This window comes from Solibacillus palustris, from assembly GCF_022549215.1.
GTDB lineage: Bacteria > Bacillota > Bacilli > Bacillales_A > Planococcaceae > Solibacillus > Solibacillus daqui.
Map to the genome: position 1 here is coordinate 230686 of NZ_JAKZFC010000001.1, position 57671 is coordinate 288356.

Genomic DNA, 57671 nt, shown 5'->3' on the forward strand with positions numbered 1-57671 from the left:
ACTTACAAGCGGTTATCAAAGGCATGTACGCCGACAATACCATTAAGCATATTGTTATCGATGAAATTCAGGATTATTCGTATTTACAGCTACTAGCCATTAAAGCGATGCATCCCAAAGCGCATTACACATTATTGGGCGACAAAAATCAGCTCGTGCACCCACAAATGAAGGATTCACTAGCAGAAACATTAGCCAAGCATTTTAAAGTAATCGAGCTCAACAAATCGTACCGTTCTACAAATGAAATTACCGATTTCATGAGTGCAATTTTAAATAATACAACAACGCTTTCGCTAGGAGTCTCAGGAGACAAGCCACAAATCATTCAAACAAATGATTTGCTAGGAAAAATAAAAGACTTAGCAGAAACGCAGTATGAAACGAACGACAGCTTTGTTATCTTGTGCAAAAATAAAGCCGCGTGTGAGCAGCTATACACAGATTTGAAGCCGTTCATTCCAGAGCTACAATTGATTACCGAAAAGCAAAAGGTCTATATGAAAGGACTGCTCATTATGCCCGGTTATATGGCGAAGGGCTTTGAGTTTACGACGGTTGTGTTAGCGGATGCAAATGCGCAAGCTTATGCTGAAGATATGGACGCGTATTTGCTGTACACAATTGCTTCTCGTGCGACACGTAAATTATTTTTACTAACGGAAGGAACATTACCAAAAGCGCTTGCACATATTGGTGAGCAGTATTTTCGTAAAGAAGTGAACATATTGGGGAATAAAGCGTCTAACAAAAGATAACTATTTTTTAGGAGATGCAGATGGAAAACTTCGATTTGATTTTAATGTTAAAGCATTTGATCATCGGCTTAGTGCAAGGTTTTACGGAGCCAATTCCAGTTTCATCAAGCGGCCATGTCATGATTGCCAGTGAGATTTTAGGAATGGGTGAGCAAGGCTTTACGTTCGCAATTTTAACAAACACCGCGTCACTAATTGCGATTATGTTTATTTACCGTGAAGATATTATACGATTAATGACAGGCTTTTTGTTATTTATTAAAACACGTAAAAAGCGCTATCGAGCAGATTTCAACTTCGCTTTATATATCATTATCGGCTCGATTCCAGCTGGTGTGTTAGGGATTTTGTTGAGCGATTATATTGCGGATAATGTGAGTATGACATTGATTGCGATGATGCTATTTGTGACCGGAATTGCCCTATGGTTAATTCGGAATATGCGCGGTACAAAACGCGATGGTGATTTAACGGCAAAAGATGCTTTTATCGTAGGTCTTGGGCAAGCGGTCGCTTTAACACCAGGGATTAGCCGTTCAGGTGCAACAATTATCTCGTCGATTGCAGTCGGCATGAAACAAGAAACCGCATTACGCTTTTCGTTTATGCTATACATCCCAGTAAGCTTAGGCGGAGTTGTACTAGGAATTAGCGATTTTATGGATGAGCCAAACAAAATGGACTTGGCTCTTCCGTATGCAGTCACATTCTTTGCGACATTATTCATGACCTACTTTGCCATGCGTTGGTTCATGGGCATTATGAAAAACGGAAAACTACATTATTTCACATACTACTGCTTCCTAGTAGGTATACTGCTATTGATTTTCTTCTAAACCAATTAAAGCATCATTTCTATTTAAGAAGGGAATGGTGCTTTTTTCTAATTCGAACAACCGCTGTTTCGCTTATTGTCTTTCATACAGTAGCCTATCCATTATTTCGAAAAGAAGGCATTATACAGTACACTTTATTCAAAAATTTTGTAATAGAAACAAAATTTCAATTTAGAGTAGAGTGCCGCGAAGTGAAGTAAGGCTCAAATGCCATATGATTTGAGCCTTACTTTGCGACGAAAGCGTAGCGACAGGAGCACATTTCTTGGGGGCGACTCCTAGAGGATCAAGCGTGCGCGTAAAATCAGGTTGCTCCTGCGATTACTCGTCGCAAAGCTTTGAAGCCACGCCCTCAGGAAAGCGTCCGGCGTAGCGTAGCAGAACGAATTTTATTAGATAAATGCACTTGATTCTAAATTTTGTATTGGAAAATACTTGTTATGAAGATTAAGTAAACATTTTCTCAAAAACCTCTGTAAACCCTAACGCATTCATGTCATAATTCTACTAACAGTCGGTAAGTATATGCTAAAAAGTGACATGCCTATTGTAACGCAAACTAAAAAGTGATAAAATTTTGAAAATTTAAAATAAAGGGAAGAGAACTCAACATGCAATATTCTGATAGTATTTTAAACACACCATCCTCATTCATCCGCAACATTTTAAAAGTAACGGATTCTGCGGATGTCATTTCATTTGCAGGGGGTTTACCGAATCCGATTTCATTTCCAATCGATGCGCTTAAAGCGTCAGTAAATCACGCAATTGATGAGAGTGGTGCAAAGCTGTTCCAATATTCAACGACACAAGGTTATTTACCGCTGCGTCAGTATATTGCAGAAAAATACAATAAAAAACAACCCGGCTTAAATTACACAGCCGATGATGTATTAATTACAACAGGTTCACAGCAAGCGTTAGAACTGATTTCAAAAGTACTTTTAAACAAGGGAGACGGCGTTGTTATTGAAGAGCCTGGCTATCTAGGGGCAATCCAGGCGTTCACATTACGCGAGCCACAATTTTATGGCGTGACGTTAGAAAACGAGGGCATTAATGTTGCCGAATTAAAGACCGCATTAAAACAGCCAAATGTAAAAATGGTGTATACGGTACCGAACTTCCAAAATCCAACGGGGCTAACGTATACGAAAGAGCGTCGTGAAGCGGTTTATGAAGCCATTAAGGATGAAGATGTTATTTTCATCGAGGACGATCCATACGGTGAATTACGTTTTACTGGAGAGCATTTACCGTACATCGCAGCAGGGAAAATGACAAATAGCGTCGTTCTCGGTTCGTTTTCAAAAACGGTAACACCAGGTATGCGTTTAGGTTATATTTTAACGAAAAATCATGAGCTACTAAATCATATCGAAACAGCCAAACAAGCGTCTGATTTGCATACGAACATTTTTGCACAATATATTTTACATGACTACTTAACAAACAATGCCTACGAAGAGCATGTCGAAAAAATTATCGCACTCTATAAAGAACAGGCAAATGCGATGTTAGCCGCAATGGAAAAATACTTCCCAGCACATGTCTCGTACACAAAACCAGAGGGCGGCATGTTCATCTGGGTAACGATGAACAACGGCGCCAACGCACTAGAAAAATTCCACGAGGCAATGGAACAAAAAGTAGCCTTTGTACCGGGGAATCCATTTTACACATCCAAGTCAGACGTCAACACAATGCGCCTGAATTATACAAACGCTACACCCGAAATGATAGAAGAGGGCATTAAGCGCTTAGGTCAAATTTTATAAAGCATGCATACGAAAAGCCATTGTCTTGAAATCAACAGGACAATGGCTTTAAATTTTGTACAAAATTTAAACATATGGAAATAAATAGTATACTAATAGTGACTGAATTTTCGAGATTTAAGGAGTGTATTGTTATGCAATTAAAAATTGACGAAGTAATCGAATTAGGAGAATCACTTTTACCTCCGTTTCTATTGGATTTTCAACAAGCTATCACGAACATTTACACGGATGTGACAAAGCTAAACTTATTAAAAGATCAATTACAAAAGAAGAGGGAAATTTATATCCACACGCAACAGCTAGGGCATTATGAAAAGCTAACCGTTGCGGAGACATTTCGCTTTTATAACGATTTATATAATGGGAAGCAGAACACGGATCAGTTAATTAAAGAATTTGGTTTTGAACAGCAGCGAAAAACACGCGTTAGTGAACTTTCAACGAATGAACGCCAAGTGTTAAGTTTTATCCAACCTTATTTAGAGGATAAAAAGCTCTTTGTATTCATTGAGCCATTTCAAAATTTACAATTAAATGAACGGAAGTTGCTTTTACATTTAATGATGCAGTTCAAGCGAGTACATAAAAATATTTTAATACTTTCGAATAACTTAGAGCATTTAATTATGGTAGGTGGCGAAATTTTTAGACTCGATACAGATGGATTACATACGTTAGATGTAAAAGATGAACAGACTGACTCAGCCCCAATCGAAACAACCAAATTAAAGATTGAAAAAATTCCTACGAAAACAAACGACAAGATTATTTTATTTAATCCCCCTGAGATTGATTACATAGAAAGTGTGGAAGGGGAAGTTTACATATATGTTGCTGGAGAAGGTTATTCATGTGCGTGGACGTTAAATGAATTAGAAAAACGACTCATGCATTTTGGCTTTTTTAGATGCCACCGTTCTTATATCGTCAATTTACAAAAGGTACGTGAAATCATTTCATGGACACGCAACAGTTATAGCTTGGTTTTACAAGGAACTTCTAAATCAGAAGTACCGCTATCTCGAAATAAACTATCAGAGCTAAAGGAGCTTGTCGGAATTTAACGTATTTCCTGGGAAATCTCCTGTACCATTCACCGTCAAATAACACTAAACAGCAACAAAAAGCTACAACTCACGTACAAAATAATGCATGAGCTGACAGAGTCCTTTAAATTGATGGTAACAACCGAATTAAAGGAGGCACTAATATGACAACGATTATTGATGTGCAAAACATGCGAATGAAATTTGGAAGCGAGGAAGCATTAAAGGATGTTTCATTTTCCATTAAAAAAGGAGAGATTTTTGGCTTCTTAGGTCCAAGCGGTTCAGGCAAGACAACAACCATTAAAATACTGACAGCGCAATTAACGCAGTCAAGTGGCCATGCTTTTGTTTTCGGGCAGCCTGCGAGTGACATGCATAAGCCACAGCAAAAAGCGAAAATAGGCTTACTTACGGATAATAGCGGACTTTATCAACGCTTAACGGTCGAAGAAAATTTATTATTATACAGTAATTTATACGGTATTTCGAATAACGCTGTTGAAGAAGCATTACAATTTGTTAATTTGCAAAATCAGCGTAAGAAAAAGGTCAGCCAGCTTTCAAAAGGGATGCTGCAGCGTGTCATTTTAGCGCGAACAATTATGCATAAACCGCAGCTATTGTTTTTAGATGAGCCGACATCCGCGCTAGATCCTGTGAATGCGCAACATATTTATAGAGGTTTACGAAAATTAAATGAATTAGGCACGACGATCTTTTTGACAACGCACAATATGGCAGAAGCAGAGCTACTTTGTGACCGCGTTGCCTTCTTACACAAAGGGGAAATTCGCGAATTGGATACACCCGCTGCCTTAAAGAAAAAGTACAGTGACCATTCATTTACGATTGAATTAGATACAGGGGAGCGACATGTTGTTGTGAATGGTGAGGAAGATGCCGTAAGCGTAATGAACTGGATGAAAAATGATCAAATCGCACGTATGCATTCAAATGAGCCATCATTAGGGGATATTTTCGTAAAATTAACAGGGAGTGATTTACTATGAACGTATCATTAAAACGTATTCAAGCTATTTTCATGAAGGATTATAAAGAATTTTCTCGAAATTACGCAATTTCAATGGTAATCTTTTTACCACTTATTTTAGCCCTTATGTACCGCCAAACAGGTGCAGAATCGATACAAAGTTACTTTTTACCACTCAATATGACATTTTCGATGGTAACAGCATATGTACAATCGTGTTTAATTGCGGAAGAAAAAGAACGCAATACATTACGTAGTCTCATGATGTCTCCTGCATCAATAGCGGATATTTTATTAGGAAAAAGCTTGCTTGTCTTTATCTTGACTGGGGTCATTTTAGCGGTAAGTGCGTATATTGTTGGGTACGCTCCGAGTCAAGTAGTCCCTATTGTTTTGGTTTTAGCGATTTCAACGGTATTTTATTTAGCTGTCGGAACAATTTGTGGCTTATTTACAAAGTCTGTAATGGAAGCATCATTAGCGGTTTTACCCATCATACTCGTGTTTTCGTTTGGTCCAATGGCCTTGAATTTAACTGAAACGAACGTTATGTATAAAATTGCACAATGGCTACCAAGTGCGCAGTTGGTAATTTTAGCAGAACATTCGCAGCAGGGCGCTTCAGTGGGGGAGATTGTCCAACCATTACTACTGATTACTATTTGGACAGTGGTCGCAATTGTCATAGCAGTTCTTTTATTTAAAAAACGAACAAAAGATGAATAGACTTAACTTGATTCAGCGGAAGCAAGTTAAAGCCTAGGCGGATGACACAGATTTTTGGATGCGTTATTAGAGCCGACTTGAAAAAAATCTGAATGCAGTTACGCCTCGGTGTAATTGTATGAACATGAGGTTGGGACAAAAGGTGAGATTTTAGCAGACCTGTTAAAATTTCGTTTTGTCCCAGCCTCTTTTTTTATGGGGGCTTGCTGTTTCATCTAGAAATGAAAATAGCTATTTTACATAATAAAAGAAGCACACTCACAAAGAGTGTGCTTCTTGCAACTAACTATATGAACTTAATTCGTTAAAATTAAAGTTTTGTAACGTTAGTAGCTTGTGGTCCGCGGTTACCTTCTTCAACTTCGAACTCAACTTTTTGACCTTCGTCTAAAGTTTTGAATCCTTCACCTTGGATAGCTGAGAAGTGTACGAATACGTCATTGCCGCCTTCAACTTCGATGAAACCGAAACCTTTTTCTGAGTTAAACCATTTTACTGTACCTTGTTGCATGAGAGAAAACCTCCAAAAAATAAATTGTTAAATTGCTAAATGTATAAAAAAAATTCACACATTAAAAAAGGGAGCGTAGACGTTCACTTTTTTAATATGTGAATTAATCGTTACCAGCTAAGCAATTTAATTATTCTTATTGTATAACAACTTTATCCAACTGTCTACAATATTTTAATGAATTAGCGAGAAAATTTTTGATTTTTCGTATAAATGAAGGAAGTAATTGAATTAAACGAGCAATTTGAATATTTTTGAACCATGTTCTTTTCTAAATAAAAGATTAAAAAATAATCAATAACTTATACACAGTTTAGCTAAGTAAGCTCAAAAAATACTGCTGAAGTTATTCATATACAATAAATATACTATATTTTGATTTTTAAGGTGTACTAAGAATTAAGAATAATTCAAAAAATCTGCTGACTTTTTACCTAAGACATGTATATAATTTTGCATAGACAGTAAAAATTCTGAAAAAAGGAGTGGTACGAGATGAAATATTCAATTTCAAAAAAATTATGGCTATCCTTTTCAATTTCAATTGTACTTATTCTTCTTGTTAACGGTATTGGATCAGTGGCATTAAGTACTGTAAATAGTAAGTATGAAGATATTTTAGACCGTGAAATGCAACGTATAATTTATGCAAAGGATATAGAAATTGCTCAAAAGGATTTATCAACAAAATTAACGGAATACGTTGTATTAAATAAAGCAACAGCAAAATCAAGTATTGCGAGTGAAATCGAAAAACAAGAGAAGGCTGTAGCAGGGTTGCTCGAATTAAATGATGACAAAGCTTCTGAACAATTGCTAAAGCAGCTACAAGAAAAACAAAGCTTGTTAGTTGAAGCCAATAATACATTGATGGAATTGAAAGAAAAAGGTCAAAGTATCTCTAAAGCGCAGCTTACTTCCATGAGTATTAATTCAGAGGTTTTGAATATTATTAGTGAACTTGTGGAAGTACAACAACAAAATATAGAAAATACGCGTGCAGAAATAGAGCGATTTCAGCGTATGGCCTTTATTACGATGCTGGCTTTAACGGTTGTTGCCACTGCACTTGCGTTAGCTGTTTCGACGTATATGAGCCGTCATATCTCAAAACCGGTAAACAAGGTTACTACGGCACTTGAGGAAATCGCACAAGGTAACTTAATGATTCAACCACTACATATTAAGAACAAAGATGAAATCGGATTAATGGGGAAGAGCTTTAACAAAATGCTAGAAGATTTGCGAAATATTGTGTCCAATGTAAGGGATTCTTCTAAGCAAGTGGCTTCGAATGCGGATGAGTTATCAGCGAGCTCGCAGGAAAGTTTAGCTTCCTCTCAAATGGTCGCAACTTCAGCGGAAAAACAATTAGCAACAAGTTCGGAGCAATCAAGCTATATGAATGCATCGATTGATTCGATGGAGGAACTACGTATAAGCGTTGACCAAATTTCAGGGGATAATGAACAAATGCTTCACGCAACGAATGAAGTGAAAACGTTAATCGACCGAGGTGCAACATCGATTCAAAATGTCGTCACGCAAATGGAAATCATCCATGAAACCTTTGCCAACACAACAACTATGATGCATGAAATGGAACAACACTCAACCAGCATTCAACAAATTACCGGGCTTATTACTGATATTGCAGATCAAACCAATCTTCTAGCATTAAATGCGGCAATTGAAGCGGCACGTGCAGGAGAACATGGTAAAGGCTTTGCAGTTGTAGCCGATGAAGTTCGAAAACTTGCAGAGCAATCGAAAAACTCTGCCACTGAAATCGAGCGCATGGTGCAGCAAATTCAGCAAACATCAAGTGAGGCAACGCGAACAATTGTTGCTGGTGGCACGAAGGTGGATGCAGGGATGGAAAAAACAACAGAATCGTTACAAGTGTTCCTAAAGATCGAAACAGGCATTGAAGATGTCGTGCACAGCGTCGAGTCTGTATCGACGGCAGTGGAAGCCATTCAAGCGATGACAGGAGCAGTCTCAGATAGTGCAATGCGTGTGCAACTACTTGCAACTCAAACGGCCAACACCGCAAGCGACACAAGCGCAGCAACTGAAGAACAGCTTGCATCAACCGAAGAAATTTCCGCAAATGCACAGGCATTATCGGAATTAGCCGAACAATTACAGCTCGAAGTAAATCATTTCAAACTATAATTAAAATGCGCCATTAGCAGTTTGTCCGCTAATGGCGCATTTTTTTAGCCCAGTGAACGGTACTTTATGAATGCGCTCAACAGTTCATTGGTCCCGAAGTAGGTGCTCGTTTAGTTTAGAAGTTCGGTTTTTTGACCATAAATGACTTATAGCTTTCAGTTTTATGGACATCGAAGTATACTCCACACATTGTGAAGCGGTGGTTTGGTTGGAGTTAGTATAATAGTAGTATGATTTTTTTAGTTAGAAAAAAATATGTGTTTTAAGACTTTTCAGTTGAAAGAAGTTTCCTCATGCTCAAGAAAATGAGAATCCATCTCTTTTCAACATTCTTAATAGAGAAGTTTAGGATAAACAAATATATTCCTTACTAGGAAAGTAATAAATAAAATTAAAAATAGTACGCAAAAAAATAAAAAGTAAATGCGAGGTAGTCTATGGGCTTTTTCAGAAAGAAAAGTAATTCAAAAATGGATTCCAATTCTATTTCAGCTAGTCAAATGATGGAGACAAGTTCAGCAAACGAATTAAAAACAAATCTTCAAGAAAATATACAAATAATAAAAGATTCACTTGGGAAAAGCTCGGATATTATCATTCGAGAAATTCGAATTGGAAAAGAAGAGGCTATTAAAGTCGGTATTATCTATACAGATGGATTAACCGATACAGCCTCATTACAGAATTTCATTTTAGAAACGCTTATGCTAGATATCAATGGGACCGAATTACAGAAAGAGCTATCTCCTGATCAAAATCTGATTGGTGTATTAAAAGATTCTGCCATGACAGTAGGAGAAATTAATGAACTGACTAATTTTGAAGTGCTTTTTACTGGACTTTTATCGGGGGATACGATTATTTTGATCGATGGATATGCCCAAGGTTTAATCATTTCCAATAGGCATTGGGTTGAGCGTGGAGTAACGGAAGCAACAGCCCAGGTGGTGGTAAGAGGACCCCGCGAAGGATTCTCCGAAAATTTACGTGTAAATACCGCCTTAGTTCGTAGAAGACTGAAAGATCCCAATCTCTGGATGGAATCAAAAGTTATTGGAAAACGCACGAAAACGAATGTCGCCATGATGTATATCAACGGAATTGCAAATGACAAAATAGTGAAAGAAGTTCGTTTACGTTTGGATAAAATAGATATTGATGGAATTCTTGAAAGTGGAAATATCGAAGAATTAATTCAGGATGCACCTTATTCACCTTTTCCAACTATATTCAATACGGAACGTCCGGATGCAGTAGCTGCAGCATTATTGGAAGGACGCATAGCCATTTTGGTTGATGGAACGCCATTTGTCCTAATTGTTCCAGCATTATTTATTCAATTTTTTCAATCTTCAGAGGATTACTATCAACGCGCGGATATTTCGAGTCTTATACGACTCCTTCGTTTTTTTTCGTTTGCGATTACAATACTTGCACCTGCATTATTTATTGCCATCACAACTTTTAATCATGCCATGCTACCCACTGGACTCCTTATAAGTCTGGCAGCCCAACGTGAAGGTGCCCCATTTCCGGCATTTGTTGAAGCAATCATAATGGAAGTCACCTTTGAAATCTTGCGTGAAGCAGGCTTAAGAATGCCACGAAGCATCGGTTCAGCCATTTCTGTTGTAGGGGCATTTGTAATTGGAACAGCAGCGGTTGAAGCAGGCATCATCTCTGCTGCGATGGTAATCGTGGTTTCAATAACCGCCATTTCTAGTTTCGTTTCGCCAACTTACAACATAGCTATCTCGGGAAGGATGCTACGTTTTGGGTTTATGGCAATAGCTGCTTCTTTTGGTTTATTAGGAATAACGATTGGTTTAATCGCCCTACTTCTGCATTTATGTAGTTTGCGTTCTTTTGGTGTGCCTTATATGTCTTCACTAGCTCCATTTAATCTTTCCGATCAAAAGGATACGTTTATTCGCCTTCCTATATGGAAAATGTTTACTAGACCTCGTCTAATCAATCAACAAAATATCGTTAGGCAACAAGAGTCAGCCTCTGCAAAACCAGCACCACCAAAAAACGAAGGGGGTTAAACGATGAAAAAGTGCATGTTAGTTCTCCTGATTCTTAGCCCCATTCTTATGGGGTGTTGGGACAAGAGGGAATTAAATGAACTTGGTATTACGTTGGCAATAGGAATAGATAAAGTAGAAGATGAATACCAAGTAACTGTTCAAGTGGTAGTACCTTCGGAAATAACCATGAAAACAGGTACTGGGCGTTCACCAGTCACCCTGTTTCAGGAGAACGGAAAAACGGTATATGAAGCCTTTCGAAAAATTACAAAGTCATCGCCACGAAAAATATATCCAGGACATCTTCGAATGCTTGTGCTAGGTGAGGATTTAGCTGAAGAAGGGATAGCGAAATCCTTAGATTTACTGTCAAGAGATCGGGAACTTCGATCTGATTTCTTTGTTGCAATTGCAAAGGATATGACCGCAGAGGAAGTACTGAATGTTAGTACACCGATTGAAAGTATACCCGCCAATAAAATGTTTAACACCCTTCAAACGTCAGAAGCTTCTTGGGCTGCAACAAACGGCATTAAGTTAGATGAGTTGATAGCCTCTATGACAAGTAGCGGAAGGGAAGCTGTATTGACAGGGATACTAGTAACAGGGGATCAAGAAAAGGGATCAAGCAAACAGAATGTGGAATCGATTACTCCTTCTGCACGAATTAAATATGATGAATTAGCGGTGTTTAAGAAAGATAAATTAGTGGGCTGGTTAACTGAACGAGAAGGCAGAGGCTATAATGACATCGTCAACGAAGTCCAAAGTTCTGTAACTACTATATCTTGTCCTGAAGAGGGGAAAGCCACTATAGAGATTATTCAAATGGATTCTAAAATGAAAGGAAAAATAAACAATGGTGAGCCCGAAGTAGATGTCAATATTAAAGTAAAAGGAAATGTTGGGGAAGTAGAGTGCCAAATTAATCTTAATGACCAAAAAACAATTGTTGAGCTAGAGAAGATTACTGAAAAAGAGATGGAAGAGATCATTAACCAGGCCATTGAAACGGTACAAAAACAATATAAGTCAGACATATTTGGATTTGGTGAAGCCATTCATCGATCTAATCCGAAAGAATGGAAAAAGATGAAAGAGCAGTGGAATGAGAAATTCCCTGAGCTGACAGCGAATGTTAAAGTAGACGTAGAACTTGTGCATACGGGTACAGTAGGTAATTCTTTCTTAGAAAAGATAGAGGTTAAATAATTATGATAAAAACTATAGGAATACTTCTATGTGCGGCAGTTATTCTGTGGATTGAAGTTCCGCCTCTGTTGGAAAAAAAATATAAAAAAGAGTTGCTTGTATTTTCAATTCTTCTTGCAATTGGGGTAGGACTAAGTATTACACTTTTTGGATTTGAAAGGCCTATTCCAAATCCATTTGATTTACTCACTTTTATTTTTAAACCGCTTAATGATTTTATTTCTCTTTTGTTGAAATAAAAGAATAGTGTAGAGGGGAAGGTATGATTTGAAATGATGCAAGACGTTAAAATAAATCCGTACCAATTTCTGGTTTTAGTTATTTTATTTACGATTGGTTCGAGCATCTTAACTGTACCATCAGCATTAGCAACCGACGCAAAGCAAGATGCCTGGATTGCAGCTATAATTGGTACGGGAATCGGCTTATTAGTCATCTGGCTATTCATCACTATAGCACTTTGGTTCCCTCACCTCACTTATGTCCAAATCATAGAAAAACTATTTGGAAGATGGATAGGTAAAGCCTTTGCTACTTTTTTTGTATTCATATCTCTTCTTTTTGCTTCAGAACTTTTGTATTATTTTGGGATATTTTTAAACATCCATATGATGCCAAATACGCCAATGATATTCCTTAATCTTCTTATGATAGGGATTGTGGTAATGGGAGTCCGTCTTGGATTGGAAACCTTCGCTCGTACTGCAGAAATATTAATTGTCGTGTTCTTCGTCTTTTTTTTCATTTTAGTGGTGTGTATTTCACCTGAAATGAAGTTTGAAAACATACAGCCTGTATATGAGATGGGGACAAAAAAGATCCTTCAATCATCCATTTTTTATGTCATAGTATCTTCAGTAGATGCCATTGTTCTCTTAATGATTTTCCCTTCTTTTGTTAATAAAATGAAACAAGGGAAAAAAATTTTTTTAATTGGAAACTTAATAGGCGGCATCGTCATCATCGTTATTACATTTTTATGTGTTACCGTATTAGGTTTTAATAAAACTGCAGAAGAGATTTATCCAAGCTATGAATTGACCAAAAAGATAAGTATCGGGAATTTTATACAGCGTATTGAGGGATTAATGGCATCACTTTGGGTGATCACTCTCTATTTTAAGACGACCCTTTATTTTTACGCTTCCGTTTTAGGGATGGCACAAATTCTGAATTTGAAAGATTACCGTCCTTTAACCTTACCGCTAGGCATGATTGCCGTTGTCCTTTCTCTCGTGATTTATCCTAATATCATCTACCAAAAACATTTTGACGATACAACGGGTAATTCTTTAACATTATCAATCGGACTTTTTTTACCTCTTTTGTTGGTAGTCGTATATGCAATACGAAAAAGAACAATAAAGAAAGAAGTAAAAATAAATGAATAGCTAGGTATTTAGAAAAAAAATATTTAGAAAGAATGGTTTCTAATATAGAGGATGCTAGGTGTTGATAAACGAGTATCAGATAAAGTTACTCCCAAAACCTTGTTAGATATAGCCAATTCTATTGATTATTGACTCAAATTGGAAGTTTTGTAATTCAACTAACAGGGGCGATTCTGTAACAAGGATCTGCTCCCTTTTTCATTAAAGGGCCATTTTACTGAACATCTTTCTTTTATGAATGGTTAACAAACGACGCTTTGGGTGTATTTTATGGTGCAATTTAAATAGCTAAGAAGGAGCATTAAACAAAAGTTTAATGCTCCTTTTTTTAATAGAAAAGTAAGTATTAGTTATAAAATATAAATATATATCGCACCTTTATAAAATATTTATTATAAATTGTATAATTAAACTTTACTTTTTTCTATTTATGTTTTATTATGTTAAATATAGGGAGGCGGTCTTGTGAAAGAGAGCTTTGGTGATTCAATCGTAAACAAGGTATATGAGTTTAGAGTGTTAAAGCGGATGTCTCAAAAGGATCTGGCAGATGCAGTTGGAGTCTCCAAACAAACTATTTTTGTTATGGAAAAGAATAATTACTCACCATCTTTAGTGTTAGCCTATAGAATTGCCAATTTTTTTGAAGTAGATATTAATGAAATATTTTCATATGTAGGAGAGGAAGATAACAATGATTGATGTTTTAGACAGATGGATGCTTGAAAGCGTAGTAAATTTTAATATTTTTGTAGGAATTATGACATTTATTTATATTGGTTCTTTGCTGGTTCTATTTTTTGTGGGAAAGAAGTTTGGTAAACCAGACGAAAGAACAAATTCCATATATTTGAAAATTATTTCTAGTATGTTTTCTACCCAATTGATTATGACTGGTATGTTTATTTCATTAGTTGACAATGATATCCAAAATTTCCGCCAGTTCTTATTATTATTCCAAGCGATTGTATTCCTTGTAGGTGCAATAAGTGCTTTCAGACTGTACAAAAAAGATTTCAATTAAAAATTCAGAAATTACAATGAGCTGCCTTTTTGGTAGCTTTTTTTATTAAACAAACGGGGTGCAATTCTGCAGCAAGAATTGTACCTTTTCTTCATGAAAAGGGCCAGATTGTTGAATAAATGAACAATCTTTCAAACTTGTAAGAAGGATTATAGTTAATCAATGGAACCACTACTTTACTTCTATTATTATGAAATTATAGATTAAATAGGGAGGGTTTATATTAGTAATGAAAGTAAAAAGAAAATTTAGAACTTGGATTATTGTAAGAAATATTTTATTAACAATAGTAGCGTTATTCCTTGTATGGATTGTTTTTCACCACGTCTTGAAGGTATATGAGCAAACACAATATCCACCAATTGGTCAAATAGTAGAAGTCGATAATCAAAATATGCACGTTTATACAAAAGGAGATGGGGTGAACACCATTGTTTTATTAAGCGGACTAGGTACAACCGCACCTGTATTGGATTTTGAACCCTTAATAAACGAAATGGCCAAAACCAATAAAGTTGTCGTGGTAGAAACTTTTGGTTATGGATGGAGTGATATAACGACAAAAGAACGAACTGTAGAAAACATCGTAGAAGAAATTAGAATGGCTCTAAAGAAAGCCAATATAGAAGGTCCATATATTTTAATGCCCCATTCCGTATCAGGAATTTATAGTTTGTATTATGCCAATAAGTATCCTGCTGAGATTGATGCAGTTATTGGGATTGATGCTCTTTTTCCACAAGCTATTGATTATTTTAATGAACCTGCCCCTACGCTACCTAAATTTTTAAGATACGTAGCACCAACAGGAATAGCAAGACTAGCGTTATTTATAAATCCTGAAGGCTTTTTACCTATTGCTGATGATGGTACATATTCTGAAGAAAACTTAAAAATGACCAAGGCTATCTCCGCTTGGAAGGGGGGGAATAAAAACGTTGTTAATGAAGCCAATGAAATTAAAAATAATATTAACAAAACAGTTGATATGACATTCCCTTCTAACATGCCAGTTTTATTATTCGCTACGAAAAAAGATAAGGTAACAGAGGATGGTAAAAACAATGTGACTTTTTATGAAACGCAATTAAGTAATTCTCCTTCAAGTAAAATTGAAACATTAGAAGGACATCATTATCTCCATTGGACTCGTTACAAAGAAATGAGCAAACAAGTTAATAAATTCATTGATTCATTAATAATAACAAAATAGTAATATTTTTTTCTTCATGAAAAGAGCAATGTTCATTATTATTATAGGCTTAATGTTTACCATTACTTTTATTTAAATTAAGTGATGTAAATGGACACGAAGAGTTTGCAACCGATATGGAGAAATTAAAGTATATAACTTTTGGAACTGGGGATCATTACTTTGAATATAACTACTGGAAAAAAACGAATGTAGATAATTAAAAACAACGCTTGATATACCGATTTAGTATATTAAGCGTTGTTTGAAACTTTATGTTAATCTTCTATTTTTAACCCTTTTAATAAATCCGCAAAAGCATTATTAATCGGCTCTGCCTCTTTTTCCTGCTGCTTCATATACTTCTGCACACTACGCTTATCGACTTTACCGCCGCCTTCTTTTTTACGACGCGCTTCAAACGCAGATAGTTTTTCACGGTGTCCGCATTTACATACGAAAATTTGACCGTCACCTTGTCCGTGTAATTCTAATTTCTTTTTACATTGAGGGCAGCGTGCATTCGTCACACGAGATACGTTTTTACGGTGACCACATTCACGATCTTGGCATACAAGCATTTTGCCTTTTTTGCCGTTTACCTCAAGCATTGGCTTCCCGCAATCAGGACAAGACTTCGTTGAAATATTGTCGTGCTTGAATTTTTTATCGCTATTTTTAATGTCTGCTACAATTTCCTTTGTATGTTGCTTCATTTCGTTGATAAATGTTTCTTTTTTCAATTTACCTTTAGCGATTAGCTCAAGCTTTTGCTCCCACTGTCCTGTTGTTTCAGGTGATTTTAATTCATTTGGTACTAAATCAAGTAATTGACGTCCTTTAGAAGTGATATGGATGTCCTTACCACGCTTTTCAATTAAGAATGAGTTAAATAGTTTATCAATGATATCAGCACGTGTTGCTACAGTACCTAATCCACCAGTCGTTTTTAGTGTGTCTGCAAGCTGCTTATTTTGCGTGTTCATGTACTTCGTAGGGTTTTCCATAGCCGAAAGCAATGTTGCCTCTGTGAAGCGTGCGGGTGGCTTTGTTTGGCCTGATGTTTGCGCAAGTAGTGTTACTTTCAATACTTGACCTTTTTCAAGACGTGGAAGTAGCTGCTCTTTCACATCATCTGTTGATTCTTCATCATCAAAGCCATTTGAGTAAACTTCCTTCCAACCAGCTGTAATCACTGTTTTCCCACGAGCGATGAATTTTTCAGAACCAATTTGAGTTTGTACGGTTAATTGCTCATATTCATGTGCTGGGAATAATACCGCTAAGAATCGTTTTACAACTAAGTCATAAATTTTGCGTTCTTTATCTGAAAACGCCGAGAAATTCACGTATTCCTCTGTTGGAATAATCGCATGGTGATCAGACACCTTAGAATCGTCAACAAACGCTTTAGATGTTTTAATAGGTTTCGCCAATACTTTGTTAGCAAGTGCTCGATATTCACCAACAGCGCATGCTTTTAAGCGCTCTGGAAGGGTGCTAACGATATCTGATGATAAATAACGAGAATCTGTACGAGGGTACGTTAATACTTTGTGTGATTCATACAGCTTTTGCATAATGTTTAACGTCTCTTTTGCGGAGTAGCCAAACATTTTATTCGCATCACGTTGTAATTCTGTTAGGTCATATAAACCTGGCGAGAATGTCTTTTTTGGTTTACGTTCAATCTCGATTACTTTCGCATCTTGCTTATCTAACTTGTTTACAATCGCATCAATTTTGTCTTTTGCGAAGCTGCGTGAATTGCCATTAGCATCTTGCCACGTTAATTTTAAATCCTTTGTTTGTGCTTCAATGCCGTAATATGTTTGCGCTTTGAAGTTTTTAATTTCGTCTTCACGTGCTGCAACCATTGCTACCACTGGCGTTTGAACTCGACCACAATTTAGCTGTGCATTATGTTTTGTCGTTAATGCTCTAGTCGCGTTTAGTCCGATGTACCAATCGGCCTCAGAGCGTGCTATAGCTGAAAAATAAAGGTTTTCGTAAGCTTTACCCGGTTTTAAATTTGCAAACCCTTCCTTAATAGCTTTATCTGTTACTGATGAAATCCATAAGCGCTTAATCGGCTTGTTTACCTTCGCGCGGTCAATAATCCAACGTGCAACAAGCTCACCTTCACGCCCAGCATCTGTAGCAATAATAATTTCGTTTACATCGTTACGTGTTAGCTGTGATTTTACCGCATTATATTGCTTACTTGTTTGTTTAATCGTTGTTAATTTTAGACGCTCTGGTAACATTGGTAAGTCTTCTAAGTTCCATTTTTTATATTTATCATCGTAACTTTCTGGATCGGCCAATGTTACTAAATGTCCTAATGCCCAAGTCACGATATATTTATCGCCCTCTAAAAATCCGTTCCCTTTTTTATGACACTTCAGCACATTCGCAATATCGCGTGCTACTGAAGGTTTTTCTGCTAATACTACACTTTTAGCCATGTATAACATCCTTTCGTATTTCCATGTGTTTAATATAGCATAGGAAAAAATTATATTCATTTTCAGTTATCTGATTGTGGTAAAATGTGTAAAAAGTGTTGTCTTGATAAGTGAATTTCAGATGAAGAATTTAATGTTAGAAGCATTAGCGACTGATGTAAGAAGAAGCTAGAGCTACACGGGCAAGGTGATGGCCAAATTTTCGTATGTAAATGCGGCTAGCGTGAAAAATTATCTGCCGTTGAAGCGCGTCGAAAAAAAGAGGGCAACGGAAAAGTGGATAAACGTAGCGTACAAAAATTTATGAAGCAACAGGAAATAGAAGCAGGGCCAATTAACAATGCATTTGAAGATTTGTTAAAAGGCTTTAAGGTCGATAAATAACAAAACGCGCCTGGAGGATGTGATTCCTTTAGGCGTTTTTTTAGTGAAAAGTAAAATTCAGTATATAACTATTTTTTACTTATAAAAAATAGTTATATTTCAGAGGATTTTTGAATAGTAAACAATATTACCAAGAATCTATTTTACAAATAAAAGGTAACAAATTGCGGGAAATTGTACTTCAAGTGTGTTAACTAGTAACATACCAATATTAGTCCAAAAGATTCAAAATATGTATAATTAGTGAATGTTTTATTTTACCATGCGATAATACCCTATATAAACTTTTTAAAAAGAGGTGAATAAAGATGAGAATTGCTAGTTTATTACATGGTTATAATTCTGATTTAGAGGAAAGAAAACGCTCAGTCCAGCGCAAAGAGGTTGGCGATGCTTATAAAAAGCATGCCAAATATGCAAATGCAAGCAAAAACCCAATGCTCCAAGCGCTTGAAAATTTACTTTCTGGTAAAACAGAGAAGGAATTACACGAGGCAGATGCAGCTGCCCGTAAAGATTCGCAGCAGATTTTAGTGGAGTCAAAGGACGAAGAGCTAGCGCGTCCAAAAGAAAAAGAGGAACTTTCACAGTTAAAGCAAACCGAGCAAGAAGTCATTGCGCATGAAGATGCTCACAAATCGGCAGGGGCAGGTGTGACGGGCGCAATTTCGTATACGCATACAACAGGACCAGACGATCAGCGCTATATTAATGGCGGCGAAGTAGCGATTCAAGTACCGGCAACTAATGGAGAGTCGGATGAAACCATTGCGCTACTTGAAAGGGTACGTCAAGCCGCATTGGCACCAGCAGAGCCGTCCTCGCAAGATTTACGTGTAGCGGCAAGTGCTTCAGCGCAAATTCAGCAAGTACGCGCCGATAAATACGGTGAAGTAATGGAAGAACAAGAAGAATCGGCACCATTTGCAGATGAAGACTTCACATTTGAAATGCCGGAAAAATTCCAAAAGGATTTTAACCGTAATCCCGAAGAACAAACGATTTTTGGAAAGGGTTTAGAAAAGCTGTTATTCCAACGTACATTTAACAACGCAGCACAAAAATATAGTTCCCATATTGCAATGGTGAAAAACGGCTACCGTTCTGTAACAGAACCGACCTTCTCACAAGTTGCATAAATGAAAACTCGCTTTAGCCAATTCGTGCTAGGGCGGGTTTTATTTTAGCCTCCACTTAAATGGAATGATTCCAATTTCAATCAAAGGTGCTATACTAATTTTTAACGAAAACACAGGAGTGATAGTTTTGGCGAAAAAACATGTGAAGACAAATGCGATTCGATTGATTGAACAGCGAAAAATTGTACATGAAATTTTTGAATATACGTCAGAAGATGGTCATGCGGTAGATGGTGTAACAGTCGCAGCAAAAATTGGTCAACCGGTTGAACATGTTTACAAAACTTTGATTGCCACTGCGGGAAAGGGGCATTATTTTGTGTTCGTTATTCCGGTTGAAGCCGAGCTCAATTTAAAGGCCGCAGCAAAAGTGGTTGGCGAGAAAAAGGTAGAATTGATTGCGGTAAAAGAGCTACTTGGTTTAACGGGCTATGTACGAGGTGGTTGTTCGCCAATTGGTATGAAAAAGCTGTTCCCAACGTATATCGAGCAAGCAGCCGAAACGCTTGATTACATAATTGTCAGCGCAGGAAAGATTGGCATGCAAATGAAACTCGCACCGACAGATTTGGCGAAAGCATCGAATGCGCAATTTGCCCAGCTTGTAACATAATAGAAAGAAGGATTTATATGTCGAAAAAATTTTGGTGGCAGTGGGGTAGCTTTTTTGTCGGACTGATGGTGATGGCACTCGGCATTACACTGACGATTAAAGGCAATGTCATTGGCACCAGTCCATGGGATGTATTCCATATCGGAATGTTTAACCAATTTGGTTTGACGATCGGCACGTGGTCGATTTTAACAGGATTATTCATTATTTGCGTAACGTCGATGTATCTTAAACGTGTTCCGAGATTAGCTACTTTTTTAAATATGCTATTAATCGGTTCATTTATTGATTTATTTAACTGGCTATTACCAGAGGCGTCTCTATTTGTTTTTGAAATTAGCTATTTTGTAGCAGGCTTTTTTGTCATGAGTATTGGCTGTGCACTTTATATTGCGGCAAGTCTTGGAGAGGGCCCACGGGATACGGTGATGATGATTATCGCGAGCAAGGGCTATTCGGTAAAAACAGGGCGTATGGTGATGGAAGTGATTGCGGCAAGCATTGGCTGGCTACTTGGTGGACCGGTTGGCCTTGGTACGATTATTTTAGCGCTTGGAACGGGCTATATTATTCAACCCGCGTTATTTTGCTTTAAAAACAAGCTTGAAAAAATTATTGGTGAGCCACTCACGTAAAATATTGGCAACTTATGCTACACTATAACTGATGTTGAAATTGAAAGGATGAACGAGCATGTCAAACGTATTAAATACCTTTTTAGATGAAAATTTACAAGACCTACGCACTCAAGGTTTATACAACGAAATTGATCCTGTTGAAGGTGCGAATGGCCCGATCATTCAAGTAGCAGGCAAACAATTAATTAATCTATCATCAAATAACTATTTAGGTTTAGCGACAAATGATGAATTAAAGAAAATAGCACAAAACACAATCGAAACATATGGTGTCGGTGCGGGTGCGGTTCGTACAATTAACGGTACATTAGATTTACATGTGAAATTAGAACAAACATTAGCAAAATTCAAAGGGACAGAAGCGGCGATTAGCTATCAATCTGGCTTCAACTGTAATATGGCAGCGATTTCTGCTGTTATGGATAAAAACGATGCCATCCTTTCAGATGCTTTGAACCATGCTTCCATTATCGACGGCTGCCGTTTATCCAAAGCGAAAATCATTCCATTTGCACACGCAGACATGGATGATTTACGTGCGAAAGCAAAACAAGCGACAGAATCAGGCCTTTACAATAAAGTCATGGTTATTACTGACGGCGTGTTCTCAATGGATGGCGACATCGCGAAGCTACCTGAAATCGTAGAAATCGCAAAAGAATTTGATTTGATTACGTATGTAGACGATGCACACGGTTCAGGTGTAACAGGTAAAGGTGCGGGTACAGTGAAGCACTTCGGGTTACAAAACGAAATCGATTTCCAAATCGGCACATTATCAAAAGCAATCGGTGTTGTCGGTGGCTATGTAGCAGGGAAGAAAAATTTAATCGATTGGTTAAAGGTTCGTTCTCGTCCGTTTTTATTCTCGACAGCATTACCACCAGGGGACGTTGCAGCCATTACACGCGCTGTGGAAATCATTATGGAATCAACAGAGCTGCATGACAAACTTTGGGACAACGGTGATTATTTAAAGAAAGGCTTAATCGAGCTTGGCTTTAATATCGGGGATTCAGAAACACCAATCACACCTTGTATTATTGGCGATGAAAAATTAACACAGCAATTCTCCAAACGATTAATTGAAGAAGGTGTGTACGCAAAGTCGATTGTATTCCCAACGGTACCAAAAGGAACAGGTCGCGTGCGTAATATGCCAACAGCAGCACATACAAAAGAAATGTTAGATGATGCATTAGCCATTTACGCAAAAGTTGGTCGTGAATTAGGTGTAATTCAATAAGAAAAGCGCATTCACACCGTCTAGACATATACAAAAAGGCTCCGTACTACAATTTTAGTAGCGCGGAGCCTGTTATTATTGTACTTTTACAGTAAATAGCTCTAATTTTGCGACACGTTTCATTGCTTCACGTAGACGATTTTCATCAACGAGCAACCCTACGCGGATATAGCCTTCCCCGTATTCACCGAAACCATTGCCAGCAGCGACTGCGATATCTGCCTTTTCAAGTAATAGGTCGGCAAATTGCTCGCTTGTGTAACCGTCAGCGACAGGCAACCACGCAAAAAACGAGCCCTTTGGAGCGGTAATAGTCCAGCCAATTTTCTGTGCTTCTTCTACAAGCGTATTGCGGCGACTTTCATAGAGTGCACGCAAATTTTCAACGCAAGTTTGTTCTTCGTTTAATGCTGTAGCAGCCGCATGCTGAATAGCTGGGAACTGACTGCAAAACAAATGGTCCTGAATGATGTTAATGGCTTCAATCATTTTAGCATTGCCAACCGCAAAGCCGATACGCCAACCCGCCATGTTGAAAGATTTGGACAGGGTATACAATTCAATACCGATATCCTTTGCGCCGGGTGCTTGTAAAAAGCTCGGTGGACGTTTGCCGTCAAAACCAATTGCTCCGTAGGCAAAGTCATGGGCAACGGCGATTTGGTTTTCTTTTGCGAACCGAACCGTTTCCTCAAAAAATTCAGCCGTTGCAACACCACCAGTTGGATTGTTTGGGTAGTTTAAGTACATTAATTTCGCGCGCTCTTTCACTTCGTCAGATAGGGAGTTATAATCCGGTAAAAAGTCGTTTTGTGCAGTCAATGGTAATGTATTAAACTTTACATCCGCAAGCGCAACGCCTGATAAATAATCAGGATAGCCTGGGTCAGGAAGCAACATGTAATCACCGGGATTTAAAACAGCAAGGGGCAGTTCAACTAGCCCAACTTTTGTACCACCAAGTATCGCAACTTCGGTGTTTGGGTCAATGTCGACATTGTATTCACGTTTATAAAAGTCCGCAGCTGCTTGACGTAGCTCAGCAATGCCACGAAACGGTGAATATTTATGAGTTTGTGAATTCATTGCCGCCACTTGTAAGGTTTCAATAATATGATCAGGTGTTGGCTGGTCAGGGTTGCCTTGCCCTAAATTAATCACATCACGCCCCTGTGCAAGTGCCTCGTTGACTTTTCCAACAAGCGCCGCAAAAAATTGCGGAGGTAGCTGTTGAAGTTTTTTCGAAAATTCCATGGTTTTGTTCATCCCTTTTTTAGTAGATTAGAGCGTATTGGCTTTTCAATGTATGGTATATAAGTAAATATATTAACTCGTACAATTTATGTTTTTCAAAGATTAAAAATAATCTTAGTACTTTTCTAGGTTTAAGTAAAGTGAAAATTATGATAATTTAAAGTGTAGTGAATTTTGTAGAGGACGGTGTTTACATATGAAAATCGGTTGTATTCAATTAAATGTAGGTTTTGGCAAAGTCGACGAAAACTACGAGCGTGCCGAAAAATTGATTCGAGAGGCAGCTGCAGGGGGCGCGGAAATCATTGTGTTACCCGAAATGTGGAACACAGGCTACGCACTTGAGAAATTAGATGAGCTAGCGGATGAAAACGGAGAGCGTTCGAAAGCGTTTTTAAGTACGCTTGCAAAAGATTTAGCAGTACATATTGTCGGTGGTTCAGTTGCGGTGAAGCGTGATGGCGAGTTTTATAATACGATGTACACGTATAATCGTGCCGGTGATTTAGTCGGCGAATATAGCAAAGTGCATTTATTCCGTTTAATGGATGAGCATTTGTATTTGCAATCAGGTGATACGATGAATCGTTTTGCACTCGATGGTTTAGAAGCAGGAGGCGCGATTTGCTATGACATTCGTTTCCCAGAATGGCTGCGTGCACATGCATTAGACGGCGCAAAGGTGTTATTCATTCCGGCACAATGGCCAACGCCACGTATTGACCATTGGAAAATTTTACTGCAAGCGCGTGCCATTGAAAATCAATGCTATGTCATTGCAGTCAATCGTATTGCACGTAAAGTCGAGAATTTCAACGGACAGTCGATGATTATCGGACCATGGGGTGAAGTACTATGGACTGGTGCGGAAGATGAGGAGCTAGCCATTGTTGATGTTGATTTTTCAACGGTAGACGAGGTGCGCGGACGTATTCCTGTTTACGATGATCGCCGCCCGAATCTTTATGAGAAGGTAGTTAAATAATAATTGTTGAAAGTGCGCCTATCTATATAAGGTGCACTTTTTTGTAATACGATTACATTTGTTTCAAACACCAAATGAATAGGTATGACGCTGGATTAAGGCTCCATCGCGCTTGTTAATGAGTGTGTCTCTGTCACCATACATTCGTTGTTATTTGAATTTTATGCACAAAGACTGGCAATACAATGCAGCGCTCTATAATAGTCGAAGGCAAAAATAAGGGTGTTGAATAAAATGAATGAAGACAGAGGACAGTTTATAGTTGGTTGTGAACACGCCAATTTTATGAATCCCATGCCACAATTTAAAAGATGCGCTTGCATGCATGAATGCTTTTGTCATTAGTCGTTAAATTGGGATATTTTGAGGGATTTTTGTCCCGCCGTAAGAAAGATAACACAATTCGAATATTTGAGACGGACAATTGTATTACTGAAAAAGAATTTTTATGAAATATTGTATTTTATAAAAGAACACCCTATAATAAATCCGAGAAAAAGCTTTTCAAATTAGGTTTTGTCTTTAATTGAATGTTTTTTTACAGAGGACATTTGTGTTATTAAATATTTTATTGGAATACTTTTTTCGAGGATAGGGAGGCATCAAGTGTGAAAAAAATTATGGTGACCGGTGCATTAGGTCAAATTGGTTCAGAATTAGTAGAGAAATTACGCCATACGTATGGCATTGACAATGTATTAGCAACAGATATTCGAAAAATTGATCAACATGAGGGACCGTTTGAAGTGTTGGACGTAACAGATGGGAAGCGCATGCATACACTCGCACATGACTTCGGTGCGGACACGATGATTCACATGGCTGCATTACTATCTGCAACAGCGGAAAAAAATCCGGTATTCGCATGGAATTTAAATATGGGCGGCTTAATGAATGCACTTGAAGTAGCACGTGAATTAGACATGCAATTTTTCACACCAAGTTCAATCGGCGCATTCGGTCCTTCAACACCAAAAGACAATACGCCACAAGATACACTGCAACGCCCAACAACAATGTATGGGGTAAATAAAGTTGCTGGTGAATTATTATGTGACTATTATTACACACGTTTCGGTTTAGATACGCGCGGTGTTCGTTTTCCAGGGTTAATTTCGTATGTGACGCCTCCTGGGGGTGGAACGACAGATTATGCGGTAGACATTTACTACAAAGCCATTGCAGAAGGTCGTTACACATCGTATATCGCAGAAGGTACTTACATGGATATGATGTATATGCCAGATGCGCTGCAGGCGATTGTTGATTTAATGGAGGCAGACCCAGCGAAACTCGTACATCGCAATGCCTTTAATATTTCAGCGATGAGCTTCGAGCCATCACAAATCGCAGCAGAAATTAAAAAGCATATTCCAACATTTACGATGGACTATGAGGTAGACACAGTGAGACAGGCAATTGCTGACAGCTGGCCAAACGCAATCGATTCATCAGCAGCGATGGAAGAGTGGGGCTTTAAAGCAAGCTATAACTTAGAAAAAATGACAATAGATATGTTAGAAAAGCTAAAAGTACGTTTAGATCAAAATATAATTTAATGATAAAGCAAGCATACGGGAGATAATCCTGTATGTGTAACGAATACAGAAAAACACTCTAAATGTTGTTATATCAATGTTTAGAGTGTTTTATTGTGCCTCCAACTTTCCTTTGGGAATGTTTTTAGATTTAGAAGTGTAAATTTAATACGGTAAATTTAGTTTGGTTGCTATTTATCATTTTACTTTACTTGTAACTTTAATTGATATGAGCGAATTAGATTTACTGCGCAGTTTACTAAAAATATTCCTAATACCCCACCAAGAATATTAAGTAACAAATAGATCATATCCACATTACCATAGCCTCTCGATGTTAAACCAGCCCATCCAAATAAAAGACGAGCAAAGTCGATTACTAAACAACTTAAAATAACAATAGCAATTGCTTTCTTGTTACTTTTTAAATTGAAAAGGAGTAATAAAGCAATCCCTAACGGTACAAATAAAATTACATTATAAAATATAGCAGAATAACTCCAAATGGAAATATTAAAGTGCATCGTATCAAATATTCCAAACCAATCATTTGTTGAAATAAACCTGCTACTAGTATCTGCAGGATTTTGAGGGAGCGTGAATCCACCAAATATAATTTGAATTAAGCTTATCAAGTAAAAGATAAAGCTATATAAAATAAATCGTTTCTTATTACTTTTTTCTACTTTTCTAAAGTAATCAAGAAATACATCAATAAAAATAGATACCAGCAAAATTAAGAACCCTAAGGGAACAATATTGTAAAGAACGTATGTTGAATCCACAATTAACATCTCCCATCGTTTATAAAATCTTAAAGATACCATAATTTTACTTATCTTCACGGTGTGAAGCAAATGTAACCTAAATCGCTTATTATGAACTAACATTATCGAGCAAAAAACTCTATATAACTATATTGTGGTATACGGTATGACCGAGACGACACCGATTGTTTCGCTGTCACGCGATTTGTCGGATATGGATGGCTGGACTTTAGATGGAAAAATTGAAACGCGCGCCATGCAGGGGTTAACGGTACCAGGTATTGAATCGAGCATTGTTAATGAGCACGGTGAAGTACCATGGGGCGGAGAAACGATGGGAGAGCTCCGCTTACGTGATCCTTGGATTGCAGCGGAATATTATAAAGATGAACGTACTGCTGAAGCGTTTAAGGACGGTTCGCTATACACAGGAGATATCGCGGTGCGTTCAAAAGAGGTCTTCTTTAAAATTACGGACCGCACGAAAGATCTCATTAAATCAGGTGGAGAGTGGATTTCATCAGTTGATTTAGAAAATGCCTTAATGTCACATGATGCCGTTTTCGAAGCAGCGGTAATCGCGATTCCGCACGCAAAATGGCAGGAGCGCCCACTTGCCTGTGTCGTATTAAAAGAGGATGCAGAAGTAACAAAAGAGGAACTAATGGACTTTTTAGCAAGGCAATTTGCGAAATGGTGGCTACCAGATGATATAGTCTTTTTAAAGGAAATCCCAAAAACATCTGTTGGTAATTTTTTAAAGGCCAAGCTACGTGAAAGCGTACATGAGATTTATCCGCAGTTGTCATTTTAAATAGCTCTGAACTAAAAAATAACACCTTCTTATTGTGTAATGCTTGATAGATATGTAAAAATGATGTCAAGTTGAACTCTAAAATAAGAAGGTGTTTTAATTTGCGCATTTTAGTTGCAGATGATGATAAAACGCTATGTGAAAACATCGCAAAAATATTAAATGTTGATTTCTTTAGAATATCAAAGAGACGAGATCATTGCAGCAGTTAAAAACCAAAAAGTAGCTAATACGGAATGGTCAACAATAGAAGCTAAGCTGTTAAAAGAAATGAACGTTAAAGTGAAAGACGAAGATTTAAAAGAAGCATTTAGTGAAAAATTAGGCACTAACGAAGAATAATAGAAAGAGGGTGTTACCGTGTAAAAACGTGTAACAACCCTCTTTTTGTGTGTTAGCTCTTTTGTTTTGTATTGCCAACAAAAAACTTTTTAATAAATGTTAATCCTAAATTGAACAGGAAAATAATGAGTGTGACGCGGAAGAACGCTACGCAATATTGCCAAATTGTTGTCGAGTCCGTAAATAACAATGACATATCCGTCACAAGCTCATACGTAAAATAACCTGCAACACCGATAAATAGTAAACCTGCGAAGAAATCTTTAATATTCATGTAGATGCCTCCATTCGATAATTTTACGATACCATATGAAGGAATTGGAAAATAGTATCAATTACGCCTTGGCGTAATTGCGTCCAGATTTTTTCAAGTGCGCTTGAAAAAATTTATCTAAAAAATCTGTGACATCCACCGGAGGCATTAGGTCAACACGATGTTGGTCACTTAGGCTTTGCCGCACGACGCGGCGTTCTTAGTCTAAGTTCATCTATTCAGCTAGGGGGTGTCCCCTAGCTGAAACAAGTTAAAGTGCTTCGATTTTTTTCGTTGCTTGTACTAATTGCTCGATTGTTGACCAATCATCTTCTAAAAGTGCAGTCACGATTTTACTGCCGACAATGACACCATCTGCAATTTTACAAAAGTTTTCCACATGTTCAGGTGTCGAAATACCAAAGCCGGCTAACACAGGAATCGAACTTACCTGTTTTAACTCGGCAAAGTGCTCGGCTAACTGAGACGCGAAGCTTGCGCGTTCACCTGTAATACCGTTTACTGTAACTGCATAAATAAAACCCTCACTTGCTTCTGCTAATTTTTTCACACGTTCAGGTGGGCTCGTTAATGACACAAGCTGAACGAGCGCGATATTTTGCTGCTTTAAAGCAGGGTGAATGACATCACTTTCCTCATACGGCATATCTGGAACGATTAAGCCTTTAATGCCAGCTAGTCGTGCATCCAGCGCGAAAGCATCAATACCATACGCTAAAATCGGATTTAAGTACGTCATCATGACAAGTGGTACCGTAATGTCATCATAGAAGCTTGTTAGCTGTGCGATGACTTTTTTTAATGTGACACCGTGACTAAGCGCACGTTCACCGGCTGTTTCGATTGTTGGGCCATCTGCAACAGGATCTGAAAAAGGAATACCAACCTCAATAGCGGATACACCGAGTTGTTGTAACTTTAAAATCGTTGGCTTTAATGTAGCAAGTCCGCCATCGCCCGCCATAATGTATGGGACGAACGCTTTATCGCCTTTAGCTAATACTTTTTCAAGATGTGCTTGTAATGTCATGCGTTGTCACCCCCAAGCTTTTCAATTAATGTGTGTACGTCCTTATCGCCACGACCTGATAGACACACGACAATGAGCTCATCTTGCGGGCGAGTTTTTGCATATTCAGTAGCATAGTAGACAGCATGTGCACTTTCTAAAGCTGGTAAAATACCTTCTGTTTCACAAAGTAGCTTTACTCCTTCTAATGCTTGGCTATCGGTAACAGAAGGGTACTTCGCGCGACCTGATTCATATAAATAGCAGTGCTCAGGACCAACACCAGGGTAATCAAGTCCCGCTGAAATCGAATGTGCCTCTTGTACGAAGCCATTATCATCCTGTAGTAAATACATGAAAGCGCCATGAAGGACACCTGTTTTTCCTACATGAATGGCTGCAGCGTGCTTATCGGTATGAACACCAGCACCAGCCGCTTCAACACCATATAGTGCCACATCTTTGTCGTTAACAAACGGATAAAACATACCGATTGCATTACTACCACCACCAATACAAGCGATGACTGTATCCGGCAAGCGACCTTCTTGCTGTAAAATTTGTGCACGTGTTTCATCACCAATGACACGTTGGAAATCACGAACAATCGTCGGGAATGGGTGGGGGCCAAGTGCTGAGCCTAAAATATAATGCGTATCGTCAATATGCGTAACCCAGTGACGTAAGGCTTCATTTACTGCGTCTTTTAATGTGGCCGACCCTTTTTCAACCGCTACCACTTTTGTGCCAAGGAGCTCCATACGGAATACGTTTAGCTGCTGGCGGCGAACATCTTCTGCGCCCATATAAACGATACATTCCATATCGAGTAGTGCACAGGCAGTTGCTGTGGCGACACCATGCTGACCGGCACCCGTTTCTGCAACTATTTTCTTTTTACCCATGCGCTTAGCAAGTAGTGCTTGACCGATTGCGTTATTAATTTTATGAGCGCCCGTATGGTTTAAGTCTTCGCGTTTTAAGTATATTTTCGCGCCACCCATTTTCTTAGTTAAACGTTCCGCATAGTATAGTGGTGTTTCGCGACCTACATATTGTTTTAAATAATAAGCTAGTTCTTCTTGAAATTTTGGGTCATTTTTTGCCTGTTCATAGGCTGCTTCAAGCTCGGCCAGTGGGGTCATTAATGTTTCAGGAACAAATTGACCACCGAATTGTCCGAAGCGTCCTTTTACTTCTGTCATAAAATAAATTCTCCTTTCGCACGCTCCACAAAGCTTTTTATTTTTTTGGAGTCTTTACGTCCATCAATTTCAACACCGCTCGATACATCGACTGCAAATGGTTCAACTAACATCGTTGCAATGCCGACGTTTTCTTCTGTTAAACCACCGGCTAAAATGACTTTGTCTAATGGAATATTCACATCATCTAGTAGCGTCCAATCGAATGATTTTCCACTGCCACCGCGAAAATCTGTACCAGGTGCATCAAATAGGTAGTAATCAATACTATAAGTAGCTGCACGTGTTACATCCTCTTTTGTACGAATCGAGAATGCTTTAATGGCTGGAAGTCCAATCGCAACAATTTGTTCAGCCGATTCATCTCCATGATATTGAATAAAGTCCAGTCCAACTTGCGCGGCGATTTGCTTAATTGTTTCGGAATCTTCGTTTACAAACACTCCGACTTTTTTAACATTTGACGGGATATGCGCAGTAAGCTCTACTGCTTGTTTTACCGTAATGCGGCGTTTACTCGGTGCAAACATTAATCCGATAAAATCTGCACCAGCTTCAACTGCTGCTTTTATGTGTTCCACTTCTTTTAAACCGCAAATTTTTACTTTAGTCATGTTTTACTCACCAACCTTTGTTGAAAGTTCGATTTGTAGTGCTTGCAAAGCCGCTTGTACATCACCGCTACGCATGAGCGATTCGCCAACTAACACACCTTTAGCGCCAGCATTTGCAACATACTCAGCATCGTCACGATTCCAAATACCGCTTTCGCTAATAAAGGCAATTTTTGACGAAGAAAGGTGCTGTGCGATTTCGCGTGTTTTCGTCAAAGAAACGTCAAATGTCTTCAAATTTCGATTGTTTACACCGATTATTTTTGCCCCGATGTTCACGGCACGTTGTAATTCTTCTATATCATGCACTTCAACAAGTACTTCTAAATCTAGGTTCACTGCATACGTGTAAAGCGCTTGTAGCTGTTCGTCAGTTAACGCCGCAACGATAAGTAAAATGACCGAAGCGCCTGCCGCTTTTGCATAATCGATTTGCACTTCATGGATGAAGAAGTCCTTACATAAAACAGGGATTGTAACCGCTTGTGCAACTGCGTTTAAATCATTGAAGCTACCTTTAAAAAAGGCCTGCTCCGTTAAGACCGAAATACATGCAGCTCCTGCAGTCTCATAATTTGTTGCTTGTTCAACTGGATCAATATGTGTGGCGATATCTCCTTTAGAAGGAGAGGCGCGCTTCATTTCGGAAATGACTTGTAGGGTGTTGCTCGTCATTAATGTTTCGTAGAGAGAAGGGCGTACTTTAGTAACTGCTGGAAAGCTTGGTGCTTGTGCAAGTAACCCAGGTAATTCTGATTTTTTTTGCTCAATAATTTTATCTAAAATCGTCATTTTGCTGATTCCTCCTGAACGATTTGCTTACTATAAGCAACGACATTTTCAAGTTTTTCAAGTGCACGACCTGATAAGATGCTGTCCTTTGCCATGTCGATGCCTTCTTTCATTGTGTCGGCTAAGCCATATGCGAAAAAGCCAATGCCGGCATTTAGTATAACCGTATCGAAATAAACGCTTTGCTTTCCTTTTAAAAGGTCGCGCATAATTTCAGCGTTTTCAGCTGGCGTACCTCCACGAATGGCCGAAAGTGGCTGCGGTGTTAAGCCAACATCTTCTGCACGTAATTTAAAGGGAATAATATCGCCTTGATCGAGCAAGACAAATGTATTTTCGCCATCAAGTGATGCTTCATCCATGCCTTGTGAGCCAGATACAACAATCGCGCGTTCACGTCCGAGCATGTGCAGCACTTCCGCATAATCGGTAGTAAAGTTTGGACGATTAATACCGACAAATTGCGTTTTTAATGGCACTGGATTTGTTAAAGGGCCAACTAAGTTGAAAATCGTTGGCTTTCCAAGTGCTTGGCGAACTTCACCAATACGCTTTAATTTTGGGTGCATATTTGGTGCGTGTAAGAAGGCAATTCCATGTAATTTTAAAAGTTCAGTTGTTTGCGCAGTATTGGGTAGGAGTGTGATGCCAAGCGCCTCTAATACATCAGTGCTACCAGAGGCACTTGAGATTTTACGATTACCGTGCTTTGCGACTAAAATGCCACCACCGGCTAAGACGAATGCAGATGTTGTACTAATATTGAAGCTTTGCAAACCATCACCGCCTGTACCGCAGTTATCGATATAAATGCCTTCGGGTGTATCAACTGCAACGGCATGAGATTTCATCACATGTGCTAATCCAGCCACTTCATGTGCGGTTACGCCTTTGTCATTCATGGCCAATAAAAACGAGGCAATTTGCTCCTTTGGTGTTTGTTCATTAAATATCATTTGCGCGGCCTGCAGCATTTCCTCAAAAACTAAATGCTCCTGACGCGAAATTTGTTCAATATATGGAATTAACGACATTGTGAAATCATCCTTTCAAAAGCGTCGCAAATGGTACGCCTGTAGTTGAATCTGTTCTAATTTGTGCGATATCGCCAGTAATGGTAATCATATTTTCAGGTGTTGTGAAATCCACTTGACCGTTAAAGCCAATATAACCAATTAACCCCTGTGCTGGCTTCAATGCCTTTACGACATCAATCGCATGGAATGTTGGATTGAGTTCACCGTTTTGTACATTGTTTGTTGTATAATTCGAGCTTTGGCAAAAACGCTCGATTGATGGCGCTTCATTTGTTGCAGAAAGTGTTCCATCACGTACTTGCAAATAGTTATGATCGGATGTACCAACAACCGTGCAATCATCGAATTCCATGTAGTACATATAAGGTGCGGCGTGCTCGATACGTAATTTACGGTAAAGTGCAAAAGCATCGCCTGAAAATTGTGCAGTGTATTGGCCATCTACTTGAGATTCAATGGTATGAAGGGTGTACGACGTTTCCTCCGCTATTGGATTGGTAAATAACTTGTCGATAATAGCATCGATATTTGGCTCCACTTGCTCAGCTTCAATATTTGTTTGGAACACGGCAATTTCATCTGTTAAATGGTCGAAAATTACGAGCGTATCATAGACATGAAACTGTAGTTTAGGTAATCGGTCGGGCACAGCTTCAATATAACCAATACCCCCACCTGTGAACGGATATTCCGTATGTGACGAAACACGGGGCATCACTTGTTTTAATAAGGCAATAAGTTCGCCTTCATACGTATATTGTTTATTTGTTAAATGTGATAAATCGCTTAATTGTTCCTGCTCGCCGCGATATGTTTTTCGAGGATTGACGCCAATAAACGAGTAGCGCCCGTGACCCTCATATTTCATTGAACTCTCTAATAAAAATTTTCGTTCACCTTGCAAACGTTGAAAAATCGAAATCGGTGTTAACAAATCACCGTTTACTTTTTTCATTGACGTGCGAAAACGCTGTTTAATGGACATCTGTATACACTCCTTCTAAATGAAATAAAAAAAGTCCCCAGCAAAAGAATCACTTTTGCTGAGGACGATATAAGACCGCGTTGCCACCTCGATTGAAGTAAAGAAAAATTACTTCCACTCTACCTGATAACGGCAGGGAACCGTCCGCTGACTCATGCCAGCAGCTTTCATAAGGCCCATTCATATTGTACTTTCGACGCATTTCCACCAACCATGCGCTCTCTTAGCGAAAGTATCAATATTACTCTTCTTACTCGACAATTTACTCAACTCAACTCAACTTAACTAAAACGGTGGTCATGCTCTCACAACCTGCTACCGTGGATTTCAAAATAGAATAAACTTATTCTAACACCGAAAATTTTAAAGTCAAACAATAAAATTTTGTTGCGGAATTAAAAAACCAGCTAGCAAAAACTAGCTGGCAAAACGAAACAGTTGTCACAAAATTACGCAGAGGCATAATCAATCATGTTAAATTAACTTTTTAAAATCAAGACGTTTATTTAATGTGTACATAATAGGCGCGCCGACAATTAATACGACAAATTCACCTACAGCAACTGTTAGCCAAGTCCATAAAAATGGCAACTCTAATGCTAAGTTTAACTCAAACGCAATGATGAACATCGTAAAGGTAAATAACAATGAGTTAATAATCAGACGTGCGACAATGTTTTTCACAAATTTGCAGATTAAAATAAAGATACTGATTGTGACAATAGAATGGATTACCCCAAACACTAAGTCATACCAGCCAAGCGGTGAGAACATATTCGAAATGAATACGCCTAATATAATACCACCTGCAAAGCGTGGGTTAAATGCTACTAAATGGTTAAACATTTCAGAAACACGAAATTGTACCTCCGTAAATCCGAATGGTGCAACAAGCATTGTAACAGCAATATAAAGCGCCGCAATAATACCAGTCGTTGCTAAAAATTTGACTTTCATATTCAATTCCTCCTAGTTTTTTTACGTGGGATGGTTACGAACCACGCGAAGCAACTGCAATCATAGCAATATTGCATGTGAATGTAAATAAAGCAGCTTAAAATATAAATAGTAGAAATTTTTTTACAATTAGATAGCGCAATTATTTCAAGAGTTTAGTGAAATCATCGATGGATTAAGCAGCTTAAGTAAAGAAATGAAAGTATTCATGCATAACGCATTGAATAACATGGGCGGCGAATGAACGTAAAATCCGTCATTCGTTTTTTGTTCATGGGATTGACAAATAACAGAATAATTTTGAAAGTACGCTGGATTATTTAGCAAATTCACTACTAAATTCTAAGTATTGAATTCAGAACATTCTAAATGTTATTGACTATCTGAAAACGAAAGGGTAATATATTTTTAATTCATGCTTTATCCAAATGAAGTGTAACGCTTTAAATCGACAGAGAAAAAATAGGGGGACTATTCAAAATGAAACGCAATTTACTGAAGCTATCATTCGTATTATTCGGGCTTCTATTTGTATTAGCGGCGTGTGGAGGAGAAGAAAAAGATAACGCTTCAAACGACACAGCAAATAGTGGTGCTGGGGGAACAGAAGAAACAAAAACATTTAAAATCGGTACAACTCAAATCGTAGAGCATCCATCTTTAGATGCTGCAAAAGAAGGGTTTAAAAAGGCAATTGAAGATGCTGGTATTAAAGCAGAGTATGTAGATGAATCAGCAAACAATGATAATAGTGCAAACATGACGATTGCACAACAACTTGTAAGTGAAAACGTAGATTTAATTTTTGCTAACTCAACACCATCAGCACAGGCTGCAAAAAGTGCCACAGCTGACATTCCGATTATCTTTACTTCGGTAACAGATGCAGTAGGGGCAGAGTTAATCGCTTCTATGGAGGAACCAGGTGCAAATGTTACAGGTACAATCGATTTACATCCAGAAACAATGCCAAAATCAGTGGCATTCTTAAAAGAATTAGGTGCGAAAAATGTTGGTATGATTTATAACGCTGGTGAGCAAAACTCAGTAGCACAAATTGCAGCAGTAAAAGAAATTGCTGAAAAAGAAGGCGTAACAATTGTGGATGCAGCAGTATCAGCTTCTTCAGAAGTGAAGCAAGCAGCTGAATCATTAATCGGTAAAGTAGACGCATTCTACGTAGTTACGGATAACACAGTTGTTTCTGCATTAGAATCTGTAATAGATGTAGCAAACGCAAACACATTACCATTAATCGTTGGTGAGTTAGATTCTGTTGAGCGCGGTGGTTTAGCAGCATATGGCTTCGACTACTACGATATCGGTTATGAAGCAGGTCAAATGGCGGCGCAAATTTTATTAGAAGGTAAATCACCTGCTGAAATTCCAGCGGCTTACCCTGCAAACTTAAAACTAGTAATTAATAAAGCAGTTGCTGAAAGCTTAGGTTTAGACGTAAAACCTGAGTGGGGAGCAGAAGTACAATAATTTTTCATTCGCGCTTGTGTCCTGAAGAGGAAGTCAGCCGTTGTTGCTTATTGCGACGAAGGCTGGCTGACCCATATCATGTGGGTCCTAGCGCGAATACTTATTTAAAGAAAATATTAGGAGATGATTCGAGATGTTTATAGCTTTGTTTGGTTCAGTCGAGCAAGGAATCATCTATGCAATTATGGCACTGGGTGTGTATTTAACATTCCGCGTGTTAGATTTTCCGGATTTAACCGTTGATGGAAGCTTTGTAACGGGTGCAGGAACAGCCGCGATGATGATCGTACTGGGCTACAATCCGATACTTGCAACATTAGTGGCAACAATTGCTGGATTTATTGCTGGATGTATGACAGGGATTTTACACACGAAAGGAAAAATTAATCCATTATTATCAGGGATTTTAATGATGATTGCGTTATATTCTATCAACCTACGTATTATGGGATTAAGTTCAGATTCAGGTGTAACCCGTCCAAATATTCCACTGTTAAATTCAGATACAATCTTCTCAATGTTCAGCAGCTTTTGGTCGGGGCTTGGCATTGATGGTGCCTTATCAAGCATGGTGAAATCAATGGGGGCAAAAACAATTCCATCTACATGGGGGATTTTAATATTAATGGTCCTTGTGACAGTCATCATTAAATTAATTGTGGATTGGTTCTTAAAAACAGAGGTAGGTCTTGCGATTCGTGCTACAGGAGATAACAAGCGTATGATTCGAAGCTTTTCTGCTAATACCGATTCATTAATCATTTTAGGCTTAGGGCTATCAAATGGTATGGTGGCATTATCAGGGGCGTTAATTGCGCAATATACAAAATTTGCAGACGTTGGTTTAGGGATTGGGATGATTGTTGTCGGCTTAGCTTCGGTTATTATTGGGGAAGCGATTTTTGGTACAAAATCAATTGTACGTGTAACGTTTGCAGTTATTGCTGGTGCAGTCATTTACCGTATGATTTACGCGTTAGCATTGCGTGTAAAGTGGTTAGATTCTGGGGATATGAAGCTGATTACGGCATTTATCGTCATTTTGGCGTTAGTTATTCCTCAAATCGTTAGCAAATATAAAGAAAAGAAACGTAAAGCACGTCGTTTAGAAGAACGTATGGCAGCGCAAAAAGCAAAAATAGAAGTAGAGCAGGGAGGGAAGGGCCTTGCTTAAATTAGATGGCATTAACAAAGTATTTAACGAAGGTACACCTGACGAAAAAATTGCCTTAGACAATATTAATTTACATTTAGCACCTGGTGATTTCGTAACAATAATCGGTAGTAACGGTGCAGGTAAATCAACGATGATGAACATGATTTCGGGTGCACTTACACCGGATTTTGGTTCGGTTTTTATTGACGGGAATGATTTAACGCGTTTACCAGAATATAAGCGTGCTGTGCATATTGGACGCGTATTCCAAGATCCGATGGCCGGTACAGCCCCAACGATGACGATTGAAGAAAACTTAGCAATTGCATATTCACGTAATGCAAAGCGCGGTTTACGTTTCGGTGTTGATAAGAAGCGCCGTGAGTTTTTCAAAGCGTCATTAGAAAAGCTACACTTAAATTTAGAAAATCGTTTATCTGCAAAAGTCGGATTGCTGTCAGGTGGGGAACGCCAAGCATTAAGTCTACTAATGGCAACCTTTACAAAGCCATCGATCTTACTGTTAGATGAGCATACAGCGGCGCTTGACCCATCACGTGCCGAGCTAATTACAAACTTAACAAAAGAGCTTGTTGAAGAAAGTAAGCTTACTACACTGATGGTAACGCATAACATGCAGCAAGCACTGGATTTAGGGAATCGTTTAATTATGATGGACAAAGGTCAAATCATTTTAAAAGTAGGGGAAGACCGTAAGCCACATTTAACAATTCCAGATTTAATGGCAGAGTTCGAGAGTATCCGCGGAGAAAAAATGAACTCTGACCGCGCATTATTAGGATAATTTTAAGATCTTTAGCTGACGATATGACGGCTAAAGATTTTTTATTTAAGCAAAAAAATACCCGCTACTATTAAAGTAACGGGCCTAGATTTTAAACAAGTAGTGCGAATAATGTACTGTCTTTATTGACCTCTTTATAATCAAAGCCGTTTTCACGCATACGTTCTACTAAACCAGCATGATCATCTGGGTGCCCAATTTCGATACCAACGAGTGCAGGGCCACTTTCTTTGTTATTTTTCTTCGTATATTCAAATGTAGTAATATCATCATTTGGTCCAAGTACCTCTGTTAAAAACTGACGAAGTGCACCTGAACGCTGTGGGAAGTTCACGATATAGTAATGTAGTAAACCTTCATAAATTAAAGAGCGCTCTTTAATTTCCTGCATACGTCCAATGTCATTATTGCCTCCAGAAATAATAATGACAACCGATTTGCCTCGAATTTTATCAGCATAAAAGTCAAGCGCCGCCACAGATAACGCTCCAGCAGGCTCTGCAATAATTGCATGTTTATTATATAAATCTAAAATGGTTGTACATACTTTGCCTTCAGGTACTGATACGATATCGTCTAAATAGGTACGACATACTTGGTACGTATCATTGCCAACGCATTTTACCGCAGCACCATCAACAAATTTGTCAATCCAGTCAAGTGTAATAGGACCTTCATTTTCAAAAGCCGATTTCATACTTGCCGCGCCAGCAGGTTCTACACCAATGACTTGACTATGTGGCGATAAATTTTTCACATAAGCGGAAACACCAGACATTAAGCCGCCGCCACCAATGCTACCGAAGATATAGTCAATAGGTTCTTCGATATCATTCATAATTTCCACCGCAACCGTACCTTGACCTGCCATAACGTCGTAATCGTCAAAAGGGTGAATGAAAATACGATTTTCCTCTTCGCAATAAGCAAGTGCACTTGCAGCAGAATCATCAAATGTATCTCCAGCTAGGATGATTTCAACAAAGTTACGCCCAAACATACGAACCTGATCGATTTTTTGCTTTGGTGTTGTTTTTGGCATGAAAATTGTTGCTTGAATTTCAAGCTTCGCACAAGCGTAGGCAACACCTTGTGCATGATTGCCAGCACTAGCGCAAGCCACACCTGATGCACGAGCTTCCTTTTCGATTTTTTTTATTTTATAGTAAGCACCGCGCAATTTAAATGAACGGACATGCTGTAAATCTTCACGTTTAAAATAAATTTTTGCGCCATACTTTTCCGATAAATATTCATTCAATTGCAGTGGTGTATGCACGACAACATCTTTTAAAAAATGGTGTGCGATTAATACGTTTTCCACCGCAATGGTTTTAGGTTGAGCAACTTCCATCTCCATGTAACCTCCATCGTCTGTGTAAAGATTACATTATTTTATCATAAAACCACTAATGAATGTTGTAAAAATTCAGTAAATTAAGAAAATTTATTAAAACACCGTAATGAAAGCGGTTTAATGTAGAGGAGGAATTAATTTAGAATATATTCTTTTGGCAATAATAAAAAACCCGCATTTTGCAAAATACAAAATGCGAGCTCTGTTTAGAATAATAAATGCGTAATCGCTGCGATGATTGGAATTGAGATAACTGTTCGGATTAAGAAAATCACAAATAAATCCCATAATTTTAATGGAAGCTTCGTACCTAAAATAAGGCCACCAACTTCAGACATGTAAATTAATTGTGTTACCGAAACCGTTGCAATGAAGAATCGTGTCATCTCAGATTCAATACCAGCACCTAAAACTGAAGGTAATAGCATATCCGCAAAACCGACGATCATCGTTTGTGCCGCTTCACCAGCTTCTGGAATTTGTAATAGGGCTAAAATTGGTTCGAATGGCATCCCTAAAATACGGAAGAAGCTTGTGAATTCAGCTAATACTAACGCGATTGTACCAAATGCCATGATAATTGGCGTTACAGCAAACCACATTTCTAATACGTTAATAAAGCCATTTTTCACCATTTTACCTAAGTTCCGGTTTGAATCGGCCTTCGAAAGTGCATTGTGTAAACCGTAAGAAACGACGTTATAGCCTTCTTGTACATCTTCACGGTTGATAGAAGCTTCAGAACCATCGATTAACGTATCCGCCTTGTTCTTTAACGGATAAATACGTGGCATAATGACTGCTAAAATTAAACCACAGAAAATTACGGATGCATAAAATTCAAGGAAGTACGCTTCAATCCCAATTGTCTCAACAACAACTAAGCAGAATGTAATCGAAACAACTGAGAACGTTGTGGCAATCGTTGCCGCTTCACGTCCTGTGTAGTTCTTTTCCTCGTATTGCTTGCTTGTTAATAATACGCCGATTGTTCCGTCTCCAACCCATGACGCTAAACAGTCAATCGCGGAGCGTCCAGGAATTTTGAAAATCGGGCGCATTATTTTAACCATCATTGAACCAAAAAATTCAAGTAAACCGAAGTCCGTTAATAATGGAAGTAACAGACCCGCAAATAAGAACAATATGAACATGAATGTAACAAGACCACTAGCAGGGTCAATTAAAATCCCTGATGTAACATCACTTGTTAGACTTTCAGGACCTACCTGGAATAAAAATGCGCCCGCAAATACAACGGCCAATACGCGCATAATTGTCCAGAACCAGTGAACACGGAATAATGAATCCCAAATATTACGAGGTCCACGTTGTGGAATAAAGTGCATTGCAATCGAACCTAACGCTGCAATAGTAAAGACAATAAATGCGAACCAATGAATATAAGGCTCGACATAACCAGCTAACCAGTTAGCAAGTAACGCGATTGGAACTTTCATGCCAGCATCTGTACTAATAGGTGTAATGAAAATAAACACACCAAGTGCAGACATGGCTAAAAATAAAAACCACGTGTAAAACGAAAATTTAGTTTTCATCTATAATAACCTCATTAAAATGTAATATTGAATATTTATACACTATAAAATGTAGAAACAGTCCTTGTCTACCGTTTTGTAATAAGATTAATATTTCAGAAAAATTTTAATGAGTAAGAAATTGAATAAATTCAAGCGAAATATCTCAAATGAGCAAATAAATACTGATTAAGTTAAGGATTTTAATTTGAAAGAGAGTGAATAAAAATACGGTATTCTGAATTTGGGCAAAAAAAAGATGCTTCGCGAAATGACGCATGCATCTTTGTAAATTTAATCATTAAACGTAAAAGTATAAAATCTTTCAACATTTAGCCAGCTATCTGACATGACCTCGCCATCATCAACGCGCTTAGCCGTTTCTTGCATCATCCAAGCCGTTTGAGAAGCATGGGCTTGTAGTGCCTTTATCTTGTCGTTTTTTACAGAACGAATGTCCACAATTACATCTGGTTCACCGTTTTTCTCAATGGTATCATTTGCAAATGCACAGGCTAAAATGCGTGGACGCTTTTCAGGTGCCATACGACGAACTGCTTCAATAACCGCTTTTGCTGTCGCCTCATGGTCAGGATGCACAGCAAAGCCTGGTAAAAATGTGTAAATTAATGATGGGTTTAGTTCGTCGATTAAATTAGTGACAAGCTGAACCATTTTTTCATCTTCTTCAAATTCAACCGTTTTGTCGCGCAGACCCATCATACGTAAATCTTCAATGCCCATCGCAGCACAAGCAGCAATCAGCTCTTTACGTCGAATTTCTGGTAATGATTCACGCGTCGCGATTGGTGGATTTCCTAAGTTACGACCCATTTCACCTAAAGTTAAACAAGCGTATGTAACGGGCACGCTCATATTACGGTGCATACGAATAACGCCCGCAACAGAAAAAGCTTCATCATCTGGGTGGGGGTAAACGACTAATACGTGACGTTCTTGTTGTAATGTCATGAATAAGTCCTCCTTAATAAGCAAATGGCGATTCGCTAATTTCTAGTGCAACCGCTAGCTTCCCTGTATAGTCTAAGCCCGCCATAAGTAAGCGACCTTGATCGTCTAGTTCGTAATGTGTAATACCTTGTGCATATACCCAGCCATGCGGCAATTTTAAGCCAACGCGGTGGGGAGCGTCGCCAACAACTTTCCCTAATTCGTAATTTAATTTGATGTTGCGAATAAATGCCCCCGCATTAAAAAATTTTTCGTCATAATGAGCTGCATACGAGCCGTTTGTTGTTTCTAGATGAATATAAACGTCTTTGTTCGCAAAAGAATTAAGTAATTCTTGGAGCTCTGTTTGATTTACTTCCTTCATCCTAATTCTCCTTTCGAATCTAGTTAATTCTAGTATAGTAAAATTTCACGCTCGATGAAAAGAAAAAGTCGCAAAAGAGGCTATTTCTTAGAGATAAAGAAATAATAAAATTTTTCAAATAAGTTAAAATAAAAAAACACATTTCACGCCATTAGACGTGAAATGTGTTTTCATAGTGGGGATGTCATTAAGCTTTCGTATAATGTGGAATGGTTGTTACCGTTACTTGTGGTGCTCCGAAACGAGGTTTTGCTCCGTGCATAACTGGGCCAACATACTCATTTAATGCCCAGCCGTGTTTAATTGCAGCTGAAACGAATTCTTTTGCTTCGATTACTGATTCCTCAACAGAAAGACCATTCGCTAAGTTTGCACATACGCTCGCTGCAAATGTACAACCTGCACCGTGATTGTAAGTAGAAGTGACTTTTTCAGTTTCCAGTAGTTTAAAGTCAGTGCCATCAAAGAATAAATCAACGGCTTTGTCATGTGCTAATGCTTTACCGCCTTTAATGACAACATTTTTCGCACCTAAGGCATGAATTTTTCCTGCAGCGATTTGCATGTCTTCAATCGTTTTTGGTGTACCTGTACCAGCCAATTGACCTGCTTCAAATAAGTTTGGTGTAACTACGGTTGCGTGAGGTAATAGATAGTTAATCATCGCTGTTGTATTGCCAGGATTTAAAACTTCGTCGTCCCCTTTACAAACCATTACTGGATCGATAACCACTTTGTCTGTTCCTGAATCTTGGATTGCTTTTGACGCAATTTGAATAATCTCTTCTGTAGAAAGCATTCCTGTTTTAATGGCATCAACACCAGTAGATAATGCTGTGTCGATTTGATTTTGTAATAATGCAGTTGGTAGTGGTGTCACGTTATGGCTCCAAGTTTTTGGATCCATTGTTACGACTACAGTTAGTGCGACCATTCCGTATGTGCCATGCTCTTGAAAGGCCTTTAAATCTGCCTGCATCCCTGCGCCACCTGATGTATCTGAACCTGCAATTGTTAACGTTTTTTTCAACATAAAACCAATCTCCTTATAATGAATATTCGAAAAATAATTACGTATAGTATAGCTTGTATCTGACTTTGTAAAAATAGTCAGAATCAATAAAAACTACAAGGTCAGGCAAATTGACTTGAATTTATAGCGTATTTTCACTACTGTTTGAAGTGAGGTGGAAATAATGATCGAACAATTAACTAATGAGTGGCGGGAAATTTTAGCCCCACAACAACAAGAGACATACTATCAAAATTTAATGCAATTTTTAACGGAGCAGTATAAAACGGCAACGGTTTATCCAAAGAAAGAACAAATATTAAACGCGTTGCATTATACCGATTATAAAGATGTAAAAGTGGTGCTCTTAGGACAAGACCCATATCATGGACCTAATCAAGCACACGGTTTAAGTTTTTCAGTGGAACAAGGTCAAAAGCTACCACCATCATTAAAAAATATGATGAAGGAATTACAAGATGATTTGGGTTGCCCGTTGCCTGATCACGGAGCGCTATCTACTTGGGCAAAGCAAGGGGTGCTTCTATTAAATACAGTGTTAACAGTGCGTCAAGGTGAGGCCAATTCACATAAAGGACAAGGTTGGGAACAATTTACGGATAGAATCATTGAAAAATTGGCAGAGCGAAAACAGCCAATTGTGTTTTTATTATGGGGCAAACCGGCGCAAAGTAAGCGTGCAATTATCGAACGGATTTCAAATCAGCATATTATTTTGGAAGCACCACATCCGAGTCCACTAAGTGCACATCGCGGTTTTTTTGGTAGTAAGCCGTATTCGAAAACGAATGAAGCATTAGTAGCGCTTGGTGAACAGCCAATTGAATGGTGCATTCAAAGTAAACAGGCTAAACTTTTTGACTGAAGCATGGTAAAGTAAGGAAAGAAAGAGAGGGCTAGCTGATGAAAATTGATTGCTTTAAATGCCAGCATTTCCGTGTGACGTGGGATCAAACAAATCCACGTGGTTGCACGGCATACGGCTTTAAAACAAAACAGCTGCCATCATTAGTTGTACGGCAGTCGAGTGGCATGGATTGTTTAAAATTTGTGCAAAAAATAAGGCAGGGGGACACGAGTCGATGATTACACAACAAACCATTTTAATGCAAATTGAAAAGTTGACTATTGAGGCGCGCCAAGCAACTTCAGAGCAACAAGTACGAGAAAAATTTGCGGCTATTAAAGCAATTTGTGATGTTGTGCTTGCAGAAAACAGGACTGAAAAGCAACAGTCCGTAAGCGTCACACCAAACGCGATGCCTGTTCCAGCCTTCACACAGCCTGTCGCAATCCCGTCGCAAAAGTTGCAAGAAGACGACGCCAACGGAGATTCGCTATTTGATTTTTAACAAACTAAAAAAAGAGGTAAAGATAATGAAAGGTTCAATTATTTCTGGTGCGATTCATGGCTTTTTAGCGGTAGCACTTGGTGCATTTGCAGCCCATGGTTTAAAAGATATTTTAGATGATTACGGCACAGGTATTTGGGATACTGCGGTACAATATCAAATGTTCCATGCAACTGCTTTAATCCTAGTCGGTATTTTAATGGCTCGTTCTATTATTGGTGAAGTAAAGCAATTAAAGATCGCAATGATTTGCTTTAATTTCGGTATCCTTATTTTTTCAGGTAGCTTAATGGTACTTGCTTTGACAGGTATTAAAGTATTAGGCGCAATTACCCCAATTGGCGGCGTTTTATTTTTAGTTGGCTGGGTCATGGTCATTATGGCCACATTAAAAAGAGCATAAAAAAATTAAGCATGTACTTCTAGGATTGGAAGTATATGCTTTTTTTAGTATATTAATAATTAAATTAAAACTTTTTTCTAAATTATCGGAATTTATTGTATAGTTAAAAAGTAACTTAGTGAAGGAGCGAAGACAATGAATCAATTAATAACGAAACTACAAGAGCACTTCGAAGAGATGGTTATCATTCGACGCTATTTACACGAATATCCAGAAATCTCCCATGAAGAAGTACAGACACCCACCTATATTGCGAAATTTTATCGTGAGCTTGGTTTAGAAGTTCGTGAACATGTAGGTGGGCGTGGGGTAGTTGCGACATTACGTGGAGCGAGACCAGGTAAAACCGTTGCGTTACGGGCTGATTTTGATGGCTTGGCAATTCAAGAATTAAATGAAGTTCCATATAAATCAAAAAATGATGGCGTAATGCATGCATGTGGTCATGATGGGCATACGGCAACGTTACTCGTATTAGCAAAAGCATTAACAGAAATGCACGAGCATCTAGTAGGGAGTGTTGTCTTCATTCACCAGCATGCCGAGGAAGTCGCACCAGGTGGGGCAAAGGCAATGATTGAAGATGGCTGCCTAGAAGGCGTAGACGTAATCTTTGGTACACATTTATGGGCACCAACTCCATTGGGGGAGATTTTAGTACGTGATGGGGCAATTATGGCAGCAGCGGATCGCTTTGAAATTATCATTCAAGGTAAAGGGGGGCATGGTGCAGAACCTCAGCACTCTGTAGATGCAATAGTCGTAGGCGCACATTTTGTAACGCAATTACAAACACTTATATCACGCCGAATTGCACCACTTCACTCAGCGGTTGTGACAGTAGGGCATTTCGAAGCAATAAATCCATTCAATGTCATTGCGGATACCGTAAAAATTCAAGGTACTGTACGCGCGTTTGATGAAGTCGTACGTCAGCAAATCAAACAAGAAATTGAAACGCTTTTAAAGGCAACTTGTTTAGGTATGCATGCTAGCTATGAGTTCGATTACTTTGACGGCTATCCACCGGTTATAAATCATGTACAAGAGACGCAATACATTCAGAATATTGCTGGGCAAATACCTACAGTAGAGCAAGTGACTGTTTGTCCACCATTTATGATTGGCGAGGACTTTGGTTATTATATGCAACATGTTCCAGGGACATTTTTCTTTACTGGTGCCAAAAATCCTGCATGGGAGACAGTTTATCCGCATCATCATGCAAAATTTGATTTTGATGAAAGGGCTATGTTAATTGCGGCACAAGTTTTAGGTGCAGCGACATGGAGCTTTTTAACGAGCGAAAATAATGGGGATGTAGTATTATAAATTATACATTTTTAGTAAAAATTTTTAAAAAATAGGGGGATAATTATATGAGGGTTGGTGCTAAGTTAAATATTGCCTTTTATTCAATGATTGCATTGTTTGCAATCACAATAGGAATCACCTTTATGAGCTTGAATAATATCGAAGCAAAGTCCGAAGAAGCTTTAGATTATCGTGTCGTGCAAATTCGTTTAGTTGATGAAATTCGTTTCATTATATCGATGCAGGGGCTATATGCACGTGCAGTTGTACTAGATGGTACGGAAGAATCATATGAAAATTTCGAATATTATAAAGGGTTGTTAACAGAAGAAATACAGAGTTTAGAAAAATTAGCAAACAGCGATACAATGAAAGAGCATATTGCGCAGCTTCACAAATTTAATAATGATTTTAACAATGGTTCTCTAGATATGTTGGACGCAATTGAACGTGGAGATAATCGATTAGCTAATGGTTTTATTAACACAAAATTAAAAGCGGCGAATAATGGGATATTAGCTGTTGCGGACCAAATAGTGGAATTTCAAGAACAACAATTGGTTGAAATTAATAAACAAACAGCTGGTGCGATTTTGTTAACGAAATCCATAGCCATTCTAGCATTAGTAGTAAGTATTGCTATTGTCTTCATATTCATTATTTATATTCGCAGAACAATAACAAGCCCACTTAAAAATGTTGTAAAGAAAGCCAATATTATTGCATCTGGTGATTTGTCGCAACATGATATCGTTGTAAAATCAAAAGATGAAATTGGACAACTTGGACATGCATTTAATTTAATGAAGACAAATTTATCCGGCTTAATTAATAATATTCAAATTAATGCAGAGCAATTAAGTGGCGCTGCTCAAGAACTTTCAGCAAGTACAGAGGAAATTACTGCCACGACAGAAGACATAACAACGCGTGTAAGTAATACATCAGAATCAGCGCATGTTTCAGCACAAGCCTCAAATGAAAGTGCGCGAGCTATGGAAGAAACCGCTTCTGGTGTACAACGTATCGCAGAAGCAACGCAATTATTACATGGTAGCTCGATTGATGCATCGAAAACAGCACAAAATGGTGGAGCAATTATTCATCATGCAAAAACACAAATGGATATCATTAGTGCTTCAACAAACACTGTCAATAATTTAGTACAAAAGCTTGCTAAGCAAACGGAAGAAATTAATAATATTTCAAAAGTCATTACAGGCATTACAGATCAAACGAATTTATTGGCATTAAACGCGGCGATTGAGGCGGCTCGTGCGGGCGAACATGGGAAAGGGTTTGCAGTTGTAGCAGATGAAGTGCGTAAATTAGCAGAGCAATCGAAAACATCTGCAACTTCTATTGTTAATTTAACGCTTGAAATTAAGTCTGACACGGAAAATGTAGAGCGCGCGGTAACTGAATCGTTATTATCTGTACAAGATGGTGTTGAAATTATTACAGAGGCTGGGAATTCATTTACTTCGATTGTAGGAGCAGTTACGAAAATGTCCACACAAATCGAAGAAATCTCCGCTACTTCTGAACAACTTTCAGCAAGTGCGGAGCAAGTAAGTGCATCGATAAATGAAATTGCAATTGGCTCCAATGAATCAAGTAGTAATTTGGAAGTAATTGCTGCTGCGGTGGAGGAACAAGCAGCAACGATGCAACAGGTAAGTGCTGTAGCTGTCACATTAAGTGGAAATGCTCAAGACTTACAACAAGAAATTCAGCAATTTAAAATTTGACTTGCTTCAGCTGAAGATTTCACACTTCTATGTGAGGGAGATGAATACTATGTATGTCCTTCATTTAGAGAGGCAATCCATGGCTGAATCAAGTTACAGCCCCGGCGGATGTCACAGATTTTTCAGAGGAGTTTTTCGAGCAAGCACGAAAAAATCTGGACGCAATTACGCCGAGGCGTAATTGATTAAGAAGAAGGGATTGTCCGAAAGTAATTTCAGAACAATCCCTTCTTCTAATTTAAGATACTGAAATTTCTTTACGGAGATTGCGTGAAGTAATTTAGCTCCTCATCAAACTCAGCATAGTCAAAATAAATCATCGGGAATAAAAAGCGGTGATTTGATTTGAGCTCACGCAAAATGACATGATCACGCCCAGCTGCTTCTACAACACCTCTTACTGTACGCGTATTAGTACCAGCAACAGCATTATCAAATGAAAAATAGAAGGTGCCCGGTTTTCCTTTGTTAAGTCGTAAAATATTTTCGATATAAGACTCTTCACGTGGAAAAGCAGCGCCCGGTACAGTATTTTGCATAGGTATACCTGAAGGATTCATTTGAGGCATTGGTGATGTCCAATAATAAGTCAAATTGGTATCCGTCCTTTCGAAAATGGTGTCATACTAAGGGAGGTCCCTTGTTATCGGTTTAGTATATGCAACACGGTATGTGAAAGATACATAGCAAAGTAAAAATAGGGTGTATGCTTTGGAAAAAAATGAATAGACTAATAATAAAATTAGAAATATGTAATATCTTCGAATAAGTGGGTAAAGATTCAGGGAAATGAAAGAGATGTTGCCTCGTGTACATAAAACTCGGGGAGTGAATGTGATGAAAATCGACATTTGGATTGGAATGATTATTAGTGCGATTTTGTCGTTTGCAATCGCAGCATTTTTCGGAGAACCACTGAATTGGTATTTACTCGTATTACTAATAGTAACGGGTTTATACATTAATACCATCATCATTATTTTAAAATTAAAGGACGACCGCACTTGAATGGATGAGTTGATTTTCGAACTCATCTTTTTTAATTTATTCCCGGTATGACACCCCAGCTCAACTAGATTAGTAAGTATCTGGCTGTCGTGCCTAACGTTTATTTTGATTTACAAACGGATAATAAGTGAGAAGGGAAGGATATGAAGTTAAAGTATGAACAAAAAAGGCTATTTGAAAGGTTTCAAATAGCCCCATTTTACAATTAAATGGCTAATAATTTCTCTAATTTTTCATTGTCTAATAAGTTTCCTACTAGGAACTCACCGAACTCACCATAGCGAGCTGACACTTCATCAAAGCGCATTTCATATACGATTTTTTTGAATTGCAGCATATCATCAGAGAATAATGTTACGCCCCATTCGTGATCGTCTAAACCAACTGAACCTGTGATAATTTGCTTGATTTTACCTGCATAGCTACGGCCAATAAGTCCGTGTGCGTGCATTAACTGGCGGCGCTCATCCATTGAAAGCATATACCAGTTGTCATTGCCGTCACGTTTTTTGTCCATTGGGTAGAAGCAAACGTATTTTGATTTTGGTAATTCAGGATACAGGCGCGCACGTACATGTGGGTTTTGGTATGGATCTTCGTCTGATTTACCTGCTAGGTAGTTTGATAACTCTACGATTGACACGTAAGAATACGTTGGAATCGTGAAATCCGCGATGGCTAATTTTGCAAAGCGTGTTTCAATATCACCTAATTCTTCTGGTGTTTCACGTAATGTCATAATCATGAAATCTGCTTTTTGCCCAATAATTGAGTAGAAAGCGTTCGAGCCTGTATCTTTATTTAAGTCCTCTAAAAATGCGATGAACTCTTTCGTTGCGGCTTCGCGTTCTTCTGCAGAAACTAATTTCCAAGATGCCCAATCGATTGAGCGGAAATCATGTAGTGCATACCAGCCATCTAACGTAATTGCTGCTTCATTCATATGTAAACACTCCTTGTAATTGAAAATGATTCACAGTTAGTGTAGCACAAAACACGCTAAAAAAATCATTTACACGACTTAAAATCAATAATTTCACCAATTTGACATGACTTTAAATTGCGGTATGCTAAAGTGAGAATAATGTGAAACTAGGAGTAATTTTATGAACGAACTTTTGCAACAAACAACATGGCGTTTTGTCGATCAATCGATCAGTGCCAATAAGCGTTCGCCATTAGAGTCATTTGCGATGGACGATACATTATGCCATTTAGTTGGCCAAGAAATGACGAACCCAACAATTCGTACATGGGTGCACCATGATTCGGTAGTTTTAGGAATCCAAGATCACCGGTTACCACATATTGAACAAGGGATGGCGCAATTGCGAACAAATGGATATGAGCCGATTGTTCGTAACTCAGGCGGGTTAGCTGTTGTGTTAGATGCAGGTGTGTTAAATATTTCAATTGTGCTTGGTGAACAAACACCGCTCAGTATTAATGCTGCGTTTGATGTGATGGTCAATTTTATTCGGACGTTATTTCCGCAGGTCGCCGACAAAATCGAAGTCTATGAAATTGTTGGCTCGTATTGCCCCGGTTCCTATGATTTGAGTATAAATGGGAAAAAGTTTGCGGGTATTTCGCAGCGCCGAATGAAAAATGGCATTGCGGTGCAAATTTATTTATGTGTAGAAGGTAGTGGTAGCAAGCGCGCGGAGCTGATTCGTGAATTTTATGCTGCTGGTTTACAGGAGGAAGAAACGAAATTCCAATATCCTATGATTACACCGCATGTGATGGCTTCACTACAGGAGTTAACGGGTGAAATGGTCACCGTTCAAGAGGTCAATGAGCGTATTCGCCAGTTACTTTTTGAATGGAAGGGTATGTTTGAAGAGCAATCTTTACAAGAAAATGAGATAGAATTATATACATTTTATTTGCAGCGTGTTTTAAAGCGCAATGAATCAATGTTAACGAAATAAAAAGGACGACGTGCACTATGGGTGCACGTCGCCAACTTCTGTGATAGATGTTTGTGAAACTAAATTTCCGTTTTTCTCCATTTTAAAGGTTGGTGTTGCAAGTCCATCCTCGTCTTCGAATGCTACGAGGCGTCTTGCGCGGTTCATAATCGAAACGAATTGCTCGTAATCTTCTTTAATGGCTTTATTTTCTTTTTGCAATGCGTGTAATTGCTGTTCGAGTTGTTGCTTTTGTTCTGTTAATAATGTTGTTAGTTTACGCCATTTTAAAACATCATGTTCACTAGAATTATTGTGTTGCAAACGTACTAAATAGGCAATCACGATATCAAGTGATAGAGCAGATAATGGAATCGACATCGGTTGCTCTTCATTTGATGGGAGTAAATAGAGTGGTGTTGTGCGACGTTTAGTTGCTTGATTCATTAGGCGCATACGTTCTTTGCGCTCTTTTTTTGCCTGAGATAAATCTTCCTCGTAAATACGACGAACTACTGCATTCCAACGAAAACCACATGCCGCTGCGGTACGATTTAATAGATCACCCGCTTCTTCAAATGCGTTTAACTGAGTACTACCTTCCTTTACATGACGAATTACGGCTTCTGCTAGCAATGCGTCATTTTCTTCAATCCATGCATCTTGTCTTGATTTTGTCATAAACATCCCCCTTAAGTTGTTGTAAATCTATCATGTCCAACGCAGGAAAGATTTATTCACTGTATGGTAAATTGTTGCTAGAATTATCGTGAGCGTTGCAGCTATCAGACCTTTGACGGAAATACTAGGATATTGCTTGAATGAAGTACGCGACATAAGCTACAATAGCACATAGGTTAAACTAGATGAGAAAGAGGTGTTGACACTATGGCAAACTTATTTCACGTTTGCGATGAATGTCAGGCCGTTAATTTAAAGACGTTAATTCCCAAATTAAAAGAAATTGATCCAGATGCAACGATTGAAATTGGCTGTCATTCATATTGTGGTCCCGGCCGCAAAAAAACGTTTACTTTTGTAAATAACCGTCCAGTAGCCGCATTAACTGAAGAGGAGTTAATGGTTAAGGTGTTAGACAAGCTAAAAAAGTAACGATATAAAATCACTAGTCATGCAATATGGCTAGTGATTTTTGTATGTTAACAATTCTTTTTTACTATGAGTTTCATTATAATGAAGGAAAGAGGTTTTAACCTGATTCATCCCCTACTTCTATAAGTGGGGGATGAATCAAGTTAAGCCCCGGCGGATGTCACAGATTTTTTAGAGGAGTTTTTCAAGTGAACTTGAAAAAATCTGGACGCAATTACGCCGAGGCGCAATTGATTTTTTAAAAAGGAGGTCGGTTTTATGACTACGTATGGGCAAATGAAAATGCAGGAAGAAAAAGTATTTAAAGACCCGGTGCATCGCTATGTGCATGTGCGTGACCAAGTCATCTGGGATTTAGTGAAAACGCGAGAATTCCAACGCTTGCGTCGTATTAAGCAGCTTGGTACAACCTATCTAGTATTCCATGGTGCCGAACATAGCCGCTTTAACCATTCACTAGGAGTATATGAAATTGTGCGTCGCATTGTGGATGATGTATTTAAGGGACGTCCAGAATGGGATGAGTCTGAGCGTTTACTGGTGTTATGCGCGGCGCTACTTCACGATTTAGGGCATGGGCCATTTTCACATGCATTTGAAAATGTATTTGAAACCGACCATGAATATTTTACACGACAAATTTTATTAGGAGATACCGAAGTAAATGCGGTATTGAGCCGTGTTGCATCAGATTTTCCTGAAAAGGTCGCGCAGGTAATCGAAAAAACGTATCCGAACGAGTTAGTTGTTAGCTTAATTTCAAGCCAAATTGATGCGGATCGAATGGATTATTTGCAGCGTGACGCTTATTATACTGGCGTGAGTTACGGGCATTTTGATATGGAGCGTATTATGCGCGTGATGCGTCCCCGAAAAAATGGTGTTGTCATTAAAGACAGTGGCATGCATGCAGTAGAACATTACATCATGAGCCGCTATCAAATGTATTTACAAATCTATTTCCATCCAGTATCTCGTAGCGCGGAAGTCATTTTGAATAATATTTTGAAACGAGTAAAGGCATTGTGGCGAGAAGGCTATCAATTCAAAGTACAACCAAAGCCGTTTGAATCATTTTTTGAAAATAACGTTTCTTTAGAGGATTACATTACACTCGATGAAAGCATTATGCTTGCCTACTTCCAATTTTGGATGAATGAAGATGATGCAATCCTAAGTGATTTGAGTCGTCGTTTTGTGAATCGAAAACTTTTTCAATATACAAGTTTAAATCCGTTTGAGCATCCAGAGGTGTATTCGGAGTTACGCCGTTTATTTTCGGAGGCAGGATTTGACCCGGAATATTATTTAGTGCATGATTCCACATCGGATTTACCATATGATTTTTATCGTCCAGGAATTGAAGGAACAAAAAAGCCTATTTTCTTATTAATGCAAGATGGACAGCAATGTGAATTATCGGAGCGTAGCCAAATCGTAGAAGCCATTGCTGGGCACATTAAGGTAGATCATAAAGTGTATTACCCGGAGGAATTGTTTACTGATGAAACGGTGCCAGAATTATTACGGGATGAAATAAAGAAATTACTTTACGTTTAAGAAGCCGATAAATGAAAGTTAAATTAACATTCCAAATGAAAATACATTGAAAAGGAGGCCCTTTTCAATGTATTTTTTTTCGTAATAATTCTAACTAAATATTTGGTTAAGATGAACAATTCAGTTTTCAAATTAATTTTAGTTAGTATATCACGGGAAGGTTAAATTTGGAGTTAGTGTTAAAAAATTAATCAACAGACGTGATAAATTAGATTACTTATCGCTGTAACGTACGCCAGCTGTTGCGTAATGGCTTTTTGACATTTCTTCAATAATAATGGATACATTCTCTACTGGTGCGTTGACTGTTTTTGAAACAGCTTGTGTAACTTCTTCTACTAGCGCGCGCTTTTGTTCATCAGTGCGGCCTTCAATCATTTTAATTGTAACGATTGGCATAAAGTCGCCTCCTACGTAAAATATGGTGTATAGTAATAATAATATCGTATTTGGGGGTATTTACAATGACAAATGAAGAAAAGTCAAAACCAAAAATGGGTTTTACAATTATAAAAAATGATCCGACTGATGGACACAAGGGCTTTGGAATTGGCTCTCTTTCATTAGAAAATGTGTCGCCAGTTATTATTGATGTGGCAGAAGGAACAGCGATTGTTGATGTCGGCGCAATGCACGCCAAAAGTGATGTAGAGCGTGGGATTAAATTTACGATGAACCGTGAAGACTCAGAAGGCGGTAAAGATTACTGGCTTGTATGGGTAACAATTGACCATAAAGAATCAGGAGCTTATTTTGCTGGAGTAACGGCTTGTGAGATGGTTGTAAACCGTGAAAAACGTCGCGGGTACAAAATATTAGCAGATCACGTCAACAGAATGGATAAATCAATGAAGCGAAAAATTATTATCGAGCATATGGATGATGCATCGAAAAAAATATTAGCAGACTTCCTAAAAAACCATGATGAAGCAATGTGGCATAATAGTGATGAACAATTACACAAAAACTTGGAATGATTTCGATTGATTACTATGAGTTGAAAATAACCGGTGTGTAGTCAATTACTTTTTTAGGAAAATGAATCGATTCGGTGAACAATATGTGACATTTCGGCATAACGGAAATCCGTGGTTGAAACTGCTTCTAAAAGAAAGTAAACTGAATTTAAAGCTTGCAAAGTAGTAGGCTAGGACACGTGGAAAATGAATAGTGATGAGGGTTATGCGGCATTTGTAATTTCCCAAGCCGAATGCCCCATGGTTCTCATCCGTTCGTTGACCACAATAGAAAAGCTCTTTCGTTTTACGGACTAGAACCGGAGACGAAAGAGCTTTTTTATTTTTATTATTGGATAATAACTGTTTTAAAATTTTATATTACCAAAAACCTTTAAGGGCTTCCATTGGAGATTCTAAAAAGTCGTCCCATAAATTTGAATCAAAGAAATCAAATGACGAACAGGATTCAGTTGGAACATCTATTGCTTTTAAATAAACAACACGCTGATTTTTACATGCTTTGCTCGCTAACTTTCCGCTTTCAATATCAACGTTTACAGGCTCAACGCCATTTGGAATATTAAATGCTTCATTTGCTTTGCCGTCTAATGCCGATTCCATGAAATCAATCCATACTTGTTTTGAGGCAGCCATATCTGCTTGTACCGATAATGTTTTACCTTGGTCATAACCGTTCCATACACCGGCAGTCAAGCTTGGTGTAAAGCCAATCATCCATTGATCTGAATTAGTAGTACCTGATTTTGCCGCATACGTATGTGTCATACGAGAACGTAATGAAAGTCCTGTTGCAGGTGAGTAATCACTGAAAATAGGATCAAAAATGCCTGTCATCATATGTGTTAGGACAGAAGCATCTTCTTTAGTAATAACTTGTTTTTTTTCAGGCGCCTCATATTTATAAACAACATTCCCTTTTGCATCGGTAATCGAAAGAACGGTTGTTGCTTGGCGATTTTCACCACCAGCGGCAATAATGTTATAGGCATTTGTTAAGTCGTAAAGCGAATTTTCCTTAGTTCCAAGTGCAACCGCTGGATTATCCTTGTCTGAATAAGCTAAGCCAAAACGTTTTTGCATATCGCGGAATGAACGATAGCCAATATCCTCTAGCGTTTTTACAGCATAGACATTATCTGAAATCGCTAGTGCTTGAGCCATTGATAATTCGTGCTCGGCATATTTTTTATTAACGTTTTGCGGTGTGTAGGTAGCACGTCCATTATCATACGTAAAAGTCGTTTGACTCACATCTAAAAATGTCATCGGATTATAGCCTTTTTCAAGAGCTGCAGCATACAAAATCGGTTTGATTGCCGAACCAGGCTGACGGTTGCCAAGTGCTACGCGGTTAAACGAGCTTGAACTATAATCACGTCCGCCGACAAGGGCTGTTACGAATCCAGTGTCGGCATCCATACTAACAAAGCCAACTTGTAGCTCATTGTTTGGCATATTTTTTTCGATTGATTTTTCGGCAGCGCGTTGGTGTGCTTGGTTTAATGTCGTTTGAATGGTCCAGCCACCTTCACTAATATTTAAGTTTTTAGCTGCTAATATATCACTTGCCTCTTCCCATACGACATCTAAAAAGTATGGTGCAATCGATTTTGTTGCAATCCATTCCTCGCTTTTCAATACAACTTGTTCTTCCAATGCATGCGATTGTTCCTCGGAAGTGATTTTTCCTTGCTCACCCATTAAATGTAAAATGGTATGCTGACGATTTGTCGCTTTCTCTAGATTATTAAGCGGCGAATAATACGTAGGACCCTTCGGAACACCTGCTAGCATAGACGCTTCAGATAAAGTTAAGTCTTTTGCGGATTTGCCGAAAAAGTAACGGCTTGCTGCTTCAGCCCCATACATGCCATGCCCGTAATAGACTGTATTTAAGTAACCCTCTAAAATTTCTTCTTTTGAATAAAATAGCTCTAAACGATAGGCATAAAGCGCTTCGTTAATTTTTCGATTCCATGTTTTTTCATGTGATAAATATAGGTTACGCGCGTATTGCTGTGTCAATGTACTAGCCCCCTGAGCTTTGCCACCAGCTTTAATATCTGCTAAAACAGCACCAGCAATTCGTGAATAGTCGAAGCCACTATGAAGGAAAAAGTCTTTATCTTCTACAGCGATTGTGGCATCTATTAAATAAGGAGAAATATCCTTATATTCTGTCCAGTAACGACGCTCTTCGGTGAAATAATCCCCGATTTGATTGTTGTCACTATCTAAAAAGATCGATGCTTTTGGCACCGTAAGCGGTGGAGCTCCAGCAACTTGTGCATATATTCGTAATGAAAGAAAGGTGACAGCGGCAAAGCATATAAAGGCGATGGCAACAAGACCGATTCGTTTGCCAAATCTTCTACGGGTTCTTTGTTTTTGATATTGCTGTCTTTTCAACTCTTTCCACCTCATTTGTTCTTAAATTTAGTGCATCAATCAAATTTCAATGAATTATAAAAAAACACATAAATTCTATTGCACTTTTAGTGAAAACAACTATACTTTTTCGTAGCACTCTACAAAAAGTGTCGAATGATGTCGGTTGCACTTAATTATACGAAAATAGCGAACGAAAGTTTCATATGATAAATTTAGTATGAGCAAATACAAGGAAACATATGCAAACTTTATAAATATAAAAAATGTAAACGACAGCTTCAATTTAGAGAAGGTTTGGTGAGTATACATGAGATTTGACGAAACTTATGCTGGAAATATGTTTATTAAAAGCAATCAAAATTACGAAGAATGTAAGGCTGTTCTATACGGAATGCCGATGGACTGGACAGTTAGCTATCGTCCAGGTCAACGT

General features: G+C 38.3%; 58 protein-coding genes, 2 pseudogenes, 1 riboswitch and 1 other annotated feature (2 of these 62 only partly in view). Of the genes and pseudogenes, 38 read left to right on the top strand and 22 right to left on the bottom strand.

Annotation, left to right across the window (positions count from 1 at the left end; genetic code table 11):
• The 6 genes from LZ480_RS01075 to LZ480_RS01100 form a co-directional block, all read left to right on the top strand.
• Positions 1-758: the end of a HelD family protein gene (locus LZ480_RS01075; protein ID WP_241367483.1), read on the top strand. Its footprint begins 1462 nt before the window's first position; 758 of the gene's 2220 nt are visible here — the last part of the coding sequence; the start codon falls outside the window, past its left edge; it ends in the stop codon at positions 756-758.
• Between the two features lie 20 nt (positions 759-778).
• Positions 779-1594, top strand: coding sequence for an undecaprenyl-diphosphate phosphatase (locus LZ480_RS01080; RefSeq protein WP_241367484.1), 816 nt, complete (start codon positions 779-781; stop codon positions 1592-1594).
• A gap of 611 nt (positions 1595-2205) precedes the next feature.
• Positions 2206-3372 (top strand): aminotransferase-like domain-containing protein, encoded by a 1167-nt coding sequence (locus tag LZ480_RS01085; RefSeq protein ID WP_241367485.1) that lies wholly within the window; start codon positions 2206-2208, stop codon positions 3370-3372.
• Positions 3373-3506: 134 nt separating this feature from the next.
• Positions 3507-4439, top strand: a complete 933-nt coding sequence (locus LZ480_RS01090; protein WP_241367486.1) for a response regulator transcription factor — start codon at positions 3507-3509, stop codon at positions 4437-4439.
• Positions 4440-4585: 146 nt separating this feature from the next.
• Complete coding sequence (locus LZ480_RS01095; protein WP_241367487.1) at positions 4586-5434, top strand: ABC transporter ATP-binding protein; 849 nt, start codon at positions 4586-4588, stop codon at positions 5432-5434.
• Positions 5431-6141 (top strand): ABC transporter permease, encoded by a 711-nt coding sequence (locus tag LZ480_RS01100; protein ID WP_241367488.1) that lies wholly within the window; start codon positions 5431-5433, stop codon positions 6139-6141. The genes LZ480_RS01095 and LZ480_RS01100 overlap by 4 nt, the downstream gene beginning before the upstream one ends.
• Before the next feature lie 310 nt (positions 6142-6451).
• On the opposite strand, the gene LZ480_RS01105 is transcribed toward LZ480_RS01100, so the two are convergent.
• Positions 6452-6652 carry a cold-shock protein gene (locus LZ480_RS01105; RefSeq protein WP_241367489.1) on the bottom strand — a complete coding sequence of 67 codons (201 nt, stop codon included), beginning with the start codon at positions 6650-6652 and terminating at the stop codon, positions 6452-6454.
• 495 nt (positions 6653-7147) lie between these two features.
• Here LZ480_RS01105 and LZ480_RS01110 point away from each other — a divergent pair, with 495 nt between their 5' ends.
• From LZ480_RS01110 to LZ480_RS01145, 8 genes are all read left to right on the top strand, one after another.
• On the top strand, positions 7148-8830 hold the full coding sequence (locus tag LZ480_RS01110) for a methyl-accepting chemotaxis protein (protein WP_241367490.1): 1683 nt from the start codon (positions 7148-7150) through the stop codon (positions 8828-8830).
• Positions 8831-9267: 437 nt separating this feature from the next.
• Positions 9268-10878: a spore germination protein gene (locus LZ480_RS01115; protein ID WP_241367491.1), complete on the top strand. Its 1611-nt coding sequence runs from the start codon at positions 9268-9270 to the stop codon at positions 10876-10878.
• A 3-nt stretch (positions 10879-10881) separates the two neighbouring features.
• Positions 10882-12072, top strand: a complete 1191-nt coding sequence (locus LZ480_RS01120; protein ID WP_241367492.1) for a Ger(x)C family spore germination protein — start codon at positions 10882-10884, stop codon at positions 12070-12072.
• Positions 12073-12074: 2 nt separating this feature from the next.
• Entirely contained in the window at positions 12075-12311 is a 237-nt protein-coding gene (locus tag LZ480_RS01125; RefSeq protein ID WP_241367493.1) for a hypothetical protein, read from the top strand.
• Between the two features lie 33 nt (positions 12312-12344).
• The gene (locus LZ480_RS01130; protein WP_241367494.1) at positions 12345-13463 is read left to right on the top strand and encodes a GerAB/ArcD/ProY family transporter; all 1119 of its coding nucleotides are present in this window, start codon (positions 12345-12347) and stop codon (positions 13461-13463) included.
• A gap of 465 nt (positions 13464-13928) precedes the next feature.
• On the top strand, positions 13929-14165 hold the full coding sequence (locus tag LZ480_RS01135; RefSeq protein WP_099423209.1) for a helix-turn-helix transcriptional regulator: 237 nt from the start codon (positions 13929-13931) through the stop codon (positions 14163-14165).
• A complete protein-coding gene (locus LZ480_RS01140) occupies positions 14158-14487 on the top strand; it encodes a 6-aminohexanoate hydrolase (RefSeq protein ID WP_241367495.1) in 330 nt (109 codons plus the stop codon). The genes LZ480_RS01135 and LZ480_RS01140 overlap by 8 nt, the downstream gene beginning before the upstream one ends.
• Before the next feature lie 229 nt (positions 14488-14716).
• Positions 14717-15700 (top strand): alpha/beta fold hydrolase, encoded by a 984-nt coding sequence (locus tag LZ480_RS01145; protein WP_241367496.1) that lies wholly within the window; start codon positions 14717-14719, stop codon positions 15698-15700.
• Between the two features lie 257 nt (positions 15701-15957).
• Here the strand turns inward: LZ480_RS01145 and LZ480_RS01150 are convergent, their stop codons facing one another.
• Positions 15958-18147, bottom strand: a complete 2190-nt coding sequence (locus LZ480_RS01150; RefSeq protein ID WP_241367497.1) for a DNA topoisomerase III — start codon at positions 18145-18147, stop codon at positions 15958-15960.
• Positions 18148-18303: 156 nt separating this feature from the next.
• On the opposite strand from LZ480_RS01150, the pseudogene LZ480_RS01155 reads away from it, so the two are divergent.
• The 5 genes and pseudogenes from LZ480_RS01155 to LZ480_RS01175 all read left to right on the top strand — a co-directional run.
• Positions 18304-18531, top strand: a pseudogene (locus LZ480_RS01155) (DNA topoisomerase III); the annotation flags it as partial.
• 308 nt (positions 18532-18839) lie between these two features.
• Positions 18840-19670, top strand: coding sequence for a putative metalloprotease CJM1_0395 family protein (locus tag LZ480_RS01160; RefSeq protein ID WP_241367498.1), 831 nt, complete (start codon positions 18840-18842; stop codon positions 19668-19670).
• 127 nt (positions 19671-19797) lie between these two features.
• Positions 19798-20283: a Cys-tRNA(Pro) deacylase gene (gene ybaK / locus LZ480_RS01165; protein ID WP_241367499.1), complete on the top strand. Its 486-nt coding sequence runs from the start codon at positions 19798-19800 to the stop codon at positions 20281-20283.
• 17 nt (positions 20284-20300) lie between these two features.
• On the top strand, positions 20301-20918 hold the full coding sequence (locus tag LZ480_RS01170) for a YczE/YyaS/YitT family protein (protein ID WP_241367500.1): 618 nt from the start codon (positions 20301-20303) through the stop codon (positions 20916-20918).
• Positions 20919-20976: 58 nt separating this feature from the next.
• Positions 20977-22167: a glycine C-acetyltransferase gene (locus tag LZ480_RS01175; RefSeq protein ID WP_241367501.1), complete on the top strand. Its 1191-nt coding sequence runs from the start codon at positions 20977-20979 to the stop codon at positions 22165-22167.
• A 75-nt stretch (positions 22168-22242) separates the two neighbouring features.
• On the opposite strand, the gene LZ480_RS01180 is transcribed toward LZ480_RS01175, so the two are convergent.
• Positions 22243-23421 (bottom strand): pyridoxal phosphate-dependent aminotransferase, encoded by a 1179-nt coding sequence (locus LZ480_RS01180; protein WP_241367502.1) that lies wholly within the window; start codon positions 23419-23421, stop codon positions 22243-22245.
• A 196-nt stretch (positions 23422-23617) separates the two neighbouring features.
• Between LZ480_RS01180 and LZ480_RS01185 the strand changes: the two genes are divergently transcribed.
• Together LZ480_RS01185 and LZ480_RS01190 are read left to right on the top strand one after the other, a co-directional pair.
• Positions 23618-24406: a carbon-nitrogen family hydrolase gene (locus tag LZ480_RS01185; RefSeq protein ID WP_241367503.1), complete on the top strand. Its 789-nt coding sequence runs from the start codon at positions 23618-23620 to the stop codon at positions 24404-24406.
• 620 nt (positions 24407-25026) lie between these two features.
• Positions 25027-25965, top strand: coding sequence for an L-threonine 3-dehydrogenase (locus tag LZ480_RS01190; RefSeq protein ID WP_241368639.1), 939 nt, complete (start codon positions 25027-25029; stop codon positions 25963-25965).
• A 182-nt stretch (positions 25966-26147) separates the two neighbouring features.
• Here LZ480_RS01190 and LZ480_RS01195 read toward each other — a convergent pair whose 3' ends face one another.
• The gene (locus tag LZ480_RS01195; protein ID WP_241368640.1) at positions 26148-26738 is read right to left on the bottom strand and encodes a VanZ family protein; all 591 of its coding nucleotides are present in this window, start codon (positions 26736-26738) and stop codon (positions 26148-26150) included.
• A gap of 100 nt (positions 26739-26838) precedes the next feature.
• Here LZ480_RS01195 and LZ480_RS01200 point away from each other — a divergent pair.
• Both LZ480_RS01200 and LZ480_RS01205 read left to right on the top strand, forming a co-directional pair.
• A pseudogene (locus LZ480_RS01200) lies at positions 26839-27525 on the top strand (AMP-binding enzyme); the annotation flags it as partial.
• A 162-nt stretch (positions 27526-27687) separates the two neighbouring features.
• Complete coding sequence (locus LZ480_RS01205) at positions 27688-27867, top strand: hypothetical protein (RefSeq protein ID WP_241367504.1); 180 nt, start codon at positions 27688-27690, stop codon at positions 27865-27867.
• 52 nt (positions 27868-27919) lie between these two features.
• On the opposite strand, the gene LZ480_RS01210 is transcribed toward LZ480_RS01205, so the two are convergent.
• The 8 genes from LZ480_RS01210 to LZ480_RS01245 form a co-directional block, all read right to left on the bottom strand.
• A complete protein-coding gene (locus LZ480_RS01210) occupies positions 27920-28141 on the bottom strand; it encodes a sulfate permease (protein ID WP_241367505.1) in 222 nt (73 codons plus the stop codon).
• A gap of 250 nt (positions 28142-28391) precedes the next feature.
• Positions 28392-29171 carry a tryptophan synthase subunit alpha gene (gene trpA / locus LZ480_RS01215; protein WP_241367506.1) on the bottom strand — a complete coding sequence of 260 codons (780 nt, stop codon included), beginning with the start codon at positions 29169-29171 and terminating at the stop codon, positions 28392-28394.
• Positions 29168-30355, bottom strand: a complete 1188-nt coding sequence (gene trpB, locus LZ480_RS01220; protein ID WP_241367507.1) for a tryptophan synthase subunit beta — start codon at positions 30353-30355, stop codon at positions 29168-29170. Before trpB ends, trpA begins: the two co-directional genes overlap by 4 nt.
• Positions 30352-30969 (bottom strand): phosphoribosylanthranilate isomerase, encoded by a 618-nt coding sequence (locus LZ480_RS01225; RefSeq protein ID WP_241367508.1) that lies wholly within the window; start codon positions 30967-30969, stop codon positions 30352-30354. Before LZ480_RS01225 ends, trpB begins: the two co-directional genes overlap by 4 nt.
• A gap of 3 nt (positions 30970-30972) precedes the next feature.
• Positions 30973-31761, bottom strand: coding sequence for an indole-3-glycerol phosphate synthase TrpC (trpC, locus tag LZ480_RS01230; RefSeq protein WP_241367509.1), 789 nt, complete (start codon positions 31759-31761; stop codon positions 30973-30975).
• Entirely contained in the window at positions 31758-32795 is a 1038-nt protein-coding gene (gene trpD, locus LZ480_RS01235) for an anthranilate phosphoribosyltransferase (protein WP_241367510.1), read from the bottom strand. The genes trpC and trpD overlap by 4 nt, the downstream gene beginning before the upstream one ends.
• Before the next feature lie 7 nt (positions 32796-32802).
• A complete protein-coding gene (locus LZ480_RS01240) occupies positions 32803-33783 on the bottom strand; it encodes a metal ABC transporter ATP-binding protein (RefSeq protein WP_241367511.1) in 981 nt (326 codons plus the stop codon).
• A 57-nt stretch (positions 33784-33840) separates the two neighbouring features.
• Positions 33841-34050: a binding site (T-box leader), on the bottom strand.
• 207 nt (positions 34051-34257) lie between these two features.
• On the bottom strand, positions 34258-34740 hold the full coding sequence (locus LZ480_RS01245; RefSeq protein ID WP_241367512.1) for a QueT transporter family protein: 483 nt from the start codon (positions 34738-34740) through the stop codon (positions 34258-34260).
• 6 nt (positions 34741-34746) lie between these two features.
• Positions 34747-34791, bottom strand: a riboswitch (PreQ1 riboswitch).
• A gap of 429 nt (positions 34792-35220) precedes the next feature.
• Between LZ480_RS01245 and LZ480_RS01250 the strand changes: the two genes are divergently transcribed.
• The 3 genes from LZ480_RS01250 to LZ480_RS01260 all read left to right on the top strand — a co-directional run bounded on the left by LZ480_RS01250 (position 35221) and on the right by LZ480_RS01260 (position 38189).
• Positions 35221-36228: an ABC transporter substrate-binding protein gene (locus LZ480_RS01250; RefSeq protein WP_241367513.1), complete on the top strand. Its 1008-nt coding sequence runs from the start codon at positions 35221-35223 to the stop codon at positions 36226-36228.
• Between the two features lie 133 nt (positions 36229-36361).
• A complete protein-coding gene (locus LZ480_RS01255) occupies positions 36362-37402 on the top strand; it encodes an ABC transporter permease (RefSeq protein ID WP_241367514.1) in 1041 nt (346 codons plus the stop codon).
• Positions 37395-38189, top strand: coding sequence for an ABC transporter ATP-binding protein (locus LZ480_RS01260; protein WP_241367515.1), 795 nt, complete (start codon positions 37395-37397; stop codon positions 38187-38189). The genes LZ480_RS01255 and LZ480_RS01260 overlap by 8 nt, the downstream gene beginning before the upstream one ends.
• A 91-nt stretch (positions 38190-38280) precedes the next feature.
• Here LZ480_RS01260 and ilvA read toward each other — a convergent pair whose 3' ends face one another.
• The 5 genes from ilvA to thiD all read right to left on the bottom strand — a co-directional run bounded on the left by ilvA (position 38281) and on the right by thiD (position 43453).
• The gene (gene ilvA / locus LZ480_RS01265; protein ID WP_241368641.1) at positions 38281-39543 is read right to left on the bottom strand and encodes a threonine ammonia-lyase IlvA; all 1263 of its coding nucleotides are present in this window, start codon (positions 39541-39543) and stop codon (positions 38281-38283) included.
• A 209-nt stretch (positions 39544-39752) separates the two neighbouring features.
• Positions 39753-41105, bottom strand: coding sequence for a YjiH family protein (locus LZ480_RS01270; protein WP_241367516.1), 1353 nt, complete (start codon positions 41103-41105; stop codon positions 39753-39755).
• 273 nt (positions 41106-41378) lie between these two features.
• Complete coding sequence (gene bshB2, locus LZ480_RS01275) at positions 41379-42056, bottom strand: bacillithiol biosynthesis deacetylase BshB2 (RefSeq protein WP_241367517.1); 678 nt, start codon at positions 42054-42056, stop codon at positions 41379-41381.
• A 13-nt stretch (positions 42057-42069) separates the two neighbouring features.
• Positions 42070-42420 (bottom strand): YojF family protein, encoded by a 351-nt coding sequence (locus LZ480_RS01280; RefSeq protein WP_241367518.1) that lies wholly within the window; start codon positions 42418-42420, stop codon positions 42070-42072.
• A 187-nt stretch (positions 42421-42607) separates the two neighbouring features.
• Positions 42608-43453: a bifunctional hydroxymethylpyrimidine kinase/phosphomethylpyrimidine kinase gene (thiD, locus tag LZ480_RS01285; protein WP_241367519.1), complete on the bottom strand. Its 846-nt coding sequence runs from the start codon at positions 43451-43453 to the stop codon at positions 42608-42610.
• A gap of 163 nt (positions 43454-43616) precedes the next feature.
• On the opposite strand from thiD, the gene LZ480_RS01290 reads away from it, so the two are divergent.
• From LZ480_RS01290 to LZ480_RS01315, 6 genes are all read left to right on the top strand, one after another.
• The gene (locus LZ480_RS01290) at positions 43617-44318 is read left to right on the top strand and encodes a uracil-DNA glycosylase (protein ID WP_241367520.1); all 702 of its coding nucleotides are present in this window, start codon (positions 43617-43619) and stop codon (positions 44316-44318) included.
• A 38-nt stretch (positions 44319-44356) separates the two neighbouring features.
• Positions 44357-44539, top strand: coding sequence for a uracil-DNA glycosylase (locus LZ480_RS01295; RefSeq protein ID WP_241367521.1), 183 nt, complete (start codon positions 44357-44359; stop codon positions 44537-44539).
• Entirely contained in the window at positions 44536-44805 is a 270-nt protein-coding gene (locus tag LZ480_RS01300; RefSeq protein ID WP_241367522.1) for a YwdI family protein, read from the top strand. The genes LZ480_RS01295 and LZ480_RS01300 overlap by 4 nt, the downstream gene beginning before the upstream one ends.
• Before the next feature lie 25 nt (positions 44806-44830).
• Positions 44831-45208, top strand: a complete 378-nt coding sequence (locus tag LZ480_RS01305; protein WP_241367523.1) for a DUF423 domain-containing protein — start codon at positions 44831-44833, stop codon at positions 45206-45208.
• A 135-nt stretch (positions 45209-45343) separates the two neighbouring features.
• Complete coding sequence (locus LZ480_RS01310; RefSeq protein WP_241367524.1) at positions 45344-46540, top strand: amidohydrolase; 1197 nt, start codon at positions 45344-45346, stop codon at positions 46538-46540.
• A 47-nt stretch (positions 46541-46587) separates the two neighbouring features.
• A complete protein-coding gene (locus tag LZ480_RS01315; RefSeq protein WP_241367525.1) occupies positions 46588-48273 on the top strand; it encodes a methyl-accepting chemotaxis protein in 1686 nt (561 codons plus the stop codon).
• A gap of 257 nt (positions 48274-48530) precedes the next feature.
• Here LZ480_RS01315 and gerQ read toward each other — a convergent pair whose 3' ends face one another.
• The gene (gerQ, locus tag LZ480_RS01320) at positions 48531-48842 is read right to left on the bottom strand and encodes a spore coat protein GerQ (protein WP_408641592.1); all 312 of its coding nucleotides are present in this window, start codon (positions 48840-48842) and stop codon (positions 48531-48533) included.
• A gap of 268 nt (positions 48843-49110) precedes the next feature.
• On the opposite strand from gerQ, the gene LZ480_RS01325 reads away from it, so the two are divergent.
• Entirely contained in the window at positions 49111-49281 is a 171-nt protein-coding gene (locus LZ480_RS01325) for a hypothetical protein (RefSeq protein WP_241367526.1), read from the top strand.
• 205 nt (positions 49282-49486) lie between these two features.
• On the opposite strand, the gene hemQ is transcribed toward LZ480_RS01325, so the two are convergent.
• A complete protein-coding gene (gene hemQ / locus LZ480_RS01330; RefSeq protein ID WP_241367527.1) occupies positions 49487-50224 on the bottom strand; it encodes a hydrogen peroxide-dependent heme synthase in 738 nt (245 codons plus the stop codon).
• A 163-nt stretch (positions 50225-50387) separates the two neighbouring features.
• Between hemQ and LZ480_RS01335 the strand changes: the two genes are divergently transcribed.
• Entirely contained in the window at positions 50388-51215 is an 828-nt protein-coding gene (locus LZ480_RS01335) for a lipoate--protein ligase family protein (RefSeq protein WP_241367528.1), read from the top strand.
• Positions 51216-51230: 15 nt separating this feature from the next.
• Here the strand turns inward: LZ480_RS01335 and LZ480_RS01340 are convergent, their stop codons facing one another.
• Positions 51231-51875, bottom strand: a complete 645-nt coding sequence (locus tag LZ480_RS01340) for an RsfA family transcriptional regulator (RefSeq protein WP_241367529.1) — start codon at positions 51873-51875, stop codon at positions 51231-51233.
• 207 nt (positions 51876-52082) lie between these two features.
• On the opposite strand from LZ480_RS01340, the gene LZ480_RS01345 reads away from it, so the two are divergent.
• Both LZ480_RS01345 and LZ480_RS01350 read left to right on the top strand, forming a co-directional pair.
• Positions 52083-52307: a DUF1450 domain-containing protein gene (locus tag LZ480_RS01345; protein ID WP_241367530.1), complete on the top strand. Its 225-nt coding sequence runs from the start codon at positions 52083-52085 to the stop codon at positions 52305-52307.
• Between the two features lie 258 nt (positions 52308-52565).
• Positions 52566-53867 (top strand): HD domain-containing protein, encoded by a 1302-nt coding sequence (locus LZ480_RS01350; protein WP_241367531.1) that lies wholly within the window; start codon positions 52566-52568, stop codon positions 53865-53867.
• A 213-nt stretch (positions 53868-54080) separates the two neighbouring features.
• Here LZ480_RS01350 and LZ480_RS01355 read toward each other — a convergent pair whose 3' ends face one another.
• Positions 54081-54266, bottom strand: coding sequence for a 2-hydroxymuconate tautomerase (locus tag LZ480_RS01355; protein WP_241367532.1), 186 nt, complete (start codon positions 54264-54266; stop codon positions 54081-54083).
• A gap of 65 nt (positions 54267-54331) precedes the next feature.
• Between LZ480_RS01355 and LZ480_RS01360 the strand changes: the two genes are divergently transcribed.
• Entirely contained in the window at positions 54332-54844 is a 513-nt protein-coding gene (locus tag LZ480_RS01360) for a YwhD family protein (protein WP_241367533.1), read from the top strand.
• A gap of 360 nt (positions 54845-55204) precedes the next feature.
• On the opposite strand, the gene LZ480_RS01365 is transcribed toward LZ480_RS01360, so the two are convergent.
• Positions 55205-57256, bottom strand: a complete 2052-nt coding sequence (locus LZ480_RS01365; RefSeq protein ID WP_241367534.1) for a transglycosylase domain-containing protein — start codon at positions 57254-57256, stop codon at positions 55205-55207.
• A gap of 289 nt (positions 57257-57545) precedes the next feature.
• Here LZ480_RS01365 and speB point away from each other — a divergent pair, with 289 nt between their 5' ends.
• Positions 57546-57671: the start of an agmatinase gene (gene speB, locus LZ480_RS01370; protein ID WP_241367535.1), read on the top strand. Its footprint extends 747 nt past the window's final position; only the first 126 of its 873 coding nucleotides appear in the window; its start codon is at positions 57546-57548; its stop codon lies beyond the right edge, outside the window.

Coding starts and splice junctions, on each gene's coding strand:
- LZ480_RS01115 (WP_241367491.1), top strand. CDS start 9,268: ATGGGCTTTTTCAGAAAGAAAAGTAATTCAAAAATGGATTCCAATTCT.
- LZ480_RS01160 (WP_241367498.1), top strand. CDS start 18,840: ATGAGAATTGCTAGTTTATTACATGGTTATAATTCTGATTTAGAGGAA.
- LZ480_RS01105 (WP_241367489.1), bottom strand. CDS start 6,652: ATGCAACAAGGTACAGTAAAATGGTTTAACTCAGAAAAAGGTTTCGGT.
- LZ480_RS01190 (WP_241368639.1), top strand. CDS start 25,027: ATGGTGACCGGTGCATTAGGTCAAATTGGTTCAGAATTAGTAGAGAAA.
- LZ480_RS01240 (WP_241367511.1), bottom strand. CDS start 33,783: ATGTCCATTAAACAGCGTTTTCGCACGTCAATGAAAAAAGTAAACGGT.
- LZ480_RS01110 (WP_241367490.1), top strand. CDS start 7,148: ATGAAATATTCAATTTCAAAAAAATTATGGCTATCCTTTTCAATTTCA.
- LZ480_RS01085 (WP_241367485.1), top strand. CDS start 2,206: ATGCAATATTCTGATAGTATTTTAAACACACCATCCTCATTCATCCGC.
- LZ480_RS01180 (WP_241367502.1), bottom strand. CDS start 23,421: ATGGAATTTTCGAAAAAACTTCAACAGCTACCTCCGCAATTTTTTGCG.
- LZ480_RS01175 (WP_241367501.1), top strand. CDS start 20,977: ATGTCAAACGTATTAAATACCTTTTTAGATGAAAATTTACAAGACCTA.
- LZ480_RS01205 (WP_241367504.1), top strand. CDS start 27,688: ATGTTGATTTCTTTAGAATATCAAAGAGACGAGATCATTGCAGCAGTT.
- LZ480_RS01125 (WP_241367493.1), top strand. CDS start 12,075: ATGATAAAAACTATAGGAATACTTCTATGTGCGGCAGTTATTCTGTGG.
- LZ480_RS01185 (WP_241367503.1), top strand. CDS start 23,618: ATGAAAATCGGTTGTATTCAATTAAATGTAGGTTTTGGCAAAGTCGAC.
- LZ480_RS01090 (WP_241367486.1), top strand. CDS start 3,507: ATGCAATTAAAAATTGACGAAGTAATCGAATTAGGAGAATCACTTTTA.
- LZ480_RS01130 (WP_241367494.1), top strand. CDS start 12,345: ATGATGCAAGACGTTAAAATAAATCCGTACCAATTTCTGGTTTTAGTT.
- LZ480_RS01100 (WP_241367488.1), top strand. CDS start 5,431: ATGAACGTATCATTAAAACGTATTCAAGCTATTTTCATGAAGGATTAT.
- LZ480_RS01350 (WP_241367531.1), top strand. CDS start 52,566: ATGACTACGTATGGGCAAATGAAAATGCAGGAAGAAAAAGTATTTAAA.
- thiD (WP_241367519.1), bottom strand. CDS start 43,453: ATGTTGAAAAAAACGTTAACAATTGCAGGTTCAGATACATCAGGTGGC.
- LZ480_RS01290 (WP_241367520.1), top strand. CDS start 43,617: ATGATCGAACAATTAACTAATGAGTGGCGGGAAATTTTAGCCCCACAA.
- hemQ (WP_241367527.1), bottom strand. CDS start 50,224: ATGAATGAAGCAGCAATTACGTTAGATGGCTGGTATGCACTACATGAT.
- LZ480_RS01170 (WP_241367500.1), top strand. CDS start 20,301: ATGTCGAAAAAATTTTGGTGGCAGTGGGGTAGCTTTTTTGTCGGACTG.
- LZ480_RS01145 (WP_241367496.1), top strand. CDS start 14,717: ATGAAAGTAAAAAGAAAATTTAGAACTTGGATTATTGTAAGAAATATT.
- LZ480_RS01245 (WP_241367512.1), bottom strand. CDS start 34,740: ATGAAAGTCAAATTTTTAGCAACGACTGGTATTATTGCGGCGCTTTAT.
- LZ480_RS01340 (WP_241367529.1), bottom strand. CDS start 51,875: ATGACAAAATCAAGACAAGATGCATGGATTGAAGAAAATGACGCATTG.
- LZ480_RS01280 (WP_241367518.1), bottom strand. CDS start 42,420: ATGAAGGAAGTAAATCAAACAGAGCTCCAAGAATTACTTAATTCTTTT.
- LZ480_RS01300 (WP_241367522.1), top strand. CDS start 44,536: ATGATTACACAACAAACCATTTTAATGCAAATTGAAAAGTTGACTATT.
- LZ480_RS01140 (WP_241367495.1), top strand. CDS start 14,158: ATGATTGATGTTTTAGACAGATGGATGCTTGAAAGCGTAGTAAATTTT.
- LZ480_RS01305 (WP_241367523.1), top strand. CDS start 44,831: ATGAAAGGTTCAATTATTTCTGGTGCGATTCATGGCTTTTTAGCGGTA.
- LZ480_RS01310 (WP_241367524.1), top strand. CDS start 45,344: ATGAATCAATTAATAACGAAACTACAAGAGCACTTCGAAGAGATGGTT.
- LZ480_RS01325 (WP_241367526.1), top strand. CDS start 49,111: ATGAAAATCGACATTTGGATTGGAATGATTATTAGTGCGATTTTGTCG.
- trpA (WP_241367506.1), bottom strand. CDS start 29,171: ATGACATTACAAGCACATCTTGAAAAAGTATTAGCTAAAGGCGATAAA.
- LZ480_RS01355 (WP_241367532.1), bottom strand. CDS start 54,266: ATGCCAATCGTTACAATTAAAATGATTGAAGGCCGCACTGATGAACAA.
- ilvA (WP_241368641.1), bottom strand. CDS start 39,543: ATGGAAGTTGCTCAACCTAAAACCATTGCGGTGGAAAACGTATTAATC.
- LZ480_RS01225 (WP_241367508.1), bottom strand. CDS start 30,969: ATGACTAAAGTAAAAATTTGCGGTTTAAAAGAAGTGGAACACATAAAA.
- LZ480_RS01150 (WP_241367497.1), bottom strand. CDS start 18,147: ATGGCTAAAAGTGTAGTATTAGCAGAAAAACCTTCAGTAGCACGCGAT.
- LZ480_RS01080 (WP_241367484.1), top strand. CDS start 779: ATGGAAAACTTCGATTTGATTTTAATGTTAAAGCATTTGATCATCGGC.
- LZ480_RS01255 (WP_241367514.1), top strand. CDS start 36,362: ATGTTTATAGCTTTGTTTGGTTCAGTCGAGCAAGGAATCATCTATGCA.
- trpD (WP_241367510.1), bottom strand. CDS start 32,795: ATGTCGTTAATTCCATATATTGAACAAATTTCGCGTCAGGAGCATTTA.
- bshB2 (WP_241367517.1), bottom strand. CDS start 42,056: ATGACATTACAACAAGAACGTCACGTATTAGTCGTTTACCCCCACCCA.
- LZ480_RS01095 (WP_241367487.1), top strand. CDS start 4,586: ATGACAACGATTATTGATGTGCAAAACATGCGAATGAAATTTGGAAGC.
- LZ480_RS01345 (WP_241367530.1), top strand. CDS start 52,083: ATGGCAAACTTATTTCACGTTTGCGATGAATGTCAGGCCGTTAATTTA.
- LZ480_RS01270 (WP_241367516.1), bottom strand. CDS start 41,105: ATGAAAACTAAATTTTCGTTTTACACGTGGTTTTTATTTTTAGCCATG.
- LZ480_RS01315 (WP_241367525.1), top strand. CDS start 46,588: ATGAGGGTTGGTGCTAAGTTAAATATTGCCTTTTATTCAATGATTGCA.
- LZ480_RS01120 (WP_241367492.1), top strand. CDS start 10,882: ATGAAAAAGTGCATGTTAGTTCTCCTGATTCTTAGCCCCATTCTTATG.
- trpB (WP_241367507.1), bottom strand. CDS start 30,355: ATGACAGAAGTAAAAGGACGCTTCGGACAATTCGGTGGTCAATTTGTT.
- LZ480_RS01335 (WP_241367528.1), top strand. CDS start 50,388: ATGAACGAACTTTTGCAACAAACAACATGGCGTTTTGTCGATCAATCG.
- trpC (WP_241367509.1), bottom strand. CDS start 31,761: ATGACGATTTTAGATAAAATTATTGAGCAAAAAAAATCAGAATTACCT.
- LZ480_RS01360 (WP_241367533.1), top strand. CDS start 54,332: ATGACAAATGAAGAAAAGTCAAAACCAAAAATGGGTTTTACAATTATA.
- gerQ (WP_408641592.1), bottom strand. CDS start 48,842: ATGCCTCAAATGAATCCTTCAGGTATACCTATGCAAAATACTGTACCG.
- LZ480_RS01250 (WP_241367513.1), top strand. CDS start 35,221: ATGAAACGCAATTTACTGAAGCTATCATTCGTATTATTCGGGCTTCTA.
- LZ480_RS01210 (WP_241367505.1), bottom strand. CDS start 28,141: ATGAATATTAAAGATTTCTTCGCAGGTTTACTATTTATCGGTGTTGCA.
- LZ480_RS01295 (WP_241367521.1), top strand. CDS start 44,357: ATGAAAATTGATTGCTTTAAATGCCAGCATTTCCGTGTGACGTGGGAT.
- LZ480_RS01195 (WP_241368640.1), bottom strand. CDS start 26,738: ATGTTAATTGTGGATTCAACATACGTTCTTTACAATATTGTTCCCTTA.